This is a genomic window from Pseudarthrobacter siccitolerans (genome assembly GCF_001046895.1).
Taxonomy (GTDB): domain Bacteria; phylum Actinomycetota; class Actinomycetes; order Actinomycetales; family Micrococcaceae; genus Arthrobacter; species Arthrobacter siccitolerans.
The window spans coordinates 337,699-395,369 of record NZ_CAQI01000044.1; the positions used below are offsets into that span (position 1 = coordinate 337,699).

Here is a 57,671-nt window from a genome sequence, read left to right on the forward strand (position 1 = left end):
GCCGAGCATTGTTTCGCTGAGCCCGGGTTCCCTGCCGTAGGTATCGGCAACGTCGAACAGCGTGATTCCGGCGTCCACCGCAGCGTTGACCACGGCGTCGGTAGCCTCCTGCGATTCGGTCGGGGTGTTGGCCCGGCCGAGGTTGTTGCAGCCCAGGCCCACCGTGGAAACGGTCAGGCCGGATTTTCCGACGCGGCGGTAGGTGGTCACGGAACTCCTAAAGGCTGAAGGTGTTGGCGGGCTTTGCTGAGTGCTTGAGCTTGAAGTTCTGCGGATCGCCGTGCGGGGCCGCGCCGATGCTGAGCTTGGTGAAGTCCAGGTCCTCGTTCCGCGCGCATACCTTGATGGCGCTGACGGCTTTGTTGACCTCGGGGCACAGGCAGAAGATGTTGAGTCTGAAGTCGGTGAATTCGGTGCGTTCCACCGTGCCAAGCCCCCGCCAGGCCAGGTGGCTGATCAGGGCGTCCTTGGCCTTTTCCTCCAGGTAGCGGTCCCGCTCAGTGCCCTCCCTGGTCTTGAGGGCGAACTGGGCCACCACCCAGAACTGCTCCTCCTCCGGGATCTCGGCGTAGCCGTCCTCGGCGCACTGGACCGCAAATGCGTCCAGGAGTCCTTCGGCGGCCGCCGCGTCCGGCACATCGGTTTCCTCAGTCTTGCTCTGGTGGCCCACCACACCGTAGTTCATCACGAACTGCTCGTAGTCCTCATCGAACCAGGCTTCGCGGAAGTGGAGCGTTCCCTCGTCGTCGCGCTTGTAGACCCTGACAATTCCGCTCATAACCGTCCCTTTGTAAACCATTCAACGTCGGTGCCGTCGAAGGGTGCCTGCTCCGCCTTCACGGCCTGGTAAAGCTGCCCGGCGGAGGCCTCGAGGGATTCCACCAGGCTTGCCGGGTAGTCCATGGCCACGCGGTGTTCGGCGAACTCGTCCTCGTCGTCGATGAACACGCCCCGGTCTGCTGTCCGCACCACGTCCAGGTCCATGTCGATGACGTGGAATTCCGTGACGGTGGGCCGGATGGGGTTCCATTCGTGCGCCACGGCCAGGTCGATGTAGATCCGCACGCCGCCAGGGTGGGCGTCGTCGTAAAACGTGGCCACCCAGTCGCCTTCGCGGGGTATCAGGAGGACCGCGTCCGATTTTGTGTAGAACGCGGCACCGGGCCGGGAGCAGAATTCGTTGGTTCCCTGGAAGATCCACCAGCCGTGCCGGTCCTCGCCCAGGTAGCGCCCGGGAACAACCCAGTGCGCTTTGCCGTTCCATTTGCGGTTCCGGGCCACCACCAGGTGGCCGGGTTCAAGCGCCTGTGGTTCACGTGCGGGGCCGGGCTGCCTTTCTCCTGCAGGCTCCCCCACAACGCCCGGGTACTTCAGTAGGTCCTCTCCCCTCACAGGATCGGAAGGCTGCCGGTGGTGGGATGCTGCTGGCCCGGCAGGGGACGCGCAAAGGGGACCTTTGTCCCCAGCACCTGGGCTACGACGTCGTGCGCAATCTGCTGGGCCGTCAGCCCCACGCGTTCCAGTACCTGGTTGCGGGTTCCGTGGTCCAGGAATTCGACCGGCAGGCCCACCTCGTTCAGGGCAGTGTCCACACCGGCGGCGCGCATCTCCTGCCGGATGCGGGAGCCCACGCCGCCGGCACGCACACCGTCCTCGATGCAGATCACCAGGCGGTGGTGCGACGCCAGCGCGATGATGGACGGCGGAACCGGAAGCACCCAGCGCGGGTCCACCACGGTGGTGCTGATGCCCTGCGCGCCGAGCCGGTTGGAGACATCCAGTGCCAGCTCTGACATGGCGCCCACGGAGATAATCAGTACGTCGTTCTCGGTGGATCCGGAGGGCCGGCGCGAGAGGACGTCCACGCCGTCGCTCAGGCGTTCCAGCGCCTCCACTTCGGCGCCCACTGATCCCTTGGAGTAGCGGACCACCGAGGGAGCGTCGCTGATGGCCACTGCCTCGCGGAGTTCCTCGCGCAGCCTGCTGGCATCGCGGGGCGCGGCCAGGTGGAGGCCGGGGACGATCTGGACCATGGACATGTCCCACATGCCGTGGTGGCTGGCACCGTCCGGGCCCGTGACGCCGGCGCGGTCCAGGACGATGGTGACGCCGGCCTTGTGCAGGGCGACGTCCATCAGGAGCTGGTCAAAGGCACGGTTGAGGAAGGTTGCGTACACGGCCACGACGGGGTGGAGCCCGCCGAAGGCCATGCCGGCCGCTGAGGTCAGGGCGTGCTGTTCGGCGATGCCGACGTCGATCACGCGGTCCGGGTGCCGGGCGGCGAACTTGTGCAGGCCCACGGGGATGAGCATGGCGCCGGTGATGCCCACCACGTCTTTGCGTTCATCGGCGATGGCGGCGATTTCGTCAGCGAAAACGGAGGTCCAGGATTTGGCGCCGGCGGTACCCGTGGGCTCGCCGGTTTCGGGGTCGATAATGCCGACCGCGTGGAACTGGTCAGCCTCGTGCGCACGGGCCGGGGCGTACCCGTGCCCCTTTTCGGTCATGGCGTGGACAATGACCGGGCCGGCATAATTCCTGGCCGTGGCGAGGGCGTGCTCCATGGCCTGGAGGTTGTGGCCGTCCACGGGGCCGATGTACTTCATGCCGAGGTCCTCGAACATGCCCTGCGGGGCCCACCAGTCCTTAATGCCCTTCTTCATGGCATGCAGGCTCTTGTAGGTGAACTGGCCCACGGGTCCGCCGTTTTGCAGCTTTTTCTTCCACCAGTCCAGGGCGCGTTCGTAGGCCGGGGTAGCGCGGAAGGAGTCAATGGTGGGGCGCAGGGAGGCGAGGTAGTCGGCAAAGCCGCCGACTGTTGGAGCGTAGGACCTGCCATTGTCATTGACCACGATGACCACGCGGCGCCGCTTGTCGGCCGCGATGTTGTTGATGGCCTCCCAGGCCATGCCGCCGGTCAGTGCGCCGTCTCCCACCACAGCGACGACGTGCCGGTCGCCTTCGCCGGTCAGCTGGCGGGCACGGGAGATCCCGTCAGCCCAGGACAGCGAGGAGGAGGCGTGGGAGCTTTCCACGATGTCGTGCTCGGACTCGGCCCGGTCCGGGTAGCCGGAGAGGCCGCCTTCCTGCCGGAGGGTGCTGAAGTCCTGGCGCCCGGTCAGGAGTTTGTGGACGTAGGACTGGTGTCCGGTGTCAAAAACGATGCTGTCACGGGGCGAGTCGAAGATGCGGTGCACGGCCAGCGTGAGTTCCACGACGCCGAGGTTTGGTCCGAGGTGCCCGCCCGTCTGGGAGACGTTTGTGATCAGGAAGTCCCTGATCTCCGAAGCCAGCTGGTTCAGCTGTTCTTCGGACAACTCGTTCAGGTCCTGCGGATTCCGGATGGTGTCCAAGATTCCCAATGACCCCTCCTTCGGGTGGTAGACATGCCGTTTAACTCTAACGCCTCGGTCCGCAGGACCAGACCCGCCTGCAAAGCCCGGATACAAAGCCGAAGCCCCGGCTGGTCGGTGACCGGCCGGGGCTTCGGATGCTGCTGCCTGCTGGGTAGAAACCGCTAGTTTGCGGAGATCTGGCGCAGCACGTACTGCAGGATGCCGCCGTTGCGGTAGTAGTCCGCTTCACCCGGGGTATCGATGCGGAGCACGGCGTCGAAGGACTTTGCGGACCCGTCTTCGGCGATGGCGGTGACCTTGAGGGTCTTCGGCGTGGTGCCCTCGTTCAGGGCGGTGACGCCCTCAACGGAGAACGTTTCCGTGCCGGTCAGGCCCAAAGTCGCAGCCGATTCGCCGGCCGGGAACTGCAGCGGCAGGACGCCCATACCGATCAGGTTGGAGCGGTGGATACGCTCGTAGCTTTCGGCGATGACAGCCTTGACGCCCAGCAGGGCGGTACCCTTGGCAGCCCAGTCACGGGAGGAGCCGGAACCGTATTCCTTGCCCGCCAGGACCACCAGCGGGGTGCCGGCTGCCTGGTAGTTCTGGGCAGCGTCGTAGACGTAGGCCTGCGGGCCGCCTTCCTGCGTGAAGTCGCGGGTGAAGCCACCTTCGACGCCGTCCAGGATCTGGTTCTTGATGCGGATGTTGGCGAACGTTCCGCGGATCATCACCTCGTGGTTGCCGCGGCGGGAACCGTAGGAGTTGAAGTCCTTGCGCTCCACGCCGTTGGCCAGCAGGTACTGTCCGGCGGGGGTGTCGGACTTGAAGGAACCGGCCGGGGAGATGTGGTCGGTGGTGACCGAATCGCCCAGCTTCAGGAGCACGCGTGCGCCCGCGATGTCCTTGACCGGCTCCGGCTGCGCCTTCATGCCCTCGAAGTACGGGGGCTTCCGGACGTAGGTGGAGTTCGGATCCCAGGCGAAGGTGTCACCGGCGGGGGTGTCGAGTGCCTTCCAGCGGTCGTCGCCGTCGAAGACGCCCTCGTAGCCCTTGGCGAACATGTCCTTGTCGATCGAGGAATCGATGACCTGCTGGACCTCAACCGGGTTGGGCCAGATGTCCTTCAGGAAGACATCGTTGCCGGCCTGGTCCTGGCCCAGGGCGTCGGTTTCGAAATCGAAGTCCATGGAACCGGCCAGGGCGTAAGCGATGACCAGCGGCGGGGAGGCCAGGTAGTTCATCTTGACGTCCGGGTTGATGCGGCCTTCGAAGTTGCGGTTGCCCGAGAGGACGGCCGCGACGGCGAGGTCGTTGGCCTGGATGGCCTCCGAGACTTCGGTTTCCAGCGGACCGGAGTTGCCGATGCAGGTGGCGCAGCCGTAGCCCACGATGTAGAAGCCAAGCTTCTCCAGGTAGGGGGTCAGGCCGGACTTCTCGTAGTAGTCGGTGACTACCTTGGAGCCGGGTGCAACGGACGTCTTGACCCACGGCTTGGACGTGAGGCCCTTGTCCACGGCGTTGCGTGCCAGGACCGCGGCGGCCAGCATGACCGAGGGGTTGGACGTGTTGGTGCAGGAGGTGATGGAAGCGATGGTGACTGCACCGTGGTCCAGTTCGAATTCGCGTCCGTCGGCCATCTTCACGGGCACCGGCTTGGTGATGCGGCCCGCTCCGCCGTGCCCTGCCGAGTACTTCGGGGGCTCGCGGTCAGTGTCGGAGACGTGGGTTGCGCCGCTGGTGAAGGAGGGCGAGTCAGAGGCCGGGAAGGTCTCCTCGAGCGATTCGTCCAAGGTACCGGCGTCGGCATCGTGCGAGACGTAGTTCTTCAGGTCGTGGCGGAACTCGTCCTTGGCCTCGGTGAGTTCGATGCGGTCCTGCGGGCGCTTGGGGCCGGCGATGGACGGAACAACCGTGGACAGGTCCAGTTCCAGGTACTCGGAGAACTTGATGTCGCGGGAGGCATCGTGCCAGAGGCCCTGTTCCTTCGCGTAGGACTCAACGAGCGCAACGTTCTGCTCGGAGCGGCCGGTGAGGCGCAGGTAGTCCAGGGTGACGTCGTCGATCGGGAACATGGCGGCCGTGGAACCGAATTCCGGGCTCATGTTGCCGATGGTGGCGCGGTTGGCCAGCGGCACAGCCGCGACGCCTTCGCCGTAGAACTCCACGAACTTGCCCACCACGCCGTGCTTGCGCAGCATTTCGGTGATGGTCAGCACCACGTCGGTTGCCGTGGCGCCGGCCGGGATGCTGCCGCTGAGCTTGAAGCCCACAACGCGCGGGATCAGCATGGAAACGGGCTGGCCAAGCATGGCGGCCTCGGCTTCGATGCCGCCGACGCCCCAGCCGAGCACGCCCAGGCCGTTGACCATAGTGGTGTGTGAATCGGTACCGACGCAGGTGTCGGGGTAGGCGCGGACCACGCCGTCAACTTCGCGGGTCATGACGGTGCGGGCCAGGTATTCGATATTGACCTGGTGGACGATGCCGGTTCCCGGCGGGACCACCTTGAAGTCATCGAATGCCGTCTGGCCCCAGCGCAGGAACTGGTAACGCTCCCCGTTGCGCTGGTATTCGATCTCCATGTTGCGCTCCAGTGCGCCGGAGTTGCCGAAGGCATCGATCTGGACCGAGTGGTCAATGACCATTTCGGCAGGTGCCAGCGGGTTGACCCGCTTGGGGTCGCCGCCCAGTTCCTTGACCGCTTCACGCATCGTCGCCAGGTCAACCACGCAGGGAACGCCGGTGAAGTCCTGCATGATCACGCGTGCAGGCGTGAACTGTATTTCTGTATCGGGCTGGGCGTTGGGATCCCAGCCTGCCAAGGCGCGGACGTGATCGGCAGTGATATTCGCGCCGTCCTCGGTCCTCAACAGGTTTTCAAGCAATACCTTGAGGCTGAACGGAAGGTTTTCTGCACCTTCAACGGAGTTCAACCGGAAAATTTCGTATTCGGTTCCGGCTACATTAAGTTTGCCTTTTGAACCGAAGCTGTCCACAGTGCTCATCGCAGGACTCCTCTCGCAACAGTTTCATCTTTGTCGCGCGGTTGACCGCCTGCTAGTTAGGAGGCCCTAACTATTCAGGGCCTGAAAATTGCACACGGCCGGCCGTGGATACGGAGCGCGACGTGGGACTACTACCGCCATAGTAGTCGAAATACGAAGCGGCCTCAGGGACCTGGAGTCAGCAGGGCAACCGTCTCCAGGTGATGCGTGTGGGGGTAGAGGTCGAAGGCCCGGAGGGCCTTGAGCTCCCAGCCGGCCTTCCGGAAGTACCCCACGTCGCGGGCGAACGACGCCGGGTCGCAGGATACGTAGGCAACGGCACGGGGGTGCGAGTCAACAAGCTGGCCCACCACCGCTTTCCCGGCCCCTGCCCTCGGCGGGTCCAGCAGAAGGGCGTCGAAGTCCCGTGTTTTCTGGCGCAAGACGCGTTCGACGCGGCCCTGGACGACCTCCACCTGCGGTGCCGCGTGCAGGTTCTTTCGCGCGTCCCGGCTGGTTCCCGGTGCGCCTTCCACCGACAGGACGGAGCCGGTTTCGCCCACCGCGTCGGCCAGGACCGCCGTAAAAAGGCCTGCTCCGGCATACAGGTCCGCCACCACGGCCCCGGGGTTGAGGAAGCCGCCGCCCTGCAGGAATTCTGTGACGGTCCCCACAAGTGTTTCGGGCGCGTCGCGGTGGATCTGCCAGAATCCGGCGCCGGTCACCCGGTAGTCGTGGCCGGCGGCTGATTCCTGCACCCACAGCCGTCCGCGTATTTGTTCAACGGCCTCTGTGACGGGATCAAAAGCCGCAACGGATACGTCGTCGGGCAGCTGGGCGGCGATGGCCCTGAGCCGTTTGGGTTTGGTGCCCTCCGCCGGCGCCAACAGCACCAGCGGGCGGGAGCCGTTAGCCGGCGCTGCCACTTCCACCCGCTCCACGCCCTGCAGGTCGATGTCCCACAGGCGCAGGGTGTTGATAGCGTCGATGGCCAGCGGCATTTCGCTGACCGGGATGATGTGCCCGGAACGGTGGGCGTGCATCCCCAGTTTGCCGCCTGGGGTGACCGAGAAGCTCGCGCGGGTCCGCCATCCGAGGCCGCTGCCGCCGTCGGACGCCTCCCCCACCGCCTCCACGGACGTGCCTGCCCAGCTGTCCGGCAATTGCTCGACGCCGGCGAGCCGCTGGAGCTGTTCGGCGAGCACATCTGCCTTGAGGCTGCGCTGGCGGGCCAGTGCGATGTGGCCGAATTCGGCTCCGCCCACCGGCGGATGGCCGTGCCGCCACGCGCGGCGGGAGTCCGCCGGGTGCCAGAAATGGTCCACCCGGTCCGGTGAGGCCTCAAGGACGTCCACCACGTCGGCCCGCCAGAACTTGGCCTTGTCGTCGGCGTCGGTGAGCCTTGCCCGCACCTTCTCTCCGGGGATGGCGTGGCGGACAAAAATGACGCGGCCCTCGTGCCTGGCCACGCAATGGCCGCCATGGGCAACGGGCCCGACGTCGAGCACTGCTTCGGTGCCGGTTTCTCCGGTGGGTGCCGGCTGGGTTTGTGTCTTTGCGGTCATTGCACGTCCTGCAGGTTCTTCGCTTCTTCGGATGATTTGAGCTGCCACGGAACGCTGGCCACCATCACGCCGGGCTCAAAGTGCAGCCGGGTCTTGATGCGCAGGGCGGTCTGGTTATGGACCAGTTGCTCCCACCACTTACCCACCACGTACTCGGGGATGTAGACCACCACGAGGTCCCGGGGTGAATCCCGCCGCATCTGCTTGACGTACTCCATGATGGGCGTGACGGTCTCCCGGTAGGGGCTGGCCAGCACCGTCAGCGGCACCGGAATGTCGAGCCTTTCCCAGTCGGCCACGGTGTGTGCCGTTTCCTCGGGATCGATGTCCACGGTGATGGCGTCCAGCCGCGACGGCCGGGACGCCCGGGCGTAGGCCAGGGCCCGGAGGACGGGCTTGCGGACGTGGGACACCAGGAGGACGGCATGGACGCGGGTGGGCAGGGCGCGCGGCGAGGAATCCGCATCCACTGCCAGTTCCCTGGCCACGTTGTCGTAGTGCGCCCGGATGCTCCACATGATCAGGAAGAGCACGAACATGGCCAGCAGCGCAATCCAGGCGCCCTGCTCGAACTTGGTGATCAGGACAATCACCAGCACCAGGGCGGTCATACCGAAGCCTACGGTGTTGATGGCCCGGGATTTCGCCATCCGGCGCCGCACTGCCTTGTCCCTGGCCAGTTTCAGTTCCCTGCCCCAGTGCCGGATCATGCCCAACTGGCTGGCGGTGAAAGAGATAAAGACGCCCACGATGTAGAGCTGGATAAGTTTTGTGACATCGGCGTTGAACGCGATGATCAGCACCAGGGCGCCGGCGGCGAGGGCCAGGACGCCGTTGCTGAAGGCGAGCCGGTCGCCCCTGGTGCGGAGCTGGCGCGGAAGGTAGCCGTCCTGGGCGAGGATGGAGCCCAGGACCGGGAAACCGTTGAACGCGGTATTCGAGGCAAACACCAGGATCACGCCCGTGGCGGCCACCACGATGTAGAACGGGATGGAGCCCGGGCCGAAGATGGTCTGGGCGATCTGGCTGATGGCCGGGTTCTGGATGTACCCCTCGGGCAGCGGGCTGCCGTTCAGGAGGAACTCTGTGGCCGGGTCCAGCACAATATGGACTTTGGTGGCGTTGGCCAGGTAGATGATGCCCGCCAGCATGGCCGCGCCGATGACGCCCAGGAGCAGCAGCGTGGTGGCGGCGTTTTTGCTCTTGGGCGCCTTGAAATTCGGAACGCCGTTGCTGATGGCCTCCACCCCGGTGAGTGCCGCGGCGCCGGAGGAGAAGGCGCGCAGGAGCAGGAAGGCCCCGGCCAGGCCCACCAGCCCTTCGTCGAAGCCGGCGGCGGGGACGATGGTGAAGGCAGCGGACGGCGCCTCTCCCAGCTGCCCGGTGGCAGCCTGGAAGATGCCGACGGCGGTCATGCCGAAAATGGATGCCATAAAGATGTACGTGGGCACCGCGAACAGGCTGCCGGCTTCCTTGATGCCGCGCAGGTTGACCAGGGCGAGGATGACAACGCCGATGGCGGCAATGGTCGCCTGCCGGCCATGGAGCGACGGGACCGCCGTGGTGAGGTATGTCGCCGCCGAGGACATGGACACGGCCACAGTGAGCACGTAATCCACCAGGAGGGCCGATGCAACGGTCAGGCCGGCGTACTTGCCCAGGTTTTCGTTGGCAATTTGGTAGTCGCCGCCGCCGGAAGGGTACGCGTGGACATTCTGCCGGTAGGAGGCCACGACTGTCAGCAGCACCACCATCACGGCCAGGCCCACCCAGGGTGAGAACGCCACGGCACTGACCCCCGCAAGCGCCAGGGTCAACAGGATTTCGTCCGGCGCGTAGGCTACGGATGACAGCGCGTCCGACGCGAAAACCGGAAGCGCGATCTTTTTCGGGAGCAAGGTGTGGCCCATCCGGTCATTCCGGAACGGCCGTCCCACCAGCACGCGCTTGACCGCGTTGAATATTGTCAGCACCCCACAAAGCTAGTCTGATTCCCGGGCTGTGTCATGACGGCCGGTGAACAGCGGCATCCCGGGCGCTGACGGTAGAGTTCTAGCGGCAGGACGAACGGGAAAGAAACAGAGGAGATACTGGTGGCGCATTTCGTGATCATGGGATGTGGCCGGGTGGGGGCCACGCTGGCGCACACCCTTGAAGATGCCGGGCATTCCGTGGCCATCATCGACCAGGACGACCGCGCTTTCCGCAGGCTCCGCCAAGGCTTCACGGGCCGCAAAGTCACTGGAGTGGGCTTCGACCGGGACACCCTCAAGCAGGCCGGCGTCGCCGAAGCGTACGCCTTCGCCGCAGTCTCCAGCGGAGACAATTCCAACATCCTGGCCACCCGCGTTGCCCGCGAGACCTTCCACGTTCCCCATGTCGTGGCCCGGATCTATGATCCCGGCCGGGCCGAAATCTACCAGCGCCTGGGCATCCCCACAGTGGCGGCCGTCCGCTGGAGCGCGGACCAGGTACTGCGGCGCATCCTTCCCGAACAGCACCTGGCCGGTGACTTCCGGGAGCCTTCAGGACGCCTGGTCCTGGCCGAACTGGACCTCGACGCCGGCTGGATCGGCCACCGGATCAGCAGCATCGAAAAGGCTGCCGGCATCCGCATCGCGTACCTCACCCGTTTCGGCGAAGGTTTGCTTCCCGACGCCGGTACCGCCTACCAGGACGGCGATACCGTCCACGCGATGCTGCAGGTTGACCGCAGCGCCCAGGTCTCCCAGATCCTCGCCAAAGCACCCGCCAAGGAGTACCAGTGAAAGTTGTGATTGTGGGTGCCGGCAGTGTCGGTTCGTCCATCGCCCGGGAACTCCTGGCGCACAAGCACGAAATCCTGCTGATCGACCTCAAGCCGGAGGTCATTGGGCGCAGCGGGCTCCGCGGCGCGCACTGGCTGGTGGGTGACGCCTGCGAGCTGAGCACCCTGCAGGGCGCCAAGGTGGAGGACGCTGACGTAGTGGTATCGGCCACCGGCGACGACAAGGTCAACCTGGTGGTCTCCCTGCTGGCAAAAACCGAATTCGGCGTTGGCCGCACCGTGGGCCGGGTGAACAATCCAAAGAACGACTGGATGTTCAACGATTCATGGGGTGTGGACGTTGCGGTCAACACTCCCCAGCTGATGACAGCGCTGGTGGAGGAAGCTGTGGAGATTGGCGACCTCGTCCGGCTGCTGACCCTCCAGACCGGAGTGTCCTCACTGGTGGAGTTCACCGTCCCGCACGATTCGCACGTCATCGGAAGTACTGTGGGCGATATCCAATGGCCCGAGGACTCCACCCTGGTGGCCATCCTGCGCGACCATGCACCGATCACCCCCAGCCGCGACGACGTCATTGACGGCGGCGATGAACTGTTCTTCGTCACCACCATTGCCGCGGAGGACGAGCTGCGTGCCCTGCTCTCCCCCGATTCCTTGGAACCGCCCCGGCCCCGGGTTGACGCTGCTACCGGACATACGGAGCAGCAGGCCCCGGAGGACGACGGATTCGACGGCTAGTTCCGGCCTACTCCCAGTTCTGGTCAAGGGGCTGGCTCCGGTCGACGGCTAGTCGCGGGCTCTTTCGTCCGTGGAGGCTGAGCCATCCCCTGCGCCAATGCCCGCCGGTGCCGGCCTGGTGATGAGCCAGGCGATCCAAATGCCCAGGATGTACAGCGGAGCGCCCATGATGAGCCTGGTGGTGGCGAGGGCGGCCAGCCCTTCGGGCCCCATGAGGTAGAGCGGGACCTGCACCACAAGCCGGAGCACCAGGACGCCGACGATGATCCAGGTGCCAAGCCGGTACGCCTTGAGCCGTGCGGGGTCCTTGCGCCAGTCCAGGCCCTCGTTCCGTATAAAACCGAAGAGCAGCCCGGCCACCGGCCATTTGGCGAGGATCGAGATCACCATCGCCAGGATGTAGGCCGCGTTGGTGAAAAAGCCCGGCAGGTAGAAGTCCTCAGCCTTGCCGGTGGTGTTGGCGAGCCAGGCGGAAATGCCCACGCCCACCACGCCGGCCAAAGCCTGTGTCAGGGGGCGCCGTTGCACCAGCCTGACCACGGTGAACGCCGCGGCGGCGGCCAAAGCGGCCACCAGGGAAACAGTGAGGTCCTGGCTGATGGTGTACGCCACCAGGAACACCAGGCCCGGCAGGATGCTTTCGGCAATACCCTGGACTCCGCCCGCACTGCGCAGTACGTCAACCCGCCCGTCGTGCGTCCGGTGCAGCCCTGCCTTGGCGGCATAGTCGGCCGCAAGGCCTGCCATCGGCGACGATGTTTGTCCGTCGGCCGGTTCCTGCCCCTCGGGCGCCTTTCCGGCAGGGCCGGCGGGCTGGCCGTTCTGTCCGGGACCGGTGGAAGGGCTGGGATCGGGCACGGTCATTCGTCCTCCTGGCGGGACAGTATTTCGTAGCGGGGGTTGAACATGGTGGGCAGGCCCTGCACCGAGGAGAGCATTCCTTCGAGCCGCACCTCGGTGCCTGCGTCGATTCCCGGTACGCGCCGCCGTCCCAGCCATATCACCCGGAGCCTGGCAGTGCGTCCGGCCGCGGCGCCTGGTGCGCGGTGCCGGGCATCGGCGTCGGACACTATGGCGCTGAACTCCGCGGTCTGGTCTGTGGGCACATACGTCACGGATTCGATCCATCCGCGGCAAACGACCCGTCCCTTGACCGGCAACTGGCTGAGGGGGATGTCGCCGCTGTGGCCCAACGGGGCTCCCCCTGATGCGATATCAGCCAATCTGGGTGACTTCAGGACCACGTTCAGGTTCCTGCAGTGATGGTGCGGCGGGCGGCGGCGTAGCGGTGGCGTCCTTGGGCAGGCGCAGCTGCAGCAGGTCCCGCGGCGGCATGGGGTTGTCTCCCCGGATCACCACCACTTGCCGGAAGAGTGCTTCGAGCGGTTCCGCCGCCGGCCGTTCCAGCGCTGCGGCACCGCCCAGGACGCCGCGCAGGAACCAGCGGGGGCCGTCCACGCCAATGAACCGGGCCACCCGGTAGCCCTGGCTGCCGTCCGGCAGGCCCGCAGGCAGTTTCGCCACCAGCTCGGTGCCGAAGGGACCTTCGATCTCCTCAACCTGGCCGCCCTGGACGCCCACGGACTGGCCGATCTGTTCCCGGATCTCGTCCCAGAGGCCCTCGCTCTTGGGGGCTGCGAAGGCCTGCAGCTGGAGGCTGGAGCCGTTCAGGTCCATGGTGACCGCGACGACGCGCTGGGTGGCTTCTTCCACCTCGAGCCGGAGCTGGAGCCCCTCGCTGGGAGTGATCAGGAGGGCGCCGAGGTCAACATAGCCGTCACGGCTGCTGATTTCGGACTCATCGAAAGGGCCGTTCGAGCGGCTGCCTGAACTGTCCTTCGCCTCCTCCGCGGTCCCCGCTGCAGGCGACAGTTCGTCCGGTTCGGCTGCTTGTTCCTTCTTGGCTTTCCTGCCGAGCCCAAAGACCATTTGGGTGTCTCCTTAGTTGGTTGCCGGGCTGGCCCGTGGGGGTCCCGCCGTCGTGCTTTTAGTGCCGTCCGGCAGGCTCATGCCGGACCTGAGGAACGGGTAGGGGAAGAAAAGATTCAGGCGCCGGGAACGGTGAAGCCGCCGGTGGAACCGAATCCTCCTGCACCGCGCACGGATCCGCTCAATTCGTTGACGGGGATGAACTGCGCGTACTCGACACGCTGAATGACCATCTGTGCAATTCTATCGCCGCGGCGCAGTTCGATGCTGTGGTTCGCATCAGTGTTCAGCAGCGTGACGGAGATTTCGCCGCGGTAGCCGGCATCCACTGTTCCGGGGGCGTTAACAATGGTGAGCCCGTGTCTGGTGGCCAGGCCGGAGCGTGGGTGGATCAGGGCAACGAAGCCGTCGGGGAGGGCAATGGCCACTCCGGTGGGGACCAGCTTGCGCTCCCCCGGCTGCAGCACAACATCTTCCCGCGCGCGAAGGTCCGCGCCCGCATCGCCCGGGTGGGCGTAGGAGGGTGCCTCCAGATCCGGGTCGAGCATTTTCAGCTGGACCTGCAGGGTGGGTGCGCCCAGGGCGGCCGGAACGGCCGGCCCGGTGGCGGCGGCTTCGTCAGGGAAGGTATCTACTGTGGCGGGATGATCAGTCACAGTCACTCACTCTAACCCGCGCCCCCAAATCAGTCCTAGGTGTACTGCCTGCGGCCGCGGCACCGGCGGCGGATGGAGCCCTCGGGCTTCGCCGCCGGAACCGTTTTGCCCAAGGTGAAATAGCCGGGCAAAAATGGAAAGCTTGGCTCATGCCCGAATCAAGCTCCCCTGCGCCCGTGCCCGAGATACCTTCCACCGGGGCGCCGGTGATCTATCGGGAAAAGCTGTGGCCCAACATCTGGATCTGGATCATCTCAGCAGGTGTGGCAGGCGCGGGCATCCTGATGTTCGCACCTATCAGCATGACTGCGGGTTACACGGCCGCGGCGGTGCTCTTCGTAATCATCGCCGTCCTCCTGGTCTTGTCCACGCCGGCCCTTGTGGTAACTGAGGATTCGCTGACCGTGGGCCGTGCCACCATTGAGCGTCGCTTTGTGGGATCGGTGGAGGCATTCCGGGGCGAGGAGGCCACCGCAGAACGTGGAACGCGGCTCAACGGCCTGGCTTACCTGTGCATCCGGGGCTGGATAGACCCTGTGGTCAAGATCCAGATCACGGACCCGTCGGACCAGACTCCGTACTGGCTGACCTCCACCCGGCACCCGGACAAGCTGACGGCGGCCCTGGCGCGGGGTTAGCGGGCCTACCCTTCGCAGTCCTTGCAGTAGAAGCGGCCGTCCTTTTCGCGGGCGATCTGGGAACGGTGCCGGACCAGGAAGCACGAAGAACAAGTGAATTCGTCTGCCTGGGCAGGCACCACCTGCACCATCAGCTCTTCACCGGAAAGGTCGGCGCCGGGCAGTTCGTAACCGGCGGCCAGATCGCTTTCGTCTTCATCCACCACTGCAACCGGCTTGTCCGTGCGGCGGGTCTTCAGCTCCTCGATGGAGTCCTCGCCGAGGTCTTCTTCAGACTTGCGCGGCGCATCGTAATCGGTGGCCATTGTCGCCGTATCCTTCTTCCTTTTTGCCAGCCTGCAAATGCCACCCTTGATAACGCTGCAGGTACCCCGTTTGTGCCCGCCGCCGGTTCCTTTTCCGCGCTGGGCGGAACTCCTGCAACAGTGCCGGCAGCCGGAATATCGCGGCGCGCCCTGCCCCTTGACACAAAACAGGTTCACCTGGTGGCAGAGTTTCGATTGATAGTAATGCCAGGGTGGAGGATTTGTATGCAGGATCTACGGCTTGTAGGCGTGCACGACGACGGGACGCATCTCCTGTTGAGCGGGGCCGGCGGCGAGATGTTCCAGCTGCCGATCGATGAAGCGCTGAGGACCGCGAGCAGGCCTGCGCCCAGGCCTGCTTCCGAGCGGCCCGCCATTCCCCTGTCCCCGAGGGACATCCAGGCCCGGATCCGGGCCGGGGCGACGGCTGCTGATGTGGCTGAACTGTCCGGCCTGCCACTGGCAAAAGTGGAACGCTACGAAGGACCCGTGCTGGCGGAACGCGAGTACGTGGCCCAGCAGGCGCGCAAGGTGGAAGTGGCTTCGCCGTCACCGGGGCACGACATCTACCGCTCCGCGTTCGGCGACAATCCGGCCACGTTGGGCGATATGGTGGCGCACAGGCTTTCTGCCCACGGCATCGACCCCTCCTCAGTGGAGTGGGATTCCTGGCGGCGCCAGGACGGCACGTGGACGGTATCGGCCAACTTCGAGGCAAACACCGGCGGAAAAGCCGGCATCGGCGAAGAACCACCGGCGTTGTGGACCTTCAGCCCAAGCCGGAAGTCGCTGCACAACGCCAACCGCTGGGCCCAGCAGCTCAGCGAGCTCGAGCCCCTGGACGGTCCCGTCCCGGCACGAAGGCTTTCCGCTGTCTCCGACCGCCCTTTCGACTTTGAAACCGACGCGGACTCCGTCCGTCCTTTGCCGGGCTCCGAGGCCCAGCCCGAGGGCAAGGAATCGGACGGGCTCCTTGACATGCTGCGCTCCCGCCGGGGACAGCGGCTGGGTGTGGACGAGGACTCCGACGACGCCCTGGCGCTGTTGCTGACCCATGGAGTCCCCGCCGCCCACCCCAGGCCCTCCGAAGTAGTTCCTGAGGCTGACGAGCACACCGACGAGTCGCAGGATGACACCACCGGAACTCCCGCCGCCCACGCCAGCTCGTTCACCCGGCGACGCGACGCCAGGCCGTCCATGTTGTCGCGGCTCAGCCTCATTCCTCCGCACCGGGAGGCGATGGAAGACGCTCTGAAGCTGCACGACGGCGTCAGCACCGAAACACGCGAAATCACCATTGTGGCATCGCCCCAGCGGCCTTCCGGCGGTATCCAGGGAGCGGGTTCCGCGGACGCGGGCAGCCGGGAGTCCGGCAGCGGGGCTGGGGGCAGCGCCGCTGCTTCTTCCGAAAGCGTCAATCCCTCCAGCGGCGCCGGCTTGGACGAATTGCTGGGCAACAACCTGCGGCGTCCGGCTCCGCGGACCGAGGACAGCTCCCCCGCTACCGGCCAACTGCCGGAAACCGGCGCACCCGAGCGGCAGCCGGGCAGGCCCAAGCGTTCAAGCGTTCCGTCCTGGGACGAGATTGTGTTCGGTACGCGAAGCGATTAGCCGGTTTTTTCCGGAGGAGGGCCGCCAGGCCGGGCCTAGGCCCCCGAAGCTTCGGTTCCGCCGGACCCCCGCCACAGGCAGGCATCAACCTCGAACGGCAGCAACGGGTCCTGCTGGCCCATCAAACTGGCCCCATGGGCGGTAACGCGCCGCATGTAGTGCCGGCGGCAGAGCGTCTCGTAGCCCACAACGGGAACATGGTCCATGGCGGTCGTTCCAGCGCCGGAGTCCATGGCCATGTCCACATCGCCGACCACCACCTGGGCACCTTCGGTGACCATCACGCCGTCGACCGTCCTGGCATTGTGCGTGGCGCGGCGGCCGCACCAGCACAGTGCCTCCACTTGCAGCACCTGCACCCGGTCCGCCAGTTCCACGAGCCGTTGCGAGCCTGGAAACAGCCGGGTACGGAAATCGGCGGTGATGCCAAACGCGAAGACGTCCACGTCGATCTCATCCACCACTTTGGCCAGCTGTTCCACCTGCCCGGGCGTGTAGAACTGGGCTTCATCACAGATCAGGTAGTCGATGCGCTGGCCCCTGGTGCGGCGCATCATAACTTCCTCCCAGAAGTCCGTGCTGTCCGCTACCTCTACGGCATCGGTCTCCAGTCCGAGGCGGCTGGAGATCCGTGATTCACCGGCACGGTCATTTCGGCTGAAGCGGACTCCGCCACGTCCCCTGGCCCGGTGGTTGTGGTCCATCTGCAGGGCAAGCGTGGATTTTCCGCAGTCCATGGTGCCCGAGAAAAAGACGAGTTCAGCCACGCCGGGAGCTCCTGCCGCCAGCTGTGAAGCAGAGCAGGGGGACCTCCCGCTCAGCCTTGGTCAACGACCCGTGCTGCCCCACCACTTCCATGGCGGCGGGGCGGACACGGCGGGCGTCGTACAGCGCCAGGGCGTCGCGGGCTGCGATCATCACGTCACCGATCCTGCCTTCGACGGCGGGACGGACCGTGCCGAAGAGGCCCGTCGCAAGCGCGTCCTCCCTGGTGAAGGCCCAGATCCGGTCACCGAAACGTGCCCGCCAGGCCGCGAGCAACCGGTCCCGCACGTCCGGTCCGGTGCCGTTTTCCAGGTAGAGGTGGACCATCCGCGGTTCCCCGGCGGTGTGCCGGACCCCTTCCACCAGTGCAGGTTCGGCGGAGTAGTCGATCCGCTGCTGCTCGGGTACGTCCAGCATGCCGTGGTCCGCCGTGAGCAGGATGGTTGTCCCTGCCGGCAGGGTGTTGCTCAGCCGCTTGACCGTTGCGTCAAGCTCCTCGAGCTGGTGTTCCCATTGCTCGGACTGGCAGCCGTAGCGGTGCCCGGCCTTGTCCAGCTCGTTGACGTAGAAGTACATCAGCGACGGACCCGCGGAGGCCATGGCCTCGGCTGCGGAAGCCGTCCGGGCGTGCGAGGTGACTCCGGAAATATGCCGGCCGCCCCGCAGGGCGGCGCGGGTCATGGGCGAATCCGCGAACTGCGGCAGGCTGACAGTGGTGACATCCACATGTTCCGCTGCACGCTCCAGCACGGTGGGAAACGGCTGCCAGGCGGCGGGGTCGACGCCGGGATCCCAGTTGCCCAGCAGGTTGACCACCTTGTCCTGCCGCGGATCGAGGACGTCGTAGCCCACCATGCCGTGCTGGCCGGGGGGCTGTCCCGTGCCGAAGCTGGACAGGGCGGCTGCGGTGGTGGACGGAAACGCCGAATCAAGCCAGACGGGCACTTCGCCCTGTCCGGCCTGGATCACCGAGCGCAGGAACGGCGCGTGGGCCGATTTCTGCTTCAGCAGGTTCCGGCCCAGCCCGTCCGCGAGGACCACGCACACCCGTGAGGCGGCCGGAAGGCCGAGGGTGTTGGCGAACCCGTCCAGGCCCAGGCTGGCCGCGGCGCTGGTGAGCACCTCGGCGATGGAGCGCTGCCCGTAGGCAGGAGCGGGCGGCATCAGGAACTCAAGGCCTGGCCCGGCGGGAGGAACGATGTCAGTCGGCTGGCGGTCTTCCGGCATCAGCGCTGCTGGTGCCCGCGGCTGAGGCGGTTGCCGAACACGCCGGCACGCGGCCGCGGCGGCATGGACTGGACGTGCGGTTGCGGCGCAGGTGAACCGGTGTTCACGGCCCGGAGCGCCCGGGCGAAGAGCTTGGCGTCCTGGACAGCCTGCAGGCCGTCGGCCTCGGCACTGATGCGCAGCACAATGTCTTCCTGCGCGATGGTGCCGCTGTAGCCGTGGTCCGCTTCGCACTGGGGGTCGCCGCAGCTGGCCGGCCCCATGTCCAGCCGCTGGCCGCCGGACCACGCGATGGACAATGTCACCTCGCGGACAGGGTCCGATGGCTTGTAGTTCTGCGGCTGTGAGTACATGTAGCTAAGCACCACGGACCGGATCTGGGCCACGGGGACGGACTCGGTGGAAATCTGGGCAACTATCTGTTCGCCGGCGTCATCGAGCTGCTGGTCATCCACATGCGTGATGACCAGCATGTCCGCGGTCAGCACCAGAACTGTAATGTGGCGGCGGACTTCGGCGCGGTCAAAGTGGGTCTCCAGGTGCACCAGGTGCGCCACGCAGTCGCGGCCGTCCAGGGCGTCGTCCACAACATCTGCCACGAGGCGGGGGTAGAAGCCGGCCTTCTGCAGGGCGCCTTCGAGGCTCTGGCCTTGCGCGGTGTGGCTGTGTGAGCTGTGGTGGCGGACTGCCTGGGTTTCGTTGCCGGGCGTTTCGGGCGCCGAAGCGGGAGGCTGTGAGCTCATTACCCCATTTTCACAGATCGGCCGGACTCTTGCTAACCGCGTCAGCCCAGCATGGCCCGGCGGGCGCTGTCCGTCCGCTGCGCGGGGTTGCCGATCCGGATGTCCGCGGCAAGGATGGTCAAACCCGAGGTGCCGCACAGGACCGGGTTGAACTCCACCAGGGCGATCTCGGGGTGGTTGTCCTTCAGCCAGGCAAGCCGGCCGGCAAGGTCTTCAAGCGCGGCGACATCCACCGCCGGCAGGCCCTGGTAACCGAACAGCTTCCGGGACGCACGCGGGCCGCGGATGAAGTCGTTCACGTCGGCGGCGGACAACGGCGGCACACGGTGCGACCAGTCGTCCAGGAGGTTCACGGCGTCCCCGGCGAGCCCGAACGAGATGACCGGCCCCAGCAGCGGGTCTTCGATGGCGCGGAACGTGCAGGCCTGGCCAACTGGCGCCATGCTCTGCACTTCCAGCGCGGGATCGCCATAGTTGGAGAGCACCCGCCGCATCTGCACGACGTTCTGGCGGAGCGACTCCGCATCCTGGATGTCCAAACGCACACCGCCGAGGTCCAGCCGGTGCCGCAGGGCGGGATCGGTGGTCTTCAGCACCACCGGCCAGCCCAGCGCTTCGGCCGCCTCAACTGCCTCATCCGGAGTGTCAAAGCCCACGGACGGCAGCAGCCTGATGCCGTAGTGGCCCAGCAGGGAGGCCGCCGCCGCCGGATCCAGCCGTTTGAGCTGCTCACCCTTGACGTCCCGGAGCAGGGCTTCGAGCTCGGCATCTGCCAACTCCGGGTTGCATCCTTCCGGTTCCACAAAGTGCCCCTGGTCGCGGGAAACCCACTCCGAGTACCGGGCAACAGCTGCGAGCGCAGCCACGGCAGCACCGGGATTGGAAAAGCACGGGATGGCGCGTTCCGCCGGACCCACCATTCCCTCGACGTGGATTGAAGCGTCCAGGATGCCGGTGAACGCCGCCACCACTGGCTTGCCTGCCGTTGCCGAGCATTCGGCCAGCACTTCAGCGATGCTGTCCACTGTGAGCCCGCGGGCGGGAAGCAGGGCTGCGACCGCAGCGTGGACAGCGTCCTTCTCAAGCGCCTTGAGCAGGCTGGCCCTGAGCGCGGGCAGCGCGACTGACTGCCCGGCGTCGAGGTCCACGCCCGTCACCAGCTCCTCGACGGTGAGCCCCTGGGACGACGCGTTGTCTGCCACCACATTGCCCAGGGCGTGTGAGTTGCTGAAGATTGCCAGCCCCGGCCCCAGGGGAAGGGGCTGGCCGGACACCACCTGCGCCACGTCCATCAGCTGCTCGATGGTTTCCACCCGGATCACCCCGGACTGCCGCAACATGGCGTCCAGTGCCCCGGACGGCGCCTGCGTGGTCCGGACCGCATGCCCCGGTGGCAGCCGCAGGCCCATGGCGTCGGACTTCGCAACGATCACCGGCCGGGTGCGCGCCAGCCGCCGGGCCAGCCGGGAAAACTTGCGCGGGTTGCCAATCGATTCAAGGTACAGGCCCACGGCGGCGGTATCGGGATCGTCTTCCCAGTACTGCATCATGTCGTTGCCCGAGACGTCCGCCCGGTTCCCGGCGGACAGGAACGTGGACAGCCCCAGCCGGCGGCGGCTGGACGCGGCGTAAAGGGAAACGCCGATCGCCGCCGACTGGCTGAACAATCCCAGTCCCCCGCGCAACGGCATTGTCGGCGCCATGGAAGCATTCAGGGACACGTCCGGGTTGGTGTTGACGATGCCCAGCGAGGCCGGCCCTATCACGCGCATGCCGCTGGCCCTTGCCTGCCGCACCAGGTCACGCTGGCGCAGGAGGCCGCGTTCGCCGTCGTCCGCGAAGCCTGCGGAAGCCACCACCAGCCCCCTGACGCCGGCGGCTGCACAGTCCGCCACCACGGCGGGGACTTCCTCATACGGGACGGCGACGACGGCAAGCTGGACCGGGTCCGGGACCTCGGACAGTTTGCCGAAGGACAGCATGCCCGCAAGTTCCAAAGCTTCGGGGTTGATCGCGTACACCGGCCCGCGGAACCCGCCTTCAATAATGTGCTCCAGCAGCTGGTACCCCACCGTGCCCCATTTGCGGCTGGCACCGATAACAGCAACGGACGACGGCGTCAGCAGGTCCCGCACGCTCCTCGCCTCCGCGCGGTGCTCGCGAGATTCCATCACCGCCCGGGATTTCTCCGTGGGATTGATGTTGAACTCGAGGCTGACGACGCCGTCGTCAAAATGCCGCCGGACATCGTACCCGGCGTCGGAGAACACCATCAGCATTTTCCGGTTCTCCGGGAGCACCTCGGCGCTGAACCGGCGGATGCCGTTTTCATGGGCTGCGGCGGCAAGGTGTTCCAGCAGGATGGAGCCGATCCCCCGCCCCTGGTGGGCGTCGGAAATGTTGAACGCCACCTCGGCTTCGGTGGGATCGTCCAGCCGGTCATAGCGGCCGATGCCGACGATTTCGCCGCGGATGGTGATCACAAAAGCCACCCGGTTTTTGTAGTCAACCTCCGTGAAGCGCTTAAGCTCTTTGCTGGATAACCTGGCTTTGAACGCGAAGAAGCGCATGTAGATTGAATCCTGGGACTGCCCCATGTGGAAGGCCTGCACGGCGTCAGCGTCGGAAGGGTGGATTGGCCTCAGGTGGGCCGTTCCGCCGTCACGCAGTACGACATCAGCTTCCCAATGTTCCGGATATTCGCCGTCCCCGGGCTGATCCACCATAGGCTTAGCCTAGCCAAAAACTATGGCAGCACACCCCCGTTCGCTGCTCAGTACCCAGAAGGATTTACCAACCCCCATGGCCCGCCGCCAAAGTTCAGCCCCTCCCGTGGACAACACCCCCTACACGGAGAACATCGTTGATATCGATGTCACCTCCGAGATGGAGGGCTCCTTCCTGGAGTACGCGTATTCGGTGATCTACTCCCGCGCGCTTCCGGACGCCCGGGACGGCCTGAAACCCGTGCAGCGGCGGATCCTCTACATGATGAGCGATATGGGCCTGCGCCCGGACCGGGGCCACGTCAAAAGCGCCCGCGTGGTGGGCGAGGTCATGGGAAAGCTGCATCCGCACGGCGATACGGCCATCTACGACGCCATGGTGCGCATGGCCCAGGACTTTTCGCTGCGGCTGCCGCTGATCGACGGGCACGGCAACTTCGGCTCGCTCGACGACGGCCCGGCGGCCCCGCGGTACACCGAGGCCCGGATGGCTGCTGCGGCCCTCACGCTCACCAACCACCTCGATGAGGACGTGGTGGACTTTGTCCCCAACTACGACAACCAGCTGACCCAGCCCGAAGTCCTGCCGGCCGCGTTCCCCAACCTGCTGGTCAATGGCGCCACAGGCATCGCCGTCGGCATGGCCACCAACATGGCCCCGCACAACCTGGTGGAAGTCATCTCGGCCGCCCGGCACCTGATCGCCAACCCGGACGCCACCCTGGATGACCTCATGCGGTTCGTCCCCGGCCCGGACCTGCCCAGCGGCGGCCGGATCGTGGGGCTGGACGGCATCCGCGACGCCTACGCCACCGGGCGCGGTTCCTTCAAGACCCGCGCCAAGGTGGAGGTCGAACAGCTGTCGGCACGCCGGACCGGCCTGGTGGTCACCGAGCTGCCCTACATGGTGGGCCCCGAAAAGGTCATCGAAAAAATCAAGGACGCCGTCAACGCCAAGAAGCTGACCGGCATCAGCGACATCGTTGACCTGACGGACCGCAAGCACGGGCTGCGCCTGGTCATCGAGCTCAAGAACGGCTTCAACCCCAACGCCGTGCTCCAGCAGCTGTACCGCTACTCGCCGATGGAGGATTCCTTCGGCATCAACAACGTCACCCTGGTGGACGGCCAGCCGCAGACCCTGGGCCTGGTGGACCTGCTGACCGTGTACGTAAACCACCGGATCGACGTGGTGCGCCGGCGCACCGTGTTCCGGCTGGGCAAGAAGAAGGACCGCCTGCACCTGGTGGAAGGCCTCCTTATCGCCATCGTGGACATCGACGAGGTCATCCAGATCATCCGGTCCTCGGATGAAGCCGCCGCCGCGCGGGAACGGCTGATGTCCATCTATGACCTCACCGAAATCCAGGCGAACTACATCCTGGAACTGCGCCTCCGGCAGCTGACCAAGTACTCACGGATCGAATTGGAGAAGGAACAGGACGAGCTGCGCCGCGAAATCGCGGAACTGGAAGCCATCCTCGCCTCGGACGAGCGGCTGCGAACCCTGGTCTCGGACGAACTCGGCGCCATCGCCGAAGAGCACGGAACCCCGCGCCGCACCCTGCTGCTCGAATCCGAAGCCGTCTCCCCCACCGTGGCCGCCGAACTCGCAGCCCCGGGCAAGAAGGGCAAAGCCGTCCCCCTGGCGCTGGAGATCGCAGATGACCCCTGCTGGGCCATCCTCACCGCCTCGGGGCAGATCGCCCGCACCAGCAACCAGGAACCCCTGGCGGAAGCCGGGCCCCGGAGCAAGCATGATGTGTTCACCTCGGTGGTAAAGACCTCGGCCCGCGGCGAAATTGCCGCCGTCACCTCATCCGGGCGCATGCTCCGCCTGCAGGTGATGGACATGCCGGTGCTGCCCCCGGTTTCGGGCCTGCCCAACCTTGCCGGCGGTGTCCGGGCAAAGGACTTCATCACCCTGCAGAAGGGGGAATCCCTGGTGGCCTTCGCCCGGCTGGACGAAGTCCTGGCGGTCGGCACCGCGCAGGGCGTGGTGAAGCGGGTCCAGCCGGACTACCCCCTGAACCGCGAGGACTGGGAAGTCATTTCGCTGAAGGACAAGGACTTCGTGGTGGGCGTCGCTCCTGCCGGCGAGGACGACGCGGAACTGGTGTTCCTCACCAGCCAGGCCCAGCTGCTCAGGTTCGGGGCTGCGGCCGTGCGTCCGCAGGGCCGCACGGCCGGCGGGATGGCCGGCATCAAGCTCGCCGCGGGCGACAAAGTCCTGTTTTTTGGCGCCATCCACCCCAAGGACGAAGCGGCCGTGGTGGTGACCATCGCCGGCACCACGGGCGCGCTGCCGGGTACAGCCCCGGGAACGGCCAAAGTGACGGCGTTCTCCGAATACCCGGTGAAGGGGCGCGCCACCGCAGGAGTCCGGGCACACCGGTTCCTGAAGGGCGAGGACACCCTCCTGCTGGCCTGGGCCGGCCATGGCCCGGCCAAGGCGTCGTCCGCCGCCGGCGTGGCCCGGTCCCTTCCGCAGGAGCACGGCCGGCGCGACGGTTCGGGTGTCCCGCTGTCCCAGCCGGTGGAAGCGGTGGGTCCCGCCATGGCCTGGCCGGATCCCGCTTAGACTGCTTCCATGCCTATCGTTCCTGATGAAAAGGACTGGACCTGGGTCCTGACCCGTCCCTGCCCGGAATGCTCATTCGACGCCTCCACCACCACGCCGTCCACCGTGCCCGGGACCATCGAAAGCTTGCTGCCGCGCTGGCGTGCCGTTCTTCGCCGGCCTGACGTGGCTGAGCGTCCGGATGACAATACGTGGTCGGGGCTGGAGTACGCCTGCCACGTCCGGGACGTGTTCAGCCTGTTCGACCAGCGGTTGAACCTAATGCTGGATTCAGACGACGCCCGGTTCGACAACTGGGACCAGGACCAGACCGCCGTCGATAAGGACTACGCCAACCAGGATCCGGCAGTGGTCAGCGCCGAACTCACGGCTGAAGGCAAGCAGGCCGCCGGGTCCTTTGCCGCCGTCCGGGAGTCAGAGTGGGGCCGCAAGGGGCTGCGCAGCAACGGCTCCGAATTCACGGTCATGACACTGGCCCAGTACTTCCTGCACGACGTTGTCCACCACCTTCACGACGTGGACGGCTGATCCCCCGCATACGACGGCACCAGGTTTCCGCCGGAATTTCCCGAAGCGGGGCGCTCCGAACCAGAGTGCTCTGAACCGGCCGCCAGCACCAGGCGGGCATCCTCGGGCCGGATATCTGCCGGGTTGTGTGTCACCAGCACCACGGTGCGCTCCCGCAGCCCGTGCCGCAGGTCCGCCAGCATGGCCCGGGCCGACTCCGCATCCAGGTGGGCGGTGGGCTCATCCAGCAGGATCACCTCGGCACCGGTCATGAGGGTTCGGGCCACCGCCAGGCGCTGACGCTCCCCGCCGCTCAGGAATGCCCCGCCCGGCCCGATCCGGGTATCCAGGCCCGACGGCAACCGCTCCAGCAGGCCGGTCAGGCCTACAGAAGCGAGCACGTCCAGCAGCCGCGCATCGGCCTGCTGTTTGCTTTCTATTGTTTCGTTGCCGGGCTTCCCTAGCAGGAGGTTTCCGCGGATCGTCGAGTCGAACAGGTGTGCTTCCTGCGGGCACCAGGAGGCCCTGCCGGTCACGCCGATCCGCCCTGCGGCCACGGGAAGGAAGCCCAGCAGGACTGACAGCAGGGTGGACTTCCCCGAGCCCGACGGGCCGGTCACCGCCAGCCAGCGGCCAGGTCCGGCCACGGCGTCCAGGCCTGTGAACACGGGTGCGCCGCCCGGCCAGGCCGCTGACAGGCCGGCCAGTTCGACGCCGGGAAGGCCGTCCGGGCGCCCAGGCACCGTCTGGAGTCCGTCGCCGTCGCCCCTGCCGGACGCGTCGTCGAGGGCGCCCGACTCAGCGACCCGCTCCATCACTGTCCGCAGCGCCGGGAACTGGCGTACCGCCGTCGTCATCGCCGCGAAAGGCTCCACCAGCGCGAGGAGCAGCAGGACCACCACTGCTGCGGTTTCCGGGGCAAGCTGCCCCGCGAGCACGGCCGGGCCCGCGAGCCAGGCTGCGCCCAACGCTGCGGCTGCGCAGGCGGCAGTGGTGATGGCCTGGCCCAGGCCGTCGGCCCAGGCAGAACGCTGGGATGCCCTGGTGGCGGTGTGGTCCTCCGCCCGCAGGCCCTCCAGGACGCGGGAGGCTGCGCCGTTGGCGTGCAGTTCCGCCCGGGCGTCGAGGGCCGCTGAGATGCGGCGCAGGACCCCGGAGCGGAGGAGCTGCTCGGCAACAGCAGACTTGCGGTCGCCCCAGAGGGCAACCGCAGGCGCGAGCAGCAGGCTCATCACCGTGGCAGCGATCACGGCGGGAAGCGCGGCGGGCACCAGCAGTGTTGTGGTTGCGAGGGCGAGCACAGCCACCGCCAGCGCCGTGACCGGCGGCAGGACCACCCGCGGCAGGAGGTCGCGGACCGTGTCGACGTCGTCAACTACCGTTCCCAGGACGTTGCCGCCCTGCAGCAGGCGCCGCAGCGGCAGCGCCCGCCGGCTCAGCGACTCCCAGAGCCGGCCCCGGAGCCGGGTCAGGGCCGCGAACACGGCGTCGTGCAGGAGGAGCCGTTCGCAGTACCGCAGCACTGCCCGGCCGATTCCGAAGAACCGCACGCCCACGATCGCGGTCAGCAGGTACAGGATGGGCGGCTGCCCGGCGGCGCGGATAATGAGCCAGCCGGACAGGCCGGAGAGTGCAACGGCGAAGATCGCCGCCAGTGTTCCCACCACTGCTGCGGCCGCGAACTTGCCCCGCACGGGCGCCAGGAGTGCGGACAGCAGGCGCACGGGGCCGGTTTGAAGGCCGGGCCGGGTGTTGCCCTGCCGGGCGTTGCGCGCCGGTTGTTCTGCTGCATCGGGCCGGGCCTTCGTGGCGGCCGCCGCCGCGCCGCTGCTTGAGGCACCTGTCAGGACGGCATGAGCGGCTGCCGCAGGAGCCGTCGCGTTTCCGGCTCCGGCGACGGGCACGAGGTGTTCGGCGAGCGCCCGGGTGCGTTCCTCGTGCGCGACCAGGATGACCGTCACCTGCCCGCGGAGGTTCCTGATGGTGTCCTCCACCAGCATCGCCGACTCGTCGTCGAGGTGTGCAGTGGGTTCGTCCAGCAGCAGGACAGTGGCGCCGGCCTCGATCCGGGCCAGCCCGCGGGCCAGCGCCACCCGGCGCAGTTCGCCGGGGCTGAGCTCTGCCGGGTGCTTGCCGGCAAGGTGGGCGGCCGCTGCCCGCGCCAGGCAGGACATGGCCGCCTTTTCAGTAGCCGGCACCCGGCGCCCGCTGGCAGCAGGGCCCGCGCCGCCGGACAGGTACAGCACAATCTCGTCGAGGACTGTACCGGCGACCATCACCGGGTGCTGCGGGACCCAGGCGATGTCCTTGCGGTCCAGGCCGGAGATGGTGCCGGTGATTGTTGTGCCTGCACCGTGGCCGATGGTGCCGGCCAGGACACCCAGGACGGTGCTCTTGCCGGCTCCGCTGGGACCGTCCAGGGCGGTGATCCGGCTTTGCGGCGCTGTAAAGGTGAGCGGGCCGACGGCGGGCCGGGACCTTCCGTCATAGCGCACCGTGAGTGCCGTGACCGTGATCGGGGCGCCTGGCCTGCCGGCCCGGGCGGCGGGAAGAGGCTGCGGCTCGGGCGCTTCGGTGACGGCAGTGGTTGCGGCGAGCGCTACCCTGCCGTCGTCGCTGGCATGGTGGGCGGTGCCAAGCTCGCGCAGCGGCAGGTAGCAGTCCGGTGCCAGGATCAGTGCCAGCAGGCCGGCTTCCAGCGGCATGTCGCCGTGCACCAGCCGCACGCCGATGAACACTGCCACGACCGCGACGGAGATGGTGGCGATCAGTTCCAGCGCCAGGGCGGAGAGGAAGGCTGTCCGCAGGGTGCCCATGGTGCGGGACCGGTACTCCTCCGAAATCTCCTCCAGGGCTTTGCGCTGGGCGGAGGCACGTCCCAGGCCCACCAGCACGGGAAGGCCCTTGGCCAGCTCGAGCATGTGGGTGGAGAGCCGGGCCAGGGCGGCCTGGGCTTCGCGGACGTTGTCCTCCGTGTACCGGCCGATCAGCACCATAAACAGCGGGACAAGCGGGACGGTCAGGACGATGACCACCGCGGAGACCCAGTCCGCCAAGAGGATCCGGGCACCCACCAGCAGCGGGATGGCCGCGCAGTTCACCAGGGCGGGCAGGAACTGCGTGTAGTAGCTGTCCAGCGCGTCCAGTCCGCGGGTGGCCAGCACGGCGAGGCCGCCGTCGGCCGGTCCCGTGCCCCGGACGCCGTTGCGCAGCGCCCTGTCCAGCAGCCCGGCGCGCAGCTCCTCCTTGATGCCCAGTGCTGCCCGGCGTGCCGCAACGGCCTGTCCCCAGACAGTCGCCGAACGGAGGACTACGCCGGCCAGCCCAAGGGTGGTCTGCTCCGCCCACGCCGGGTTCCCCGCCACCAGGCCGGCGAGTACCGACGCCACCGCCTGGCCGATCAGGACAAGGGACAGCGCCTTGACGGCGGCAAGGAGTCCGAGCCAGTAGATCGCGGAACGGGTGGCCGGGCCGGGCGGGAGGGTGGGACGCATGTCAGCCTTTGGTGGTCAAAGCCTTGGCGGCGATTGCCGGCAGGAAGCTGTGGGCCTCCGGGATGTGCGCCGCGCTGACGCGTTTCCGGAAGACCCAGTAGGTCCAGGCCTGGTAGGCGATGACCAGCGGAAGTCCGAAGGCGGCCACTACAGTCATAAGGCCCAGAGTGTAGTCCGATGACGAAGCGTTGGAAATGGTGAGGTCAAAGGCCGCATTGAGGGTGGAAGGCAGCACCACCGGGAAGGCTGCGCCGAAGATTGACGCCGAACCCAGTGCCAGGAATGCCCCCAGTGCCACAAACGCCTTTCCTTCCGAGCCCTTGCGGGCCATCGACCAGGCCATGGCTGCCGCGGCTACCGCCAGCAGGACCAGCGCCCAGGTCCAGGGCTTTCCTTCGAGCACCTGTACCGTCACCGCCCACGCCGCGATGGGCAGGAGCAGGGCGGGAAGCAGCCGGACAAACCAGCGGCGGGCACGGTGGCGGATGTCGCCGTCGGTCTTCAGGGCAAGGAAGGCCAGGGCGTGGACCAGCGCGAAGCCGGCGACGGCGAGTCCGCCGAGGACCGCGTAGCCGTTGAACCAGGCGAACGGGCCGCCCTCGCGGTCGCCGTTGGCGTTCAGCGGAAGGCCGGTGGTGGTCAGGGCAAGCGCTGCGCCGACGCCGAAGGCCGCGAAGAAGGAGCCCAGGGCAATGGCCCAGTCCCACCGGGTCCGCCACTGCTCGGTATCCACCTTGCCGCGGTATTCGAAGGCGACGGCACGGAAGATCAGTGCCACCAGGACCACCAGCAGCGGCAGGTACAGGGCGGAGAACAGCGAGGCGTACCAGAGCGGGAAGGCGGCGAAGGTGGCGCCGCCGGCGGTCAGGAGCCACACCTCGTTGCCGTCCCACACGGGACCTACGGTGTTGAGCAGGACGCGGCGTTCGGTGTTGTTCCGTGCAAACAGCTTCATCAGCATGCCCACGCCCAGGTCAAAGCCCTCCAGGAAGAGGTACCCGGTCCAGAGCACTGCGATGGCGATGAACCAGATGGTTGGCAGCAGTTCCATTCTTGTTTCCTCTGCTCGTGGCGGGACTAGTAGGCGAAGGCCAGGACGTCGTCGGCCGGTTTGCCGCCGGGACCGCCTGGCCCGGGGGTGGCGTCTTCGTTTTCGTCGACCGGTGCGTGGACGAGTTCCGGCATCGCGGACACCACACCGCCCCTGATGTACTTGACCAGCAGCTTGACCTCCACCACCAGCAGGACGGCGTAGATGGCGGTCAGGGTGACCAGCGATGCCAACAGCTCACCGGCGGAGACTCCCGGTGACACTGACGCAGCGGTGAACATAAACACCTGGTCGATGCCGCTGGGGTCCGGATTCGGTGCCACCACAAAGGGCTGGCGGCCCATCTCGGTGAAGATCCAGCCGGCAGCGTTGGCGCCGAACGGGGCAAGGATCCCGAAGACGGCGAGCCGCATCAGCCAGCGGGACTCGGGCACGGTGCCCTTCCGGGTGAGCCAGAGGGCCACCAGGGCTGCCAGGGCCGCGAGGCCGCCGAAGCCGATCATCATGCGGAAGCCCCAGTAGGTGACCTCCATGACGGGAAGGTAGTCGATTTCCTGGCCGGCCCGCTCGCCGTAGATCGGGTTGTCCGGAAGATGGGTGCCGTACTTTTCCTTGTACTCAGGCAGCAGGCTGTTGACGCCCTGGACTTCGGTGGTGAAATCGCCCTTGGCCAGGTAGGAGAGGATGCCCGGCACCTCGATCAGGGCCACGATGTCGTCGCAGTTCTGCGAGCCGATGTTGCCGATGCTCAGGACTGAGAAGCCGGTGCCGTCGTGGCATGCTGCCTCGGCGGCGGCCATTTTCATGGGCTGCTGTTCGAACATGAGCTTGCCCTGGAGGTCGCCCGTGAGTGCGGTTCCGGCGAAGGAGATCATAGCCACCACGGCACCGATCCGGAGGGATCGGAGCCAGACCTTGTGGTCTTCCCGGTCGCGGCCGGGGATGTCCGCGGCTTCGCCGGCAATAACCTTGCCGTCGGCACCCACGGTGTCCACGCCGTCGCGACGCCTCCGCCAGAGGTGGTACCAGGCGATGCCGAGCAGGAAGCCGCCGGCGACGGCCAGGGCGCCGAAGAGCGTGTGGGGTACGGCAACGAGGGCGGTGTTGTTGGTGAAGACCGCCCAGGCGTCGGTCATGACCGGGCGGCCATCGACCATCTCGACGCCGACGGGGTGCTGCATCCAGCTGTTGGCCACGATGATGAAGTAGGCGGAGAACACGGAGCCGACGACGGCGATCCAGAGGCAGGCGAGGTGGATGGCGGGCTTGAGCTGCTTCCAGCCGAAGATCCACAGGCCCAGGAAGGTGGACTCCACAAAGAAGGCCAGCAGCGCCTCAAGGGCCAGCGGGGCACCGAAAACATCACCGACGAAGCGGCTGTACTCGCTCCAGGCCATGCCGAACTGGAACTCCTGGACGATGCCGGTGGCCACGCCCATGATGAAGTTGATCAGGAACAGCTTTCCCCAGAATTTGGTCATCCGGAGGTATTCGGGCTTTCCGGTGCGGTGCCAGATGGTCTGGATGACAGCCACCACCAGGCCCAGGCCGATGGTCAGCGGAACCATCATGAAGTGGTAGACGGTGGTGATGCCGAATTGCCAGCGTGCGATTTCCAGAGCGTCCAAAGCGTCCATGGCGGTCCCTACTGTCCGGGCGAAGGTTTTCTACGTTCTGTAGAAACTCTAACTTCTACAAAGTGTAGAACAACGTCGGCGGCACTGTAAAAACGGGCCGCGGCGCCTCCCTTGCCCGCAGGAAGGCCATAAGCGGCTTGTGTTCTACCCGATGTAGAAAGTGAAGCGGAATCGGGGTAAATTGGATCCTGTAGAAGCAAAACGCATGATGTCACCGCTGTCCATGGCGGCGGTGCGGGGAAACAAAGGAAAAGTGCAATGGCTAGTCTTGGTGAACTGGAACGGGCAGTGATGGACCTGCTCTGGGCGGGCCATGAAGCAGCCACCGCCAACACGCTGCGGGACCGGCTCGCACAGACGTCGGCAGGCCAGGACGGCTCCGCCGGCCATGAAGGCAAGGAACTGGCGGTCACCACCGTACTCACCGTGCTGTCCCGGCTGGAGAAAAAGGGCCTGGTGGAACGCGAACGCGGCACGCGGCCGCACCGCTACCAGGCAGTCTCCAGCCGTGAAGACCACACCGCTGAGCTGATGCACGAAGTACTGGGGTCAGCCCCGGACCGTGAGGCCGTGCTGGCACGCTTCATTGGCTCCGTTTCCGAAGGTGAAGCCGAGACGCTGCGCAAACTGCTTGGCCACATCTAGCGGACCATGTTCTGGGCCTCGTACCTGCTGGCGGTCCTTGCGATAGTCCTGGCGTGGCCGGTACCTATCCTCCTCTCGCGTGCGCAGTGGCCCGCGCGGTCCCCTTTCACGGCCATGGTGCTTTGGCAGGCCATCGCCCTTGCCGGTGGCCTGTCGATGATCGGCGCCATGCTGGTGTACGGCCTGGAGCCCATCGGCGATAACCTCATCGCCGGCCTGCGGGCGCTGGCGGGCATGGTGTTCTTCAACGCCCCCACCACGGACCTGGGCTTCTGGCACATTTTCGCGCTGTCCGCCGCCGCACTGCTGACAGCGCACCTGGTGTTCACCCTGCTGCTGACCTATTACAAGATCGAGCGGCAGCGGCGTCGGCACCGGGAGCTTCTGGCGCTGCTTGCCTCCCCGTCCGCCGAAGGAGCCGGGACGCTGGTCATCAGCCATGATTCGCCGGTGGCTTATTGCCTTCCCGGCGGGGCGCGCTCCGTCACGGTGTTGTCAGACGGCCTGATGGCGGCCCTTGAGCCGGCCGAACTCCGCGCTGTGCTGATCCACGAAAATGCGCACCTGAGCCAGCGCCACCATCTGCTGCTGTGGGCGTTCGCCGCGTGGCGGCAGGCGCTCCCCTGGCTTCCCACCACCCGCCTTGCCCAGGAGTCCGTCAACTCCCTGATCGAGATGCTGGCCGATGACGTGGCGCTCAAAACCGAAAGCAAAGCCACGCTCATCAAGGCCATCGCCATTGTTGCCAGCGGCTCCGCCAGGACACCGGGTGACGCCGACCTCCAGCCCGGCCCGTCCGGGATGTCCGCATCGGGGTTGTCACTGGCCGGGCTCGACTCCGCGGCGGCCGCCGGCGCTGACTCCGCCCGCACCACGGCCTCCCGGGTCAGCCGGCTGCTCTCCCCGCAGCCGCAACTGCCGGCCCCGGTCCGCAGCCTGGTCCTGGCCGGCTGCGTACTCCTGCTGGCGCTGCCCACAGCCCTGCTGGTGGTTCCGGGCCTGTTCGGCTGAGTCCCGCCGTCGTACGCCCTGCCGCACCTGCCGGTGGTTCTTGTCCAAACCCGAATTCCGACAAGTCCGGCCATCGGTGAAAAGCGTCAGGCGTCGATGCGTTCCCGGTCCAGGCTGGAGGCGCCCGCGATGATGAAGTCCTTGCGCGGCGAAACGTCCGAGCCCATCAGGAGGTCAAAGATCTCCTCCGCCTGCTTCGCGTTCTCGATCCCCACCTTCCGCAACGTGCGGTGGCGCGGGTCCATGGTGGTCTCGGCCAGCTGCTCGGCGTCCATCTCACCCAGGCCCTTGTAACGCTGGATGGGCTCCTTGTACCGCTTGCCCTCCTGGGCCAGCCGGGCCAGCAGCACATGCAGCTCCGCCTCCGAGTAGGTGTAGATCATTTCGTTGGCCTTCTGGCCGGCGTTGATGACCTCCACCCGGTGCAGCGGCGGCACGGCGGCGAAAACACGGCCCTCATCGATCATGGGGCGCATGTAGCGGAAGAAGAGCGTCAGGAGCAGCGTGCGGATGTGCGCGCCGTCAACGTCCGCGTCGGTCATCAGGATGACCTTGCCATAGCGGGCGGCGCTGATATCAAAGCTGCGGCCGGAGCCTGCGCCCACCACCTGGATGAGGGCTGCGCATTCGGCGTTGGAAAGCATGTCCCCCACCGATGCCTTCTGGACGTTGAGGATCTTGCCGCGGATGGGCAGCAGGGCCTGGAAGTCCGAGGACCGGGCCAGCTTGGCGGTTCCCAGCGCCGAGTCGCCTTCCACGATGAAGAGTTCGGAACGTTCGACGTCGTCCGTCCGGCAGTCAGCCAGCTTGGTAGGCATCGAGGAAGTTTCCAGGGCGTTCTTGCGCCGCTGGGTTTCCTTGTGCACCCGGGCCGAGATGCGGGACTTCATCTCGCTGACGATTTTTTCCAGGAGAAGGGCGGACTGCGACTTGTCGTTTTTGTTGCCGGAGGTGAGCTTGGCGGTGATTTCGCGCTCCACCACCTTGGACACGATGGCACGGACGGCGGAAGTACCCAGGATTTCCTTGGTCTGGCCTTCAAACTGCGGCTCGGCCAGGCGCACTGTCAGGACGGCGGTGAGGCCGGCGAAGATGTCGTCCTTCTCGATTTTGTCGTTGCCGGCCTTGAGCTTGCGCGCGTTGTTTTCCACGGCTTTGCGGAAGGTCTTGACCAGCGCCTGCTCGAAGCCGGACTGGTGCGTTCCGCCCTTGGGCGTGGAGATGATGTTCACGAAGCTCCGGACGGTGCTGTCGTAGCCGATCCCCCAGCGCAGGGCCACATCCACTTCACAGTCGCGCTCCACCTCGGCGAGCTGGCTGTGGCCGCGTTCGTCCAGCACGGGAACGGTCTCCTTGAACTTGCCCGATCCGTGCAGGCGCCAGACGTCGGTGACGGCGGGATCGGCGGCAAGGAACTCAACGAACTCGGAGATGCCGCCGTCGTGATGGAAGACCTCCTCGTGCGGGCCGGCTTCACCGGGTGTGCCCGGGACCTTCCTCTCGTCGCGCACCGTCAGCTTGAGGCCGGGTACCAGGAAGGACGTCTGCCGGGCGCGGGCTGCGAGTTCGTCATAGGAGAACTTTGCGTCCGGGGTGAAGATCTGCCGGTCCGCCCAGTACCTGATCCTGGTACCCGTGACGCCGCGCTTGGCCTTGCCCACCACGTCCAGGACGGAGTCGTCCACAAACGGGGTGAAGGGTGCGGCGGGGTCGACTTTGGAACCGGTGTCCTGGAAACGGCCGGGCTCCCCGCGGCGGAAGGACATCTTGTAGGTTTTGCCGCCGCGGTCCACCTCAACGTCGAGGCGGGACGACAGGGCGTTGACCACGGAGGCGCCGACGCCGTGCAGGCCGCCTGAGGCCGTGTAGGAGCCGCCGCCGAACTTGCCGCCGGCGTGGAGCTTGGTGAAGACCACCTCGACGCCGGTCAGTCCGGTTTTTGGTTCCTTGTCGATGGGGATGCCGCGGCCGTCGTCGTGGATCTCCACCGAGTTGTCTGCGTGGAGGATGATTTTGATGTCGTGGCCGAACCCGGCCAATGCCTCGTCAACGGAGTTGTCGATGATTTCCCAGAGGCAGTGCATCAGGCCGCGGGAGTCGGTGGAACCGATGTACATGCCGGGGCGCTTGCGGACGGCTTCGAGGCCTTCCAGGACAGACAGGTGCCGGGCGGTGTAATCAGAACTTGGTGCCACCGGTGGTGAACTCCTTCGGGGATGGAACAGCGGGCTGGGGGTCGCTCTTTCTAGGGTAGTCGGCCGGACCTTGGACCGCCGACTGCCACACCTGGCGGGGCCTGTGCCCCGCACCACTTAGCGCAACCGCAGAGGGACTGTGCAGATCTTGACGGACTCTTGCGGATACGCGGACAGCGAACTTGCCCCATCCTTGCGATGGTTTTGTTACGAATACTGGTTATATAGACGTACTGATCTACTAAGGAGGCCGACATGACAACAGCAGTGGCAGATCGCACACTCAACGCACTCGACCGGTGCGACCGTTGCGGAGCCCAGGCATATGTGCGGGTTGTACTCGAGTCCTCCGGCGGTGAGCTGCTGTTCTGCGGCCACCACGCACGTGCGGTCGAGGCGACGCTCAAGCCGTTGAGCTCGGACTGGCACGATGAGACGGGGAAGCTTCACGAGAAAGCTGCCGTGGAAATCGACTAGCGCAACCGAAGCGGTTGGGACCCTGCCGGAAGGCGGGGTCCCTCTTCGTTTAAGAGGTACCTGCCTGTTGGACAGAAGCGGCGCGACGGCGCACAGGTACTGAACAAAAGCGGCCCGCCGGCTGCTGCGCCCCGGAAGGGGCACGGCAGCCGGCGGGCCGCTTTTGCTTGCTTGCAGGTCCTAGTCCAGGTAGTCCCGCAGGACCTGCGACCGCGAGGGGTGGCGCAGCTTGGACATGGTCTTGGATTCGATCTGGCGGATCCGCTCACGCGTGACTCCGTAGACCTTGCCGATTTCGTCTAAAGTCTTCGGCTGTCCGTCGGTCAGGCCGAACCGCATGGCAACAACGCCGGCCTCGCGCTCAGACAACGTGTCCAGGACGGAGTGGAGCTGTTCCTGCAGGAGGGTGAAGCTCACGGCATCAGCGGGGACCACGGCCTCGGAATCCTCGATGAGGTCGCCGAACTCGGAATCGCCGTCCTCTCCCAGGGGCGTGTGCAGCGAAATGGGCTCGCGGCCGTACTTCTGGACTTCGACCACCTTTTCGGGTGTCATGTCCAGTTCGAGGGCGAGCTCTTCGGGCGTGGGTTCGCGGCCGAGGTCCTGCAGCATCTGGCGCTGGACACGGGCCAGCTTGTTGATGACTTCCACCATGTGCACGGGAATACGGATGGTGCGTGCCTGGTCTGCCATGGCGCGGGTGATCGCCTGGCGGATCCACCATGTGGCGTACGTGGAGAACTTGAAGCCCTTGGTGTAGTCGAACTTCTCCACAGCGCGGATGAGGCCCAGGTTGCCTTCCTGGATCAGGTCCAGGAACAGCATGCCGCGGCCGGTGTAGCGCTTGGCCAGCGAAACCACCAGGCGCAGGTTGGCCTCGAGGAGGTGGTTCTTGGCGCGCTTGCCGTCGTGGATGATGAACTCAAGTTCACGCTTGTACTTCGGGTCCATGGAGCCGTCGTCTGCGTTGATCTTCTCTTCGGCAAACAGCCCGGCTTCGATCCGGAGGGCAAGGTCCACTTCCTGCTCGGCGTTGAGCAGTGCGACCTTACCAATCTGCTTCAGGTAGTCCTTGACGGGGTCGGCGGTGGCGCCGGCTGACATGACCTGCTGGACAGGTGCGTCGTCGTCATCGGCATCGGAGTAGACGAAGCCCTTGCCTGATCCGGCAGCACCCTTCACGGGATCAGCTTCGGCATCCTCTTCAACAGCGTCTGCGCCTTCGAGGATGATGTCGTCGAGGTCTTCCTCGACTTCTTCTACCTCATCATCGGCGTCAGACTTGCCGGCAGCCTCGGCGGCGGCCTTCGCGCCGGGCTTGGGGCCGCGCTTTTTGGGCTCACGCTTGCCGTCCGCACCAGCTTCACCGGCAGAAGCCTTGTTGGCTGCCCGAGTGGCGGCCCGCTTGGCGGTTGTCGCAGCCTGCTTCTGCTCAGCGGACAGTTCGTCCTGGGCGGCGGGGTCCTTCTTCGTGGAAGACGGGGTCACAGAAAACCTTTCTAGCGGTGGTCTGTGGAATCACCATACGGGCAACACCACTATGACCCTGTCAAGTCCGTGGTGAAAACCAAGCGCCACCACGGCCGGCAGAGTCTATAAATACAACTGCCGGAGCGGCTGTAATGTTCCCCGAAAGGACCAGTTACAGGCACTTGATACACGGACCCAACCGGGTCTCGGCAACCATTGTCTCACGTTTCCCCGAATAGGACCTCCCCGTGGTCCCGCTGCCCTCGCCTCCAGGTCCAGGATCGTTGACCGTCAGGCGGCGTCCGGACCGAATTTCTGCCAGGCGGCGTCCTTCCGCGCCGCCCACCCGCACAGGGTTCCCCTGCGCACCAGCTCAAGCAACAGCTCGGCCAGCCGGTATCCGGGCTCAATCTCGAGGGCTCCGCCGAGGTGGGCGGCAGCGTAGGATCCGCGCCCCCGGCACCACGCGATCCATCCCCGCAACGTCAGCGCTGCCGCCGCGGATGCCCCGCCCGGGATGGCGAGCTGCTCCAGCACGAGGTCGAGGGAGTCCATGGTCCGCCACTGCGGGACCGGCGGGGCGTGGCCCATCAGGACATCCCCGTAACTCGCAGTGCCGGCGAGGTCCCCGGGTACCGGAATGCCGCGACCGTGGGCGTCATGCATGTACCCGGCCTGCAGGGCGAAGGATGGCGGTCCCGGAGCCTGCGGCCCGGAAGTGGTTGTTCCCCCGCCTGCTTCTTCCGCCGCAGGCTCCAGCGGCCCCGGTTCCTCCCCCTCACTGAAGATCCCGAACTCTTCGGCCCCCGCCAGCGCCGCCGGCCTGCCGGCCGCCGCCATCACCAGGACCGCATCGCGCCAGGCAGGCACAAGCAGCGTGGTCCGCAGGAACGCATCGCGTTGCACCGATAGCGGCCTCGCGTCCTCAGGCCGGCGCAGCATCGATTCCCACTGGCGCAAGACCGCCTCGAACTGGGACCGGCTCTTCCGGCGGGGGTCCAGCTGGGCCCACCACACCGCCTCGGCTGCCAAAATCCCCGCCACGTAGGGGCCCGGTACCGGACCGGCCGCGGGCCGCTCTTCGGGCGGCGGCCCTACACTGCTTCCGCGGAACACCATCTCGGTGCTGAGCAGGCTGTCGCGGATCTGCTCCAGCGGCCGTCCGGGCAAGGGGCAGCAGGACGGGTCCGAACACCGCACGTCCCGCCAGTAGCGGTCCCCCACGTACCAGGCATCCTTAACCGGCATGCCGGCCTGGGCCAAGGCTGCCTCAAGGCCAAAGATCAGGCCTTCATAACACCCCGGCCCGGACAACCAGCCGTTGTTGGTGAACAGGGCCAGCAGCGTGCCGTTGGCCTGCCCGTCGGCCGCCAGGTATCCGCAGACTGTCGCGGCGAATGCTGCCGGATCAGCCAGGACGCCGGGTCCCGGGAGGTCCAGGCGAAGTGTTGCCCCCAGCCTCCTGCCCTGCAGCGTCATGGCCACAATGCTGTTGGCGGGCCAGTATCCCAGCGAATGCGGAATGAAGCCCAGGATGTCTTCCGGGCCGCGGACTGTGAGGCGCTCTGGAGATGTCATGGCTCCAGCATTCGCCGGCGGCTGGACCGCGTCAGCGGGGAAACTGGCCTAAGTGCAAAAGCCGGGGCTGTGCAGGATAAGTCGGCCGTCACTGCCGGGCCAAGTGCCCGGGAACCCGGGCTGTGCAGGACTAGTCATCCGAAGCCGCCGCCCTGCTGCGCCGGGCCAGGTTTTCCCTGCGCTGGCGGGCCAGGGCGCTGCGAAGCGGCGGCACCACAACACCTTGGGCCGCCATTTGCCGGCGCACCTTCCGCCGGCAAACCAGCATGGCCACGGCGCCGAAACCGAGCAGCACGAACTGGACGCTCAGGGCGATCCGGAACGGTTCCAGCCCGTACAGCGCGCCGTTCGAGAACCCGCTGGCGTAGAGCAGGTCCAGCACCAGGCCGATGAGGAAGATGGCGACCAATGCGGCGATGAATCCGCCCACGTTCACAATCCCCGTCGCCGTGCCGATCCGGTGCGCCGGGTTGAAGGTCCGTGCAAAGTCGAAACCGATCATGGAGCCTGGGCCGCCGATGGCGAGCACCACCACCAGGCCGGCCAGGAGCCACAGCGGGGAACGCCCGGGCGTCAGCAGCACAGCAGCCCAGGCCCCGGCAGTAGCGGCGGCAATCAGGAGGACCATGGTGGAGCGCCGCAGCGGATGGCGGGAGACGAAGCGTCCAATGAAAGGGCCCACGGCCATGGCGGCCGCCACATACAAGGCCATCAGGGCGGCGACAGTTCCGGCGTCCAGGCCCTGCCCGGAAATCAGGAACGGGTACCCCCAGGTCATGGCGAAGACGGTACCGCTGAACTGGATGGTGAAGTGGCTCCAGAGGCCAAGCCGTGTTCCGGGCTGGCGCCAGGCGCGGGCCAGCGAGGCACCGGTGGCCTTCAGGCCCTGCTGCGCCTGCGGCCGCGGGGTGCCGGGCGGCACGTCCTGCAGGAGCAGCACCACCAGCACCACGGCAAGTCCGGACATCCCGGCCAGCATCAGGAACGCGGAAGTCCAGCCGGCCGCGTGGAGGACGAACGCGAACGGGAGGACGCTGAACAGCTGCCCCAGCTGCCCGGACATGCCGGTCAGCTGGGTCACCAGCGGCACCCGCGCCGGGGCGAACCACAGCGGGATCAGCCTGATCACCGAAATGAAGGTCATGGCGTCCCCGGCACCCACCAGGACGCGGCCTGCTACGCCGCCGGGGATGCTGTCGGCAAACGCCAGCTGGAGCTGGCCCAGGCCCATCAGCACGGCACCGCCGGCGATCATGGCACGGGATCCAAAGCGGTCAACCAGCAGCCCCACCGGGATCTGGAGTCCGGCATACACAAGCAGCTGGAGGACTGTGAAGAACGAGATTGCGGAGGCACTCGCGTGGAAGCGTTCCGTGGCCTCCAGCCCCACCACCCCGAAGGAAGTGCGCTGGGAAACGGCCACCAGGTACCCGAAGATTCCAATGGTCCAGATCAGCCAGGCTCGGGGTGCAGTCACGTCTTCATTATGCCCGGACTGCCCGGCAGGCCCGGGGAGCAGCGCGTTCCGATGCCGGGCCGGGGGCTTCAATCTGCCGTCTACGGGCGGGGATTTTCGCGGGCGAGATAGGCCTCTACAGCGGCACCGAGGACATCAGCATTGGGCAGTTCGTCATTTTCGTCCGCCAGGAGCGAGCGGCGGACCGTGCCTTCGGCCTTCTCGTCGTACCGCGACTCGAGCCGGGACACCACCTGCTGGACTTCCTCGGAGGCGTCGATCTGCTCGGCGATCTGGCGGCTGACCTCGCGGCCGGCTTCGCGGAGCCGGTCCGAGGGCAGCATCAGCGAGGTGGCGGCGCCCAGGTACTCCAGGCCTGCGACGGCGGCTGTAGGGTATTCCGCCTCGGCCAGGTAGTGCGGCACGTGGATGACGTAACCGGCCACGTTGCGGCCTGCCTCCACGAGGCGCAGTTCGAGGATGTGCCCCACTGCCGCGGGCACTTCCACGGTGGGCTTCCACACCGAAATGCCCTCGATCAGGTCCGGCCGGTTGCCATGGACTGTGACGCCTACCGGGCGGGTGTGGGGAACTGGCATCGGGATCGAGTGGATCCAGGTGACCAGGTTGACGTCGAGTTTCTCCACGATTCCCACCACTGCGCGGGCGAAGCGTTCCCACTGCAGGTCCGGTTCAAAGCCCGCGAGCAACAGGAAGGGATTGCCCAGGCCGTCCACCAGCCGGTAGAGGGCGAGGCGGGGCTCCTGGTAGTCCTGCAGATGGTCTTCGACGAACGTCAGGTGCGGCCTGCGGGAGCGGTAATCGATCAGCTGGTCGGCGTCGAAGACGGCAACGGGCTGCGCGTCGAGCGTGTCCAGCAGTTCAGCATTGATCTGCTTCACCACCTGCCCGGCGTCGGCGAAACCGGTGAAACCCATCACCAGGTTCAGCCCTTTGAGCTCCGGGCTGTGGAACAGCTCGATGTTGCTTGCATAGAGCGCGTCAGGGTCCAGCAGGGAGCCGGAGATCCGTTCAAGCACGGCATGTTCCTTTCATAGGTGCGGGTGGACATCCTCTACAACGCCGCCGGGCAGCCGCACATTCCTGCGGCTGGTGTGGCGCACCTCTCAGGAAATACACCGCCACGGGCGGGGACGGGCTACGATCGGAACTGGCCTGCCAGACGGGCTTGCAGACACCCGGGCTGCGTCCCGAACGACGGCAATCCGGGCATCCATGGCAGAGCGCCGAACATGCATCCCTGCCCGAACATCTCTCGAGAATTGAGGACTGATCCCTGTGGTCAAGAATACTGAAATCAACCTTAGTACCCTCGCCAGGGACCTGAAGAAGAGCCCCAGTGACGCAGTGGTCATCGGTGTGGGGAAGGGCACCGACGGCCCGGTCCTCCTGGACAACCCGCTGACGGCCAAGAGCGCGGAGGCGCTGGCGGAATCCCTCAAGTCCCTGGGCGTGACGGGGGCCGCGGACCAGATCGTCCGACTTCCCGGCCTTCCGGAAACGGGCGCCGGAATCCTCGTCCTCGCCGGCACGGGCAGCGTGTCGGCAGGGAAGCCGCTCACCGGAGAAGCGCTGCGCCGGGCGGCAGGTTCCGCTGTCCGCCAGCTTGCCGGCCTCCCCACCGTTGTGCTGGCGCTTCCGACGGCGTCCGTCGCCGACGTCGCGGCAGTCGCCGAAGGTGCTGCGCTGGGCGCCTATTCCTTCACAGAGTTCCGGTCCTCGAAGGACGGGTTGAAGGATCCGGTCAAGAACGCCGTTATCTTCACCGAACTGGCCGGCAAGGACGGCGTGGACGCCGCACTGAAGCGAGCCGGGCTGATCGGCAAGGCAGTCAACGCCACCCGCTCGCTGGTCAACCAGCCGCCCAGCCACCTCTACCCCGAAACCTTCGCCGAGGCCGCGAAGGAGCTGGCCAAGGGCCTGCCGGTCAAAGTCACCGTCTGGGACGAGAAGCGGCTGGAAAAGGAAGGCTTTGGCGGCATCATGGGTGTCGGCAAGGGCTCTGCCCGCCAGCCCCGCCTGGTCAAAGTGGAATACTCCCCCGCCAAGGCAACTTCCAAGATCGCCCTCGTCGGCAAGGGCATCACGTTCGACACCGGCGGTATCTCCATCAAGCCGGCCCTCGGCATGGGTGACATGAAGAGCGACATGGCCGGCGCCGCCGTCGTCCTTAACACTGTCCTGGCCCTCGCGGGACTTGGCCTGCCGGTCAAGGCGACCGCCTGGCTCTGCATCGCAGAGAACATGCCCTCAGGCGCGGCTTCCCGCCCGGCGGACGTCCTCACCATGTTCGGCGGCAAGACCGTGGAGGTCCTGAACACCGACGCCGAAGGCCGACTGGTCATGGCCGACGGCATCGTGGCCGCCAGCCGCGAATACCCGGACGCCATCATCGACGTCGCCACGCTCACCGGCGCGCAGCTGATCGCCCTGGGCAACCGCACCGCCGGAGTGATGGGCTCGGACAGCGTCACGGGCGCGCTCAAGGCCGCGGCGGACCGCGCAGGGGAACTCGTCTGGCCCATGCCGCTGCCCGAGGAACTGCGCCCCAGCCTCGATTCGCAGGTTGCGGACCTGGCCAACATCGGCGAACGCCACGGCGGCATGATGACGGCGGCCGTTTTCCTCCGCGAATTCGTGGGTAAGGGCAAGGACGGGGAGCAGATCCCCTGGGCCCACATCGACATCGCCGGGCCCTCCTTTAACAACGGAAGCCCCTACGGCTACACCCACAAGCAGGGAACGGGCTGCACCGTCCGCACCCTGGTGGCCTATGTAGAGGACATCCTGGCAGCAGCTGCCTGACCCAAGGGCCGCCGCTGCCCGGCAGCCACGCGCCCTGCGGCAGGGGAATGCCCCCTTTGCCGCAGGGCCGCGTGACACTCGACACAAGCGCTCCACAAACGCGGCGCCAAGGTGGAGCATGGATAAGTGGTTCGCTAAGGTGAACCACGGTAGTCACAAATGCAAGAGAACAGGCACGCTGACATAATCACGGCAGTGCAAGTTCCAAGACCAGATGATGCGCGGAAGAACGCGTCATCGTTCACGCGAGGGAGCGTTTAAGTGGCCGATCAGGCAACTGCGCAAGAATTCGACATCCTGGTACTCGGTGGAGGCAGCGGTGGATACGCCGCCGCCCTGCGGGCCGTACAGCTTGGCCTGACCGTCGGCCTCGTGGAGAAGGCAAAGCTGGGCGGCACCTGCCTCCACAACGGCTGCATCCCCACCAAGGCGCTGCTGCACTCTGCAGAGCTCGCCGACCACGCCCGTGACTCCGCCAAGTACGGCGTGAACGTCACCCTCGACAGCATCGACATCACCGCTGTCAACGCGTACAAGGACGGCATCATCGCCGGCAAGTACAAGGGCCTCCAGGGCCTCATCAAATCCAAGGGCATCACCGTCATCGAAGGTGAGGGCAAGCTCCAGGGCACCGACACCGTCGTGGTGAACGGCACCGCCTACAAGGGCAAGAACATCGTCCTGGCTACCGGCTCGTACTCCCGCACCCTTCCGGGACTGGAAATCGGCGGCAAGGTCATCACCTCGGACCAGGCCCTGACCATGGACTACATCCCCAAGAGCGCCATCATCCTGGGCGGCGGCGTGATCGGCGTCGAGTTCGCTTCCGTCTGGAAGTCCTTCGGCGTGGACGTCACCATCGTGGAGGGCCTGCCCTCCCTCGTGCCCAACGAGGACGCCACCATCGTCAAAAACTTCGAGCGCGCCTTCAAGAAGCGCGGCATCAAGTTCTCCACCGGCATCTTCTTCCAGGGCGTCGAGCAGAACAACGACGGCGTCAAGGTCACCCTGGTGGACGGCAAGACCTTCGAAGCTGACCTGCTCCTCGTGGCCGTCGGCCGTGGCCCCGTCACCGCCAACCTCGGTTACGAAGAAGCCGGCATCACCATCGACCGCGGCTTCGTCATCACGAACGAGCGCCTGCACACCGGCGTCGGCAACATCTACGCCGTGGGCGACATCGTCCCCGGCGTCCAGCTGGCTCACCGCGGCTACCAGCAGGGCATCTTTGTGGCCGAGGAAATCGCCGGCCTCAAGCCGGTGATCGTCGAGGACATCAACATCCCGAAGGTCACCTACTCCGAGCCCGAAATCGCCACCGTGGGTTACACCGAAAAGGCCGCCAAGGAGAAGTTCGGCGACGACCAGGTCCAGACCCAGGAATACAACCTCGCCGGCAACGGCAAGAGCTCCATCCTGGGCACCTCCGGGCTGGTCAAGCTGGTCCGCCAGAAGGACGGCCCCGTGGTGGGCGTCCACATGATCGGCGCCCGCATGGGCGAACAGGTGGGCGAGGCCCAGCTGATCGTGAACTGGGAAGCATACCCCGAGGATGTGGCGCAGCTGGTGCACGCCCACCCCACCCAGAACGAGTCCCTGGGCGAAGCCCACCTGGCACTCGCGGGCAAGCCCCTTCACGGCTAGTCTCCCCCAAGCACCAAAGGGCCTGGTGCACCCGGCAGACAATGCCGGGTGCACTAGGCTGGCCAACAAGGCAGCAATCATCCGCACAAAAGATCAATAAGGAGAACGGGGACGACATGTCTGAATCCGTTAACTTGCCCGCCCTCGGTGAGAGCGTCACCGAAGGAACCGTCACCCGCTGGCTCAAGCAGGTAGGTGACCGGGTAGAGGTGGACGAGCCGCTGCTCGAAGTCTCCACCGACAAAGTAGACACTGAAATCCCCTCTCCTGTAGCTGGCGTGATTGAGGAAATCCTGGTTGCCGAGGACGAGACCGCCGAGGTTGGCGCTCCCCTGGTCCGCATCGGCGACGGCTCCGGCGGCGGCGCTGCCGCACCGGCCGAGGAAGCTCCCGCACAGGAAGCACCCGCTGCCGCACCTGCCGAAGAAGCCCCGGCACAGGAGGCACCCGCACAGTCTGCCCCTGCCCAGGAAGCACCGGCTGCCCCGGCTGCCGGCGGCGGCGAAGGCCACGAGGTCACCCTCCCGGCCCTGGGTGAAAGCGTCACCGAAGGCACCGTCACCCGCTGGCTGAAGGCCGTGGGCGATTCCGTTGAGGTTGACGAGCCCCTGCTGGAAGTTTCCACCGACAAGGTGGACACCGAAATCCCGTCCCCCGTTGCCGGCACCCTGCAGGAAATCCGCGTCAACGAAGACGAAACCGCAGAGGTTGGTTCCGTCCTGGCCGTCATCGGCTCCGGTGCAGCTGCTGCCCCCGCAGAAGCCCCCGCCCCCGCCCCGGCACAGGAAGCACCGGCCCAGGAAGCCCCCAAGGCTGAAGCGCCCAAGGCCGAAGCACCCGCACCCGCCCCGCAGGCCGCGCCCGCCCCTGCAGCAGCGCCTGCTCCGGCAGCCGCCCCCGCGGCAGCCGAGGCAGCACCCTCCAACGGCGGATCCGAGTCCGGCTACGTCACTCCCCTGGTCCGCAAGCTGGCCAACCAGCACGGCGTGGACATCGCCTCGCTCTCCGGCACCGGCGTGGGCGGACGCATCCGCAAGCAGGACGTCATCGCCGCCGCCGAAGCCAAGGCCGCACCGGCTGCAGCCCCGGCAGCTGCACCGGCCGCCTCTGCCCCGGCAGCGTCCAACGCCGCTGTTTCCTCGCTGCGGGGCACTACGCAGAAGGCACCGCGCATCCGCCAGGTCATCGCCCGCCGCATGCGCGAATCCCTCGAGATCTCCACGCAACTGACGCAGGTCCACGAGGTGGACATGACCAAGGTGGCCAAGCTCCGTGCCCGCGCCAAGAACTCGTTCCAGGCACAGAACGGCGTCAAGCTGACCTTCCTGCCGTTCATCGCCAAGGCTGTTGCCGAGGCCCTCAAGCAGCACCCCAAGCTCAACGCTGCTTACGACGAGGACAAGCAGGAAATCACCTACCACAACGCCGAGCACCTGGCCATCGCCGTGGACACAGACAAGGGCCTGCTGGTTCCCGTTATTTCCGATGCCGGCAACCTGAACCTTGCCGGCCTGGCCAGCAAGATCGCCGATGTCGCCGGCCGCACCCGCGACGGCAAGATCGGCCCGGACGAGCTGTCCGGCGGTACCTTCAGCATCACCAATATCGGTTCGGTCGGGGCCCTGTTCGACACCCCGATCATCAACCAGCCGCAGGTGGGAATCCTGGGCACCGGCGCCATCGTCAAGCGCGCCGTGGTTGTCGCCGACGAGAACGGTGACGACTCGATCGCCATCCGCTCCATGATGTACCTGTCACTGACGTACGATCACCGCCTGGTGGACGGCGCGGACGCCGGCCGGTTCCTCCAGACCCTGAAGGCCCGCCTTGAAGAAGGTGCCTTCGAAGCGGATCTGGGGCTGTAACAGGCAAAACCGCACGACGGCGGTGCAGGCAGCGGTGGGAAACCAGCGCAACGCCTGCACCGCCGTCGGCGTTTAGCTACTACAAGCTGTAGAACCTCTGGCTACACTGGTCCCATGAACATCGTCTATAACATTGTGGTTTTCCTGCACATCGTCGGCGCCGCCATGATCGTGGGCATCTGGATCGGCCAGATGAAAAACCCCACCGTCCACCCCCGCCAGTTCGATGGCGCCATGCTCCAGCTCCTCACCGGTGTTGCCCTGATGGGCCTGATCCCGGCCCTGGACATCGACGCCAACTACGCCAAGCTGGGCATCAAATTCGTCATCGCCCTCGCCGTTGGCGTGCTGGCCTTCATTGGCCGCCGGAAGTACAAGAACAACGAGCCCGTCAGCAAGGGCCTGGCACACGCTGTGGGCGGCCTGGCGCTGCTTAACGTGGCGATCGCCACCATCTGGCAGTAACGCGCTTCATCGGCACCGGTACGACGGCGGCACCTCCTTTCGAGGGAGGTGCCGCCGTCGGTGTTTTAACGCCATGGTCACAATCCTCTGACAGCGGACAACCCGTGCGCCCGGGGTGCCGAATCCCTAGGATGGGTAGCGGCGGGGTCCTGGCAGCAGCCTGCCCCGGTAAGGATCAATCTGAGGAGTGACATGGCAGCAACACGTTCAGCAAACGCAGTATGGAACGGCAACCTGACGGAGGGTTCGGGCACAACCAGCCTGGCCACCTCAGGCCTGGGCACCTTCGACGTGACGTGGAAGGCCAGGACGGAAGCGGCCAACGGCAAAACGAGCCCGGAAGAGCTCATCGCTGCAGCCCACGCGGCCTGCTTCTCCATGGCTTTCAGCAACGAACTTGCCAAGGCCGGCCACACTCCGGAGGAAGTCCGCACCACAGCAGATGTGACTTTCGTGCCGGGCACGGGCATCACCGGCAGCCACCTGACCATGTCAGCCCGGGTCCCCGGCATCTCCGAGGACGAGTTCCAGAAGATCGCAGCGGACGCCAAGGTGGGCTGCCCCGTCTCCGGTGCACTGGCCAGCATCGACATCACGCTGGACGCCACGCTGGAGGCCTAGGCCCTCCCCCAGGCTGAAAAAAGGCCCTGCCCCGCCGGAAGATTTTCCGGCCGGGCAGGGCCTTTTAGTTGCGCTCTGGAGCTACGGCTGCCGGCTCCCCTGCCGGCGGGCCGGCAGCGGAGCGGGGCGCAGCCGGCGGTAGCCCTCACGGGCCGGCGGGCGGTCCGTGGGAAGTTCCTGCACCATTTCCTTCAGCGCACCGATGCCGTATTCGAGCTGCGGATCCCGGCCGGCGGCGTAGGCGTGCGGCGGATATGCCACTTCGATGTCCGGGTCCACGCCGTAGTTCTCAACGTCCCAGCCCACGCCGCCGCTGAACCAGTTGGCGTACCGCGGCTGTGTGACCCCGGTGCCGTCGGCAAGGGAGAACCTGTTGTCAATACCCACAACTCCGCCCCAGGTGCGGGTTCCGATCACGGGTCCGATGCCGCGGAGCTTGGACACCTGGGTGATGATGTCGCCGTCGGAGCCGGCAAATTCGTCGGCGAGGATGATGACCGGGCCGCGCGGGGCGTGGTGCGGGTAGGTGCGGGGCTTTTCGCCGCGCGGCATGCTCCAGCCGGTAACTTTACGGCCGATCAGTTCGGCGACCAGTTGGGAGGTGTGGCCGCCGCGGTTGCGCCGCACGTCCACAATGAGTCCGTCCAGGGCCGTTTCGGTGTCCAGGTCCCGGTGGAGCTGGGCCCAGCCGTTGGCCATCATGTCAGGGATGTGCAGGTACCCGAAGGTTCCGCCGGACGCCTCACGCACGGTCCGCCGGTTCGACGCCACCCACTCCTGGTACCGCAGGCGCTCCTCGTCCTTCACGGGGACGACGGCGACCCGACGCTGCCTGCCCGCCCGCTCGCCGTGGGCGGCGCCGTTGAGCAGTGTCAGCTCCACGGCACGCCCTGCGGCGCCCACCAGCTGCATGGCCGGGGTGACTGAGCGGGACAGCGGAACACCGTCGATGGCCAGCAGGATGTCGCCTGCCTTGGCTCCCACACCCGGCCGGGTCAGCGGAGACGTAGCGAGGGGGTCCGAGGATTCACCGGCGAGGATGCGGGTAATTTCCCAGCCCGCAGGGGTGAGCGAAAGGTCCGCCCCCAGGCGTCCCTGCCCGTGGCTGCCGTTTTCGGTGACGGCGGCCGGGCGGACGTAGGCGTGCGAGGTTCCCAGTTCGCCGTGCAGCTCCCAGAGGAGGTCCACCAGGTCGTCGTGCGAGCCGAGGCGGTCCACCAGGGGACGGTAGCGCTTGTGGATGGACTCCCAGTCCTGCCCGGCCATGTCTTCTGCCCAGAAGAAGTCGCGCTGCAGCCGCCAGGCCTCATCGAAAGCCTGGCCCCAGACGCTGAGCGGTTCCATCATGACCCTGATCCGGCCGAGGTCCACCTTGACGAGGTCGCCCGAATCCTCGTCCACCTTTTTGTCGGCCGGGACAACAGTGACCTTCTTCTCGGAGATCAGCACCACTTTGCTGCGGTCGCCGGAGAGCCGGAAACTGTCCAGCGACTCCACCAGGGTGGTCTGCTTGCGCCGGACAAGGTCGAAACGCGAGAGGCTGGGGCGCGCGTCCTTGTCCTCCTGGCTGGCTTTGCCGTCACCGGTGACCCCGGCGAGGGCCCAGTCGAGCCACAGCAGAGCGCCGTCGGCAGCCTTCAGGGACGTGTAGTTGCCCTGCGGCACCGGGACGCCGATGACGCGGTGGGCCAGGCCCTCGGCATCCACGATGACCTCCGGAGCGGCCGCATCGTCCTGCTTCGGTTCCGTGTCTGCCCCGGCGGCCTCACCGGCGTCGGGATCCACTGAAGGGCCAAAGGGCGATGGCGTGTCTGCAGCCAGTGCCACAAGGTAGGGCTTGATGGGGCTGGGGAAGGAGAGGTCGAAGGAGTGCCCGTCGTAGACGGGGTCGAAGCTGCGGTTGGACAGGAAGGCCAGGAACTTCCCGTCGGGGGTGAACGCAGGAGACGCGTCCCGGAACCGGCCGTCCGTGACGTCCACCGGGTTGGCCTCCGGATCCGCCACCTTTGCCAGGCGGAGCCGGCTGCGCGAACCGAAGGAGGTGACCGGCTCGGACCATACCAGCCACCGGGAGTCCGCGGACCAGGCCAGGTCCGAAACGGTGCCTTCGCCGATGCTGGCCAGCAGTGTCAGTTCCCCGGTCCGTGTGTCGGCCGCATACACCTCGCCGAAGGACGTTCCCAGTGCAAGCCAGTTGCCGTCCGGGCTGGCCTCCAGCGAACTGGTCCGGGTGGGGTGCGGAAACCCAATGCGCAGTGGTTCTGCCTGCGCGGGTGCCGCGGCCTTCGCGTCGCCAGGAGAAGGCGCTTCCTCCGGGGCGACGTCAGCCTGCTGGTCATCCCTGACAGCGGGCGTCGTTGCCCCGGCGGCCAGGACTGCAGTGCCGGCAGCCGGGACCGGCTGCGGCAAGGGCACGCTCTTCTCGTCACGGCCGGGTGCCGGAGCGGCTGCCACGTCCGGACGTCCGGCGGGTGTGGCTGCTGCGGCGCCGGTGCCGGAGACGGGCGCAGCGACGTCCTTGATGAACAGCGCTTCGACGCCGTCGTGATCGGCGATGTAGGCCACCCGTCCGTCGTTCAGCGGCCTGGGCAGGCGCGCCCGCACCCCGGGGGTTGCTTCGATGACGCGCGATGGGCCGTCTTTGTGCCGGAGCCAGGAGATGGTGCCGTGGGCTTCCACCGCGCTGGCCGAGCCGGCAGCGTCCGGGACTGCCTCGCCTAGGTGCTTGGCTGTATTAAGCAGGGCCGGGCGCCTCGACTGCGAAGCCGACCCCAGGGTGATGTCCAGCCGCACGGCGTCGGCCCCGAGCCCGGAAAGCATCCACAGCTCACCCGCGGACTCGAAGACGATCCGCTTTCCGTCCGTGCTGGCGTGGCGGACATAGAAGTCCTCGTGATCTGTGTGGCGCTGCAGGTCTTTTCCGTTGGGCAGCACGGAATAGAGGTTGCCGTACCCCTCGTGGTCTGACAGGAACGCAATGCGCCCGTCCACCCACATGGGATCGGCGAGGTTGCCGTCCAGGTCCGGCATCAGGCGCTCAAACTCACCATTGCCGTCGTTGTCTATCCAGAGCTTTCCTGCAGTGCCTCCGCGGTACCGCTTCCACCAGGCGGGCTCGCGGGACAGCACGCTGCCCACCACCACGGGCCGCTCATCGCCCACCTCGGGGCCGAAGGCCACCGACTCCACCGGTCCGAACGGCAGCTCTTCGGCCCAGCCGCCGTCGAGCGGGACGCTGTAGGCGTGCGTGTGCCTGCTTTCGGCTTGCCGGAACGCACTGGTGACCACCACTGAGCCGCCGGCCGTGAAGCCTTTGACCTTGGTTGTGCTGTGGCCGAAGTACGTCAGCTGCCGGTAATCCCCGCCGTCCACTGCCGCCGACACCACCTCCGGCGCCGTTCCCTGCACCACCGTCCACACCAGCCGCTGGCCGTCGGGCGTGAAGCGGGGGTTGCGGGCAGGCAGCTGGAGCGAGGAGACACGCCATGCGCGTCCGCCGTCCAGGGGCGCAATCCACACGTCGTCCTCGGCCACGAAGGTGACCAGATCGCCGTGCAGGTGCGGGTAACGGAAGTAGCTGGAAGAGGTCATCGTTCGATCATAGTCAACCCCCACCCGGCGCTGTTGTAGGTGCCGGGACCGCAGCCGCCGTGGTGTGATGGACCCCATGCGCATAGTCATCGCCGGAGCCTCCGGGCTGATCGGAACCCACATGTCCGCAACCTTCCGCGCTGCCGGGCACGAGGTGATTTCCCTGGTGCGGCGCGATGCCTCGTCTGCGGCGGAAGTCCGCTGGAACCCGGCCGCCGGGGAACTGGACCCGAACACACTGGCCGGAGCCGACGCCGTCGTAAATCTCTCCGGCGCCGGTATCGGGGACAGGCCGTGGACACAAAAAAGGGTGGCGGAGCTCTTCAGCTCCCGGCTTGGTCCCACCCGGACCCTTACCAATGCCATGCGGCGGCTGGATTCCCCTCCGCCCGTGTTCATCAGCCAGTCCGGTACCGGTTACTACGGTGATGCGGGAAACACGGTCCTTCGCGAAGATGCGCCGCAGGGGACCGGAACACTCGCCCGGATCTGCGGTGAGTGGGAGGCCGCTGCTGCCGCCGCCCCAACCGGTGTACGGGTGGTGATTCCGCGCACCGCGGTGGTGCACAGCCGTAAGGGGGGTGCCCTGGGCAGGCTGCTCCCCCTGATCCGTCTCGGCGTAGGCGGCCCGCTGGGGAACGGCCGCCAGTACTGGCCCTGGGTCACCCTGCCGGATGTCTCCGCCGCTTTCCTCTTCCTGCTGGAATCGGAGGTGAGCGGACCGGTCAACCTGTGCGCCCCCGAGGACGCCGACGTCAACTCGCTCGTGGCTGCCCTGGCCCATGCCCTCCACCGTCCCGCCGCCCTGCGGGTTCCCGCCCCGGTACTCCGGTTGGCGATGCGGAACCTGGCCGAGGAGCTGCTGCTCGCCAGCCAGCGGACGGAGCCCGCCCGGCTTTTGGCTGCCGGATTCACCTGGCAGCATCCGACACTCGCGGACGCGGCGCAGTGGGTGGCCGGCAAGGACTAGCGGCTCCCGGCCCCGCCTGCGGACACGTCAAGGGCCGGGAAGGATTTCGCTGACCCGCCACTTGCCGTCAACTGCCACCAGCACCACGCGGAGCCGCTGCTCCGCGCCCGCGGCCCCGGTTGCCACTACGGCACCCCGGGCGTCCTTCTCCTCGTAGGCGGACGCGGCGGATGTCACGGCCACCACTGCGCGTGCGGCTGTTCCCGCCTCCTCCGCCTGCACCTGGGACAACGTGCTGGAGAACCCGGCAAGGGTGTGGCCGGAGGCACGCAGCCGCCCGCCGATTTGCAGGTCTGCTGCGGCGGCGCCGGAACCCGGCTGGTTCACTTCATCCAGCAGTTCCAGCCTTCCTGTACTGAACGCCAGGGACCTCAGCGCTGACAGGCCCCGGACGGCCACCGCGGGATCAGGTGATGCTGCCTCCCGCCGCGCCGCGTCGATGGGGTCCGCCAACAGCGCCGCAACTGGAGACGTTTCCGGGCCGGCTGCTGCGGTTCCCGCACTTTCGCTGGCGGGAGGGGAACCAGGTCCTGCTGCTGTGACCCCGGCGCCCGTGAGCCACCAGCCGCCCGCCAGTGCCGCGAGGGCCGCAGCGGTAACTCCAACCCGCCGCATTTGCGGGCTGCGTTCTGCGTCAGAGTGCCGGCCCTTCCGCTGGTCCCGCGCGGCCCGGCCCTTCCGCTGGTCTTCGGGGGCCGGGCCGGGCGCAGGCAGGGCAACGTTCGGCGCCGGGAACGGCAGCTTCCGCGGGGCGCCGCCCCGTCCTGCCCATGCTGACGTCGTCACGCGCCTGCGCAGCCCGTCGAACCTTTCGCGCAGTCCGCCGGGCGGCTCCGGCGCGTGCAGGCGGGTCACCAGTTCGGGAAGGACCGTGGGATGGACTGCGGGCGCGAGGTCAAGGGGCAGCGGCGATGCGCTGCGGTACACCGCAGTCCCGAGGGCTGCTGCTGTGGGCCGGAGCCGCCGGTCTTCGGTAAGCCCGGCCTCCAGGGCCGCGGCGAGTTCCTTGGGGACCTCCGGAACCAGGAGCGTCAGCGGCGGACGGTCCGCCGTGCGTTGCGGAGGCGTCCCCGTGAGGCAGAACCAGCCCAGGGCGGCAGCCGAATAGACATCGCGTTCGGGTTGCAGCCCCGCCCTCACGGCGTCCACGGGTGCCGGGTCGATAAAACCGGGTGTGCCCCGGCCAGGAGCGGAAGCAGGATCGCCGAGCATCCGGGCGATACCGACGTCGGACAGCATGGGCTTCCCCTGGCTGGTGAACAGGACGTTGCCCGGTGAAACGTCGGCGTGCGTAAACCCCTTGCTGTGCAGGTATCCGAGCGCCTGGGCGATGGGCGTCAAGACTGTCACCGTCTCACCGACGCTGAGCCTGCCCCTTGCCGCCACCAGGTCCGCGAGTGAACCTGCCGGCGCGTAGTCCATGATCAGGGCGGTGGTGCCGTCAGCGCCGTCTTCCACAGTCACGGCGCTGTGGGCTTTGATGAGGTGGGGATGGTCCAGGACGGACAGGATGCGGATCTCCCGGCGGATGCCCTCTTCCGTCAGCGCTTCCCCGCGTGCTGCCCTGCGTGCAGCCCGGCGGAAGCACTTCAGCGCAAACTCGCGGCCGCTCCGTTCCTCCCTGGCCAGCCAGACTGCTGAGCTTCCGCCCTGGCCGAGCAACCGGCCCACGGAATAGCCGGGGACCCTGGGGCGCTGCGATTCTTCCATAACCTATGTCTAGCCGAATCCGGAACGGCGTGCAGAAGTTATCCACAGGCTGGCCTTGGCCTGCGGCAACGGCTGTTTGGGCTGCTGGGGGGCTGGCTCACGGGACAGGGTGAGCTTCAGCACTAAACCGGGCGCGGAGCCGCCCAAGGTCTAAGCTGGTTCCCATGACTCTTGAGTTTTCACAGCTGGGTCTTGCTCCGGACTTTGTGGACTACACCCGCGGTTGGGCCATTCAGAGCGAACTCCATGACAACGTCGTTGCCGGAACGGCCCCAAGCACGGTCCTTCTCCTGGAACACGCCCCGGTCTACACGGCCGGCAAACGGACCGAGGACCATGAGCGGCCCTTCGACGGAACCCCTGTGGTCCCGGTGGACCGTGGCGGCAAACTCACCTGGCACGGCCCGGGCCAGCTGGTGGGTTACCCCATCATCAAGCTGAAGAACCGCGCCGGCATCCGCGATTATGTGGAGCGCCTCGAGTCCGTGATTATCACCGTGCTCGCCGACTACGGCATCCAGGCAGTCCGAATCAAAGGCCGCGCCGGCGTCTGGATCACGGCGGACGAAAAAGGCCCGGACAGGAAGATCGCAGCCATCGGCATCCGGGTCCACGAGGGCGTCACCATGCACGGCTTCGCCATCAACTGCAACAACGATCTCACCCCCTATTCGCAGATCATCGCCTGCGGCATCACCGATGCCGGCGTGACAACCATCGCCCAGGAAACCGGTTATGACGTTGCCCCGGCAGACCTCGTTTCCCGGATCATCGAAGAACTGCGCAAGAATGAAGACGCCCTGGTCGCTACCCCCGAAGGAGCTCTACTGTGACATTGGCACCTGAAGGCCGGAAGCTTTTGCGCGTTGAACAGCGCAACTCTGCTGTTCCGGTGGAGCGCAAGCCGGAGTGGATCAAGGCCAAGGTCCAGATGGGCCCGGAGTTCGTCGGGCTGAAGAACCTGGTGAAAAAAGAGGGCCTGCACACGGTGTGTGAGGAGGCCGGCTGCCCGAACATTTTTGAGTGCTGGGAGGACAAGGAAGCCACGTTCCTGATCGGCGGGTCCGAGTGCACGCGGCGGTGTGATTTCTGCCAGATCGATACCGGCAAGCCCTCCCCGGTGGACATGTTCGAGCCCACCAAGGTGGCGCGGTCGGTGCAGGCCATGCAGCTGCGCTACGCCACCGTCACCGGTGTGGCCCGCGACGACCTGGCGGACGAGGGTGTGTGGCTGTACGCCGAGACGGTCCGGAAGATCCATGAGCTGAACCCGGGCACCGGGGTGGAGCTGCTGATCCCGGACTTCTCCGGCAAACCCGAGCACATCGCCGCGATCTGTGACTCCAAGCCAGAGGTGTTCGCGCACAACGTGGAGACGGTGCCGCGGATTTTCAAGCGGATCCGGCCGGCGTTCCGGTACGAGCGGTCCCTGGATGTGATCACGCAGGGCCGGAACCTGGGCATGGTGACCAAGTCCAACCTGATCCTGGGCATGGGCGAAACCCGGGAAGAGATCTCCGAGGCGCTGCGGGACCTGCACGAGGCCGGGTGTGACCTGATCACCATCACCCAGTACCTGCGCCCGAGTGAGCGGCACCTGCCGGTGGACCGGTGGGTCAAACCGCAGGAGTTCGTGGACCTGCAGGACGAGGCCACCGAGCTGGGCTTCCTCGGCGTCATGTCCGGCCCGCTGGTGCGTTCCTCGTACCGGGCCGGCCGGCTCTGGGCCACCGCCATGCGGAAGAAAGGCCGGGACATCCCCGCCGAACTCGCCCACATCGCAGAAGGCATCCAGGACTCCGGAACCACCCGCCAGGAAGCCAGCTCACTGCTCGCCGCGCATTCCTGAGGCCAACTATCCCGGTCACCAAAGACAACACCGCGAAGGGCCGGCACCGGAGAACTCCGGTGCCGGCCCTTCGGCTTTGGTCACGTAGAATTGAGGCACTATGGCGAAATCCCCTGATTCCAGCAACCCCACTCCTGCGGGCTCAAGCGCAGTGAAACGCGGCCTCTTCTCCCGCAAGCCGAAAGAAGCGAAGGTTAAGAAGCCCAGCCGGCTCAAGCAGATCGGCGAGGTCTTCAACATGACCCGCCGCCATGACCCCATGGTCCCGTGGCTGATGCTGCTGGTCTTCCTGGGTGTTGTGGCTCTCAGCTTCCTGGTGGGCTTCTGGCTGGACAACTGGATTACGGGCCTGATCATCGGCATTCCGCTGGGGCTGCTGGGCGCCACCCTTATCCTCTCGCGCCGCGCGGAGCGCGCCGCCTTCGCGCAGATCGAAAACCAGCCCGGCGCCTCGGGCGCTGCCCTCGGGACGCTGCGCCGCGGCTGGATCACTGAGGAACAGCCTGTGGCGGTTAACCCGCGTACGCAGGACGCCGTGTTCCGCGCCATCGGCCGTCCCGGCGTCGTACTTGTCAGCGAAGGGCCCTCCCACCGCGTGAAGCCGCTGCTGGACGCGGAACGCAAGCGCCTTGCCCGCATCCTGCCCAACGTCACCGTCCACGTGATTGAGAGCGGACGCGGCGAGGGCCAGGTGCCCATCAGCCAGGTGGCAAAGAAGATGGGCAAGCTGAAGAAGGAACTGACCAAGCTTGAGGTCAATGCCGTCTCCAAGCGCATCGCGTCGCTCGGCAACAAACTCCCCATTCCCAAGGGCATTGACCCCTACAAGGCCCGCCCCAACCGCGGACGCTAGGCCAAACGCCCCGGTATCCGGCTACCCGCCGGTACCGGGGCTTTTTAGTGCACCAACACCGCCAGGAGGACAACAGAGCGTGAACCACAACAAGATGACACAGGACCAGACGGACGTCCGGGTGAACGGGGACCGGGAAACCCGGGGCAACGCCGTCACGCCCGCCACCACCCTGGCGCTGCGCGCCTTCAGGATCTTCGCCATCGCGGAAGCGTTCAGCTGGGCCGCGCTCCTGATCGGGATGTACTTCAAATGGATCGCCGGCACCACGGAAATCGGCGTGCAGGTGGCCGGCCCCATCCACGGAGCCCTGTTTGTTGGCTACGGGATCACTGCGCTGGTGCTTTGGCGGCTCCAGCGCTGGCCGTTTGTGGTGGCGCTGTTCGCGGGCATATCAGCCGTATTCCCCTTTGCCACGCTCTGGTTCGAGCGCTGGGCCGGCAAGCGCGGACACCTTTCCGCCGGTGCGTCCAAGGCAGCGGCCGGCAGGGAAACCAGCCGGGTCTGAGGCCCGGGATCCTACCGGCGCAGCAGCAGCGTGTTCATCGCCTTGTCGTGGAGGCCGCGATGATCGGGGTCGAAAATGACTGCAGGGATGACCAGGCACAGCAGCAGCGACCTCACCAGCGCAGCGAGCGGTCCCGGCGCTCCGCCCCCGGCCCGGACCACGTGGATGCCCATGGCACGATGCCCGATACTGTAGCCGAGCGTGCCTACCAGGAGGATCTGCTCGATGGCGAAAACCGCGAGGTTTGCCCAGGCGTCGCCCCCGAAAGCGAAGTTGCTGATCAGCAGGGCGATGCCCCAGTCAATCAGGATCGCAACGATCCGGCGGCCTGCCCGGGCGATGGAACCGGGCCCGGACTCAGGCAGCCCCAGCCGCTCACCCGGATATTTGGATATGCCGGAGGTGTCGGGGCCGGTGAGCCAGGAGCCAAGGTCTTTGCGATCTACCACCGTCCAAGTTTACCCGCGTTCACTCCGCCCACAGTGTGGAAGCAGTTAGACCACAGTGTGGACGGCAGATAGCGTTGCCATATCAGGGCATTCTGTAACCTGCCCGAAACAATACGGACACGGACGGGAAATGCCCCATCCATAGGCTGTTAGCAGTTTCAAGCGAATCCCCCGGCAGGGTGCACATCAGCAGGGAAACCTCGTGGTCTCCCTGCCTTTGGAT

46 protein-coding genes (1 of these 46 running past the window's edge) are annotated in these 57,671 nt (G+C 66.6%); 19 read left to right on the top strand and 27 right to left on the bottom strand.

The genetic code is table 11. The features are described 5' to 3' along the window. The 7 genes from ARTSIC4J27_RS12325 to ARTSIC4J27_RS12355 form a co-directional block, all read right to left on the bottom strand. Positions 1-210, bottom strand: partial view of an aldo/keto reductase gene (locus ARTSIC4J27_RS12325; protein WP_050055462.1) — the start only. Its footprint begins 768 nt before the window's first position; only the first 210 of its 978 coding nucleotides appear in the window; it begins with the start codon at positions 208-210; the stop codon falls past the left edge of the window. A gap of 7 nt (positions 211-217) precedes the next feature. Beyond that, a complete protein-coding gene (locus ARTSIC4J27_RS12330) occupies positions 218-778 on the bottom strand; it encodes a hypothetical protein (protein WP_050055463.1) in 561 nt (186 codons plus the stop codon). Next, positions 775-1,392: a DUF402 domain-containing protein gene (locus ARTSIC4J27_RS12335; RefSeq protein ID WP_083435438.1), complete on the bottom strand. Its 618-nt coding sequence runs from the start codon at positions 1,390-1,392 to the stop codon at positions 775-777. Before ARTSIC4J27_RS12335 ends, ARTSIC4J27_RS12330 begins: the two co-directional genes overlap by 4 nt. Continuing rightward, complete coding sequence (dxs, locus tag ARTSIC4J27_RS12340) at positions 1,389-3,362, bottom strand: 1-deoxy-D-xylulose-5-phosphate synthase (RefSeq protein WP_050055465.1); 1,974 nt, start codon at positions 3,360-3,362, stop codon at positions 1,389-1,391. Before dxs ends, ARTSIC4J27_RS12335 begins: the two co-directional genes overlap by 4 nt. Before the next feature lie 155 nt (positions 3,363-3,517). Further along, positions 3,518-6,343, bottom strand: coding sequence for an aconitate hydratase (locus ARTSIC4J27_RS12345; protein WP_050055466.1), 2,826 nt, complete (start codon positions 6,341-6,343; stop codon positions 3,518-3,520). A gap of 164 nt (positions 6,344-6,507) precedes the next feature. Continuing rightward, complete coding sequence (locus ARTSIC4J27_RS12350) at positions 6,508-7,887, bottom strand: class I SAM-dependent RNA methyltransferase (protein WP_050055467.1); 1,380 nt, start codon at positions 7,885-7,887, stop codon at positions 6,508-6,510. Further along, positions 7,884-9,860, bottom strand: a complete 1,977-nt coding sequence (locus ARTSIC4J27_RS12355; protein ID WP_235436654.1) for an APC family permease — start codon at positions 9,858-9,860, stop codon at positions 7,884-7,886. Before ARTSIC4J27_RS12355 ends, ARTSIC4J27_RS12350 begins: the two co-directional genes overlap by 4 nt. Positions 9,861-9,980: 120 nt before the next feature. On the opposite strand from ARTSIC4J27_RS12355, the gene ARTSIC4J27_RS12360 reads away from it, so the two are divergent. Both ARTSIC4J27_RS12360 and ARTSIC4J27_RS12365 read left to right on the top strand, forming a co-directional pair. Continuing rightward, the gene (locus ARTSIC4J27_RS12360; RefSeq protein ID WP_050055468.1) at positions 9,981-10,655 is read left to right on the top strand and encodes a potassium channel family protein; all 675 of its coding nucleotides are present in this window, start codon (positions 9,981-9,983) and stop codon (positions 10,653-10,655) included. Continuing rightward, a complete protein-coding gene (locus ARTSIC4J27_RS12365) occupies positions 10,652-11,395 on the top strand; it encodes a potassium channel family protein (protein ID WP_050055469.1) in 744 nt (247 codons plus the stop codon). The genes ARTSIC4J27_RS12360 and ARTSIC4J27_RS12365 overlap by 4 nt, the downstream gene beginning before the upstream one ends. Before the next feature lie 48 nt (positions 11,396-11,443). Here the strand turns inward: ARTSIC4J27_RS12365 and ARTSIC4J27_RS12370 are convergent, their stop codons facing one another. The 4 genes from ARTSIC4J27_RS12370 to dut all read right to left on the bottom strand — a co-directional run bounded on the left by ARTSIC4J27_RS12370 (position 11,444) and on the right by dut (position 13,980). Further along, the gene (locus tag ARTSIC4J27_RS12370) at positions 11,444-12,259 is read right to left on the bottom strand and encodes a DUF3159 domain-containing protein (RefSeq protein WP_050055470.1); all 816 of its coding nucleotides are present in this window, start codon (positions 12,257-12,259) and stop codon (positions 11,444-11,446) included. Next, positions 12,256-12,618 (bottom strand): hypothetical protein, encoded by a 363-nt coding sequence (locus ARTSIC4J27_RS12375; RefSeq protein ID WP_050055471.1) that lies wholly within the window; start codon positions 12,616-12,618, stop codon positions 12,256-12,258. Before ARTSIC4J27_RS12375 ends, ARTSIC4J27_RS12370 begins: the two co-directional genes overlap by 4 nt. Next, positions 12,611-13,324, bottom strand: coding sequence for a DUF3710 domain-containing protein (locus tag ARTSIC4J27_RS12380; RefSeq protein WP_050055472.1), 714 nt, complete (start codon positions 13,322-13,324; stop codon positions 12,611-12,613). The genes ARTSIC4J27_RS12375 and ARTSIC4J27_RS12380 overlap by 8 nt, the downstream gene beginning before the upstream one ends. Before the next feature lie 116 nt (positions 13,325-13,440). Then, on the bottom strand, positions 13,441-13,980 hold the full coding sequence (gene dut, locus ARTSIC4J27_RS12385; RefSeq protein WP_050055473.1) for a dUTP diphosphatase: 540 nt from the start codon (positions 13,978-13,980) through the stop codon (positions 13,441-13,443). Between the two features lie 149 nt (positions 13,981-14,129). On the opposite strand from dut, the gene ARTSIC4J27_RS12390 reads away from it, so the two are divergent. Continuing rightward, positions 14,130-14,618 (top strand): DUF3093 domain-containing protein, encoded by a 489-nt coding sequence (locus ARTSIC4J27_RS12390; RefSeq protein ID WP_050055474.1) that lies wholly within the window; start codon positions 14,130-14,132, stop codon positions 14,616-14,618. A 5-nt stretch (positions 14,619-14,623) separates the two neighbouring features. On the opposite strand, the gene ARTSIC4J27_RS12395 is transcribed toward ARTSIC4J27_RS12390, so the two are convergent. After that, positions 14,624-14,923 (bottom strand): DUF4193 domain-containing protein, encoded by a 300-nt coding sequence (locus ARTSIC4J27_RS12395; protein ID WP_050055475.1) that lies wholly within the window; start codon positions 14,921-14,923, stop codon positions 14,624-14,626. 225 nt (positions 14,924-15,148) lie between these two features. On the opposite strand from ARTSIC4J27_RS12395, the gene sepH reads away from it, so the two are divergent. Next, entirely contained in the window at positions 15,149-16,534 is a 1,386-nt protein-coding gene (gene sepH / locus ARTSIC4J27_RS12400) for a septation protein SepH (protein ID WP_050055476.1), read from the top strand. Between the two features lie 35 nt (positions 16,535-16,569). On the opposite strand, the gene ARTSIC4J27_RS12405 is transcribed toward sepH, so the two are convergent. The 4 genes from ARTSIC4J27_RS12405 to ARTSIC4J27_RS12420 are packed head-to-tail and all read right to left on the bottom strand — an operon-like array spanning position 16,570 to position 21,995. Continuing rightward, positions 16,570-17,301 carry a thymidine kinase gene (locus tag ARTSIC4J27_RS12405; RefSeq protein WP_050055477.1) on the bottom strand — a complete coding sequence of 244 codons (732 nt, stop codon included), beginning with the start codon at positions 17,299-17,301 and terminating at the stop codon, positions 16,570-16,572. Continuing rightward, on the bottom strand, positions 17,294-18,526 hold the full coding sequence (locus tag ARTSIC4J27_RS12410) for an alkaline phosphatase family protein (protein ID WP_083435439.1): 1,233 nt from the start codon (positions 18,524-18,526) through the stop codon (positions 17,294-17,296). Before ARTSIC4J27_RS12410 ends, ARTSIC4J27_RS12405 begins: the two co-directional genes overlap by 8 nt. Beyond that, positions 18,526-19,269 (bottom strand): DUF5998 family protein, encoded by a 744-nt coding sequence (locus ARTSIC4J27_RS12415; protein ID WP_050055478.1) that lies wholly within the window; start codon positions 19,267-19,269, stop codon positions 18,526-18,528. Before ARTSIC4J27_RS12415 ends, ARTSIC4J27_RS12410 begins: the two co-directional genes overlap by 1 nt. Before the next feature lie 41 nt (positions 19,270-19,310). Continuing rightward, the gene (locus ARTSIC4J27_RS12420; RefSeq protein WP_050055479.1) at positions 19,311-21,995 is read right to left on the bottom strand and encodes a bifunctional acetate--CoA ligase family protein/GNAT family N-acetyltransferase; all 2,685 of its coding nucleotides are present in this window, start codon (positions 21,993-21,995) and stop codon (positions 19,311-19,313) included. Positions 21,996-22,071: 76 nt separating this feature from the next. Between ARTSIC4J27_RS12420 and ARTSIC4J27_RS12425 the strand changes: the two genes are divergently transcribed. After that, positions 22,072-24,576 carry a DNA gyrase/topoisomerase IV subunit A gene (locus ARTSIC4J27_RS12425; protein ID WP_050055480.1) on the top strand — a complete coding sequence of 835 codons (2,505 nt, stop codon included), beginning with the start codon at positions 22,072-22,074 and terminating at the stop codon, positions 24,574-24,576. A gap of 9 nt (positions 24,577-24,585) precedes the next feature. Continuing rightward, positions 24,586-25,104 carry a DinB family protein gene (locus ARTSIC4J27_RS12430; RefSeq protein ID WP_050055481.1) on the top strand — a complete coding sequence of 173 codons (519 nt, stop codon included), beginning with the start codon at positions 24,586-24,588 and terminating at the stop codon, positions 25,102-25,104. Here the strand turns inward: ARTSIC4J27_RS12430 and cydD are convergent. The 3 genes from cydD to ARTSIC4J27_RS12445 are packed head-to-tail and all read right to left on the bottom strand — an operon-like array spanning position 25,086 to position 31,256. Further along, positions 25,086-28,577, bottom strand: coding sequence for a thiol reductant ABC exporter subunit CydD (cydD, locus tag ARTSIC4J27_RS12435; protein WP_050055482.1), 3,492 nt, complete (start codon positions 28,575-28,577; stop codon positions 25,086-25,088). The two genes, ARTSIC4J27_RS12430 and cydD, sit on opposite strands and share 19 nt — an antisense overlap. A gap of 1 nt (position 28,578) precedes the next feature. Beyond that, positions 28,579-29,628: a cytochrome d ubiquinol oxidase subunit II gene (gene cydB / locus ARTSIC4J27_RS12440; RefSeq protein WP_050055483.1), complete on the bottom strand. Its 1,050-nt coding sequence runs from the start codon at positions 29,626-29,628 to the stop codon at positions 28,579-28,581. Between the two features lie 26 nt (positions 29,629-29,654). Beyond that, positions 29,655-31,256 carry a cytochrome ubiquinol oxidase subunit I gene (locus tag ARTSIC4J27_RS12445; RefSeq protein WP_050055616.1) on the bottom strand — a complete coding sequence of 534 codons (1,602 nt, stop codon included), beginning with the start codon at positions 31,254-31,256 and terminating at the stop codon, positions 29,655-29,657. Between the two features lie 267 nt (positions 31,257-31,523). On the opposite strand from ARTSIC4J27_RS12445, the gene ARTSIC4J27_RS12450 reads away from it, so the two are divergent. Next, positions 31,524-31,910 (top strand): BlaI/MecI/CopY family transcriptional regulator, encoded by a 387-nt coding sequence (locus ARTSIC4J27_RS12450; RefSeq protein WP_050055484.1) that lies wholly within the window; start codon positions 31,524-31,526, stop codon positions 31,908-31,910. Positions 31,911-31,916: 6 nt separating this feature from the next. After that, positions 31,917-32,921 (top strand): M56 family metallopeptidase, encoded by a 1,005-nt coding sequence (locus ARTSIC4J27_RS12455; RefSeq protein ID WP_050055485.1) that lies wholly within the window; start codon positions 31,917-31,919, stop codon positions 32,919-32,921. An 86-nt stretch (positions 32,922-33,007) separates the two neighbouring features. Here ARTSIC4J27_RS12455 and ARTSIC4J27_RS12460 read toward each other — a convergent pair whose 3' ends face one another. Beyond that, positions 33,008-35,116, bottom strand: coding sequence for a DNA gyrase/topoisomerase IV subunit B (locus ARTSIC4J27_RS12460; protein ID WP_050055486.1), 2,109 nt, complete (start codon positions 35,114-35,116; stop codon positions 33,008-33,010). 255 nt (positions 35,117-35,371) lie between these two features. Here ARTSIC4J27_RS12460 and ARTSIC4J27_RS12465 point away from each other — a divergent pair, with 255 nt between their 5' ends. Next, positions 35,372-35,593 (top strand): DUF7455 domain-containing protein, encoded by a 222-nt coding sequence (locus ARTSIC4J27_RS12465; protein ID WP_013600696.1) that lies wholly within the window; start codon positions 35,372-35,374, stop codon positions 35,591-35,593. Positions 35,594-35,773: 180 nt separating this feature from the next. On the opposite strand, the gene ARTSIC4J27_RS12470 is transcribed toward ARTSIC4J27_RS12465, so the two are convergent. The 4 genes from ARTSIC4J27_RS12470 to ARTSIC4J27_RS12485 form a co-directional block, all read right to left on the bottom strand. Further along, positions 35,774-37,081, bottom strand: coding sequence for an RNA polymerase sigma factor (locus ARTSIC4J27_RS12470; protein ID WP_050055487.1), 1,308 nt, complete (start codon positions 37,079-37,081; stop codon positions 35,774-35,776). A gap of 273 nt (positions 37,082-37,354) precedes the next feature. Next, a complete protein-coding gene (locus ARTSIC4J27_RS12475) occupies positions 37,355-38,641 on the bottom strand; it encodes a DUF4192 domain-containing protein (protein WP_050055488.1) in 1,287 nt (428 codons plus the stop codon). 130 nt (positions 38,642-38,771) lie between these two features. Continuing rightward, a complete protein-coding gene (locus tag ARTSIC4J27_RS12480; RefSeq protein ID WP_050055489.1) occupies positions 38,772-40,118 on the bottom strand; it encodes an MFS transporter in 1,347 nt (448 codons plus the stop codon). A gap of 80 nt (positions 40,119-40,198) precedes the next feature. Further along, positions 40,199-41,137, bottom strand: a complete 939-nt coding sequence (locus ARTSIC4J27_RS12485; RefSeq protein ID WP_050055490.1) for a proteasome assembly chaperone family protein — start codon at positions 41,135-41,137, stop codon at positions 40,199-40,201. Positions 41,138-41,396: 259 nt separating this feature from the next. On the opposite strand from ARTSIC4J27_RS12485, the gene ARTSIC4J27_RS12490 reads away from it, so the two are divergent. The 5 genes from ARTSIC4J27_RS12490 to ARTSIC4J27_RS12510 all read left to right on the top strand — a co-directional run bounded on the left by ARTSIC4J27_RS12490 (position 41,397) and on the right by ARTSIC4J27_RS12510 (position 47,518). Further along, positions 41,397-42,923 (top strand): leucyl aminopeptidase, encoded by a 1,527-nt coding sequence (locus ARTSIC4J27_RS12490; RefSeq protein ID WP_050055491.1) that lies wholly within the window; start codon positions 41,397-41,399, stop codon positions 42,921-42,923. 261 nt (positions 42,924-43,184) lie between these two features. Beyond that, positions 43,185-44,567, top strand: coding sequence for a dihydrolipoyl dehydrogenase (gene lpdA, locus ARTSIC4J27_RS12495; protein WP_050055492.1), 1,383 nt, complete (start codon positions 43,185-43,187; stop codon positions 44,565-44,567). 116 nt (positions 44,568-44,683) lie between these two features. Then, positions 44,684-46,432, top strand: coding sequence for a 2-oxoglutarate dehydrogenase, E2 component, dihydrolipoamide succinyltransferase (gene sucB / locus ARTSIC4J27_RS12500; protein WP_050055493.1), 1,749 nt, complete (start codon positions 44,684-44,686; stop codon positions 46,430-46,432). Positions 46,433-46,546: 114 nt separating this feature from the next. Continuing rightward, on the top strand, positions 46,547-46,897 hold the full coding sequence (locus tag ARTSIC4J27_RS12505) for a hypothetical protein (protein ID WP_050055494.1): 351 nt from the start codon (positions 46,547-46,549) through the stop codon (positions 46,895-46,897). Between the two features lie 192 nt (positions 46,898-47,089). Continuing rightward, the gene (locus ARTSIC4J27_RS12510; protein WP_050055495.1) at positions 47,090-47,518 is read left to right on the top strand and encodes an OsmC family protein; all 429 of its coding nucleotides are present in this window, start codon (positions 47,090-47,092) and stop codon (positions 47,516-47,518) included. A gap of 81 nt (positions 47,519-47,599) precedes the next feature. Here ARTSIC4J27_RS12510 and ARTSIC4J27_RS12515 read toward each other — a convergent pair whose 3' ends face one another. Beyond that, entirely contained in the window at positions 47,600-51,109 is a 3,510-nt protein-coding gene (locus tag ARTSIC4J27_RS12515) for a S41 family peptidase (protein ID WP_050055496.1), read from the bottom strand. A 76-nt stretch (positions 51,110-51,185) separates the two neighbouring features. Here ARTSIC4J27_RS12515 and ARTSIC4J27_RS12520 point away from each other — a divergent pair, with 76 nt between their 5' ends. After that, positions 51,186-52,079 (top strand): TIGR01777 family oxidoreductase, encoded by an 894-nt coding sequence (locus tag ARTSIC4J27_RS12520; RefSeq protein ID WP_050055497.1) that lies wholly within the window; start codon positions 51,186-51,188, stop codon positions 52,077-52,079. 27 nt (positions 52,080-52,106) lie between these two features. On the opposite strand, the gene ARTSIC4J27_RS12525 is transcribed toward ARTSIC4J27_RS12520, so the two are convergent. Then, positions 52,107-53,789 carry a serine/threonine-protein kinase gene (locus ARTSIC4J27_RS12525; protein WP_050055498.1) on the bottom strand — a complete coding sequence of 561 codons (1,683 nt, stop codon included), beginning with the start codon at positions 53,787-53,789 and terminating at the stop codon, positions 52,107-52,109. A gap of 164 nt (positions 53,790-53,953) precedes the next feature. Here ARTSIC4J27_RS12525 and lipB point away from each other — a divergent pair, with 164 nt between their 5' ends. From lipB to ARTSIC4J27_RS12545, 4 genes are all read left to right on the top strand, one after another. Further along, on the top strand, positions 53,954-54,622 hold the full coding sequence (gene lipB / locus ARTSIC4J27_RS12530; RefSeq protein WP_050055499.1) for a lipoyl(octanoyl) transferase LipB: 669 nt from the start codon (positions 53,954-53,956) through the stop codon (positions 54,620-54,622). Continuing rightward, complete coding sequence (gene lipA, locus ARTSIC4J27_RS12535) at positions 54,619-55,638, top strand: lipoyl synthase (protein ID WP_050055500.1); 1,020 nt, start codon at positions 54,619-54,621, stop codon at positions 55,636-55,638. The genes lipB and lipA overlap by 4 nt, the downstream gene beginning before the upstream one ends. A gap of 100 nt (positions 55,639-55,738) precedes the next feature. Further along, positions 55,739-56,491 carry a DUF4191 domain-containing protein gene (locus ARTSIC4J27_RS12540; RefSeq protein ID WP_050055501.1) on the top strand — a complete coding sequence of 251 codons (753 nt, stop codon included), beginning with the start codon at positions 55,739-55,741 and terminating at the stop codon, positions 56,489-56,491. Positions 56,492-56,570: 79 nt separating this feature from the next. Next, on the top strand, positions 56,571-56,999 hold the full coding sequence (locus ARTSIC4J27_RS12545; protein WP_327077649.1) for a DUF3817 domain-containing protein: 429 nt from the start codon (positions 56,571-56,573) through the stop codon (positions 56,997-56,999). Positions 57,000-57,010: 11 nt separating this feature from the next. On the opposite strand, the gene ARTSIC4J27_RS12550 is transcribed toward ARTSIC4J27_RS12545, so the two are convergent. Beyond that, entirely contained in the window at positions 57,011-57,448 is a 438-nt protein-coding gene (locus ARTSIC4J27_RS12550; protein WP_050055502.1) for an RDD family protein, read from the bottom strand. Positions 57,449-57,671: the final 223 nt, after the last annotated feature.

Excerpts from the sequence above, each read along its gene's own strand:
- ARTSIC4J27_RS12330 (WP_050055463.1), bottom strand. The coding sequence starts at position 778 with ATGAGCGGAATTGTCAGGGTCTACAAGCGCGACGACGAGGGAACGCTC.
- ARTSIC4J27_RS12345 (WP_050055466.1), bottom strand. The coding sequence starts at position 6,343 with ATGAGCACTGTGGACAGCTTCGGTTCAAAAGGCAAACTTAATGTAGCC.
- ARTSIC4J27_RS12350 (WP_050055467.1), bottom strand. The coding sequence starts at position 7,887 with ATGACCGCAAAGACACAAACCCAGCCGGCACCCACCGGAGAAACCGGC.
- ARTSIC4J27_RS12370 (WP_050055470.1), bottom strand. The coding sequence starts at position 12,259 with ATGACCGTGCCCGATCCCAGCCCTTCCACCGGTCCCGGACAGAACGGC.
- ARTSIC4J27_RS12380 (WP_050055472.1), bottom strand. The coding sequence starts at position 13,324 with ATGGTCTTTGGGCTCGGCAGGAAAGCCAAGAAGGAACAAGCAGCCGAA.
- ARTSIC4J27_RS12390 (WP_050055474.1), top strand. The coding sequence starts at position 14,130 with ATGCCCGAATCAAGCTCCCCTGCGCCCGTGCCCGAGATACCTTCCACC.
- ARTSIC4J27_RS12395 (WP_050055475.1), bottom strand. The coding sequence starts at position 14,923 with ATGGCCACCGATTACGATGCGCCGCGCAAGTCTGAAGAAGACCTCGGC.
- sepH (WP_050055476.1), top strand. The coding sequence starts at position 15,149 with ATGCAGGATCTACGGCTTGTAGGCGTGCACGACGACGGGACGCATCTC.
- ARTSIC4J27_RS12410 (WP_083435439.1), bottom strand. The coding sequence starts at position 18,526 with ATGCCGGAAGACCGCCAGCCGACTGACATCGTTCCTCCCGCCGGGCCA.
- ARTSIC4J27_RS12415 (WP_050055478.1), bottom strand. The coding sequence starts at position 19,269 with ATGAGCTCACAGCCTCCCGCTTCGGCGCCCGAAACGCCCGGCAACGAA.
- ARTSIC4J27_RS12420 (WP_050055479.1), bottom strand. The coding sequence starts at position 21,995 with ATGGTGGATCAGCCCGGGGACGGCGAATATCCGGAACATTGGGAAGCT.
- ARTSIC4J27_RS12425 (WP_050055480.1), top strand. The coding sequence starts at position 22,072 with ATGGCCCGCCGCCAAAGTTCAGCCCCTCCCGTGGACAACACCCCCTAC.
- ARTSIC4J27_RS12430 (WP_050055481.1), top strand. The coding sequence starts at position 24,586 with ATGCCTATCGTTCCTGATGAAAAGGACTGGACCTGGGTCCTGACCCGT.
- cydD (WP_050055482.1), bottom strand. The coding sequence starts at position 28,577 with ATGCGTCCCACCCTCCCGCCCGGCCCGGCCACCCGTTCCGCGATCTAC.
- cydB (WP_050055483.1), bottom strand. The coding sequence starts at position 29,628 with ATGGAACTGCTGCCAACCATCTGGTTCATCGCCATCGCAGTGCTCTGG.
- ARTSIC4J27_RS12450 (WP_050055484.1), top strand. The coding sequence starts at position 31,524 with ATGGCTAGTCTTGGTGAACTGGAACGGGCAGTGATGGACCTGCTCTGG.
- ARTSIC4J27_RS12455 (WP_050055485.1), top strand. The coding sequence starts at position 31,917 with ATGTTCTGGGCCTCGTACCTGCTGGCGGTCCTTGCGATAGTCCTGGCG.
- ARTSIC4J27_RS12465 (WP_013600696.1), top strand. The coding sequence starts at position 35,372 with ATGACAACAGCAGTGGCAGATCGCACACTCAACGCACTCGACCGGTGC.
- ARTSIC4J27_RS12475 (WP_050055488.1), bottom strand. The coding sequence starts at position 38,641 with ATGACATCTCCAGAGCGCCTCACAGTCCGCGGCCCGGAAGACATCCTG.
- sucB (WP_050055493.1), top strand. The coding sequence starts at position 44,684 with ATGTCTGAATCCGTTAACTTGCCCGCCCTCGGTGAGAGCGTCACCGAA.
- ARTSIC4J27_RS12505 (WP_050055494.1), top strand. The coding sequence starts at position 46,547 with ATGAACATCGTCTATAACATTGTGGTTTTCCTGCACATCGTCGGCGCC.
- ARTSIC4J27_RS12510 (WP_050055495.1), top strand. The coding sequence starts at position 47,090 with ATGGCAGCAACACGTTCAGCAAACGCAGTATGGAACGGCAACCTGACG.
- ARTSIC4J27_RS12515 (WP_050055496.1), bottom strand. The coding sequence starts at position 51,109 with ATGACCTCTTCCAGCTACTTCCGTTACCCGCACCTGCACGGCGATCTG.
- ARTSIC4J27_RS12520 (WP_050055497.1), top strand. The coding sequence starts at position 51,186 with ATGCGCATAGTCATCGCCGGAGCCTCCGGGCTGATCGGAACCCACATG.
- ARTSIC4J27_RS12525 (WP_050055498.1), bottom strand. The coding sequence starts at position 53,789 with ATGGAAGAATCGCAGCGCCCCAGGGTCCCCGGCTATTCCGTGGGCCGG.
- lipB (WP_050055499.1), top strand. The coding sequence starts at position 53,954 with ATGACTCTTGAGTTTTCACAGCTGGGTCTTGCTCCGGACTTTGTGGAC.
- ARTSIC4J27_RS12540 (WP_050055501.1), top strand. The coding sequence starts at position 55,739 with ATGGCGAAATCCCCTGATTCCAGCAACCCCACTCCTGCGGGCTCAAGC.